General features: G+C 54.4%; 47 protein-coding genes, 1 tRNA gene and 1 pseudogene (1 of these 49 running past the window's edge). 10 read left to right on the top strand and 39 right to left on the bottom strand.

Features of this window, described 5'->3' with window-relative positions; genetic code table 11:
* The 28 genes from B5F28_RS11350 to B5F28_RS11205 form a co-directional block, all read right to left on the bottom strand.
* Positions 1-119, bottom strand: partial view of a reverse transcriptase domain-containing protein gene (locus B5F28_RS11350; RefSeq protein WP_087296001.1) — the beginning only. 1714 nt of this gene lie to the left of the window's left edge; only the first 119 of its 1833 coding nucleotides appear in the window; it begins with the start codon at positions 117-119; its stop codon lies beyond the left edge, outside the window.
* A 575-nt stretch (positions 120-694) separates the two neighbouring features.
* Positions 695-1264 carry a VirB6/TrbL-like conjugal transfer protein, CD1112 family gene (locus B5F28_RS11345; RefSeq protein ID WP_087296000.1) on the bottom strand — a complete coding sequence of 190 codons (570 nt, stop codon included), beginning with the start codon at positions 1262-1264 and terminating at the stop codon, positions 695-697.
* 64 nt (positions 1265-1328) lie between these two features.
* A complete protein-coding gene (locus B5F28_RS11340) occupies positions 1329-1679 on the bottom strand; it encodes a TrbC/VirB2 family protein (RefSeq protein ID WP_058965490.1) in 351 nt (116 codons plus the stop codon).
* Complete coding sequence (locus B5F28_RS11335) at positions 1642-3477, bottom strand: VirD4-like conjugal transfer protein, CD1115 family (RefSeq protein WP_087295999.1); 1836 nt, start codon at positions 3475-3477, stop codon at positions 1642-1644. The genes B5F28_RS11340 and B5F28_RS11335 overlap by 38 nt, the downstream gene beginning before the upstream one ends.
* A 9-nt stretch (positions 3478-3486) precedes the next feature.
* Positions 3487-4323, bottom strand: a complete 837-nt coding sequence (locus B5F28_RS11330) for a hypothetical protein (RefSeq protein WP_087295998.1) — start codon at positions 4321-4323, stop codon at positions 3487-3489.
* A 3-nt stretch (positions 4324-4326) separates the two neighbouring features.
* Complete coding sequence (locus tag B5F28_RS11325; protein WP_087295997.1) at positions 4327-4905, bottom strand: PcfB family protein; 579 nt, start codon at positions 4903-4905, stop codon at positions 4327-4329.
* Positions 4880-6289, bottom strand: coding sequence for a relaxase/mobilization nuclease domain-containing protein (locus B5F28_RS11320; protein ID WP_087295996.1), 1410 nt, complete (start codon positions 6287-6289; stop codon positions 4880-4882). Before B5F28_RS11320 ends, B5F28_RS11325 begins: the two co-directional genes overlap by 26 nt.
* Positions 6290-6819: 530 nt before the next feature.
* Positions 6820-7158: a hypothetical protein gene (locus B5F28_RS11310; RefSeq protein WP_058965496.1), complete on the bottom strand. Its 339-nt coding sequence runs from the start codon at positions 7156-7158 to the stop codon at positions 6820-6822.
* 154 nt (positions 7159-7312) lie between these two features.
* Positions 7313-7618: a MobC family plasmid mobilization relaxosome protein gene (locus B5F28_RS11305; RefSeq protein WP_143424734.1), complete on the bottom strand. Its 306-nt coding sequence runs from the start codon at positions 7616-7618 to the stop codon at positions 7313-7315.
* A gap of 60 nt (positions 7619-7678) precedes the next feature.
* Positions 7679-8674, bottom strand: coding sequence for a hypothetical protein (locus B5F28_RS11300; protein WP_087295994.1), 996 nt, complete (start codon positions 8672-8674; stop codon positions 7679-7681).
* Positions 8671-9132: a DUF4869 domain-containing protein gene (locus B5F28_RS11295; protein WP_058965499.1), complete on the bottom strand. Its 462-nt coding sequence runs from the start codon at positions 9130-9132 to the stop codon at positions 8671-8673. The genes B5F28_RS11300 and B5F28_RS11295 overlap by 4 nt, the downstream gene beginning before the upstream one ends.
* Before the next feature lie 238 nt (positions 9133-9370).
* Complete coding sequence (locus B5F28_RS14510; protein ID WP_132587434.1) at positions 9371-9781, bottom strand: recombinase family protein; 411 nt, start codon at positions 9779-9781, stop codon at positions 9371-9373.
* A gap of 297 nt (positions 9782-10078) precedes the next feature.
* Complete coding sequence (locus B5F28_RS11285) at positions 10079-10765, bottom strand: class B sortase (RefSeq protein WP_158097586.1); 687 nt, start codon at positions 10763-10765, stop codon at positions 10079-10081.
* 10 nt (positions 10766-10775) lie between these two features.
* Positions 10776-11105, bottom strand: a complete 330-nt coding sequence (locus tag B5F28_RS11280) for a hypothetical protein (RefSeq protein ID WP_087295991.1) — start codon at positions 11103-11105, stop codon at positions 10776-10778.
* A gap of 12 nt (positions 11106-11117) precedes the next feature.
* Positions 11118-11657: a hypothetical protein gene (locus B5F28_RS11275; RefSeq protein WP_087295990.1), complete on the bottom strand. Its 540-nt coding sequence runs from the start codon at positions 11655-11657 to the stop codon at positions 11118-11120.
* Positions 11658-11717: 60 nt separating this feature from the next.
* The gene (locus B5F28_RS11270; RefSeq protein ID WP_087295989.1) at positions 11718-13268 is read right to left on the bottom strand and encodes a hypothetical protein; all 1551 of its coding nucleotides are present in this window, start codon (positions 13266-13268) and stop codon (positions 11718-11720) included.
* Between the two features lie 130 nt (positions 13269-13398).
* Positions 13399-20694, bottom strand: coding sequence for a hypothetical protein (locus tag B5F28_RS11265; RefSeq protein ID WP_143424733.1), 7296 nt, complete (start codon positions 20692-20694; stop codon positions 13399-13401).
* Between the two features lie 162 nt (positions 20695-20856).
* Positions 20857-21990: an Ig-like domain-containing protein gene (locus tag B5F28_RS11260; protein WP_087295987.1), complete on the bottom strand. Its 1134-nt coding sequence runs from the start codon at positions 21988-21990 to the stop codon at positions 20857-20859.
* A 519-nt stretch (positions 21991-22509) separates the two neighbouring features.
* Positions 22510-28149 (bottom strand): N-6 DNA methylase, encoded by a 5640-nt coding sequence (locus B5F28_RS11255; RefSeq protein WP_247643475.1) that lies wholly within the window; start codon positions 28147-28149, stop codon positions 22510-22512.
* 137 nt (positions 28150-28286) lie between these two features.
* Positions 28287-28631: a TnpV protein gene (locus B5F28_RS11250; protein ID WP_087295985.1), complete on the bottom strand. Its 345-nt coding sequence runs from the start codon at positions 28629-28631 to the stop codon at positions 28287-28289.
* A gap of 913 nt (positions 28632-29544) precedes the next feature.
* Positions 29545-30678, bottom strand: coding sequence for a HipA domain-containing protein (locus B5F28_RS11240; RefSeq protein WP_087295983.1), 1134 nt, complete (start codon positions 30676-30678; stop codon positions 29545-29547).
* 117 nt (positions 30679-30795) lie between these two features.
* The gene (locus tag B5F28_RS11235) at positions 30796-31692 is read right to left on the bottom strand and encodes a YodL domain-containing protein (protein WP_087295982.1); all 897 of its coding nucleotides are present in this window, start codon (positions 31690-31692) and stop codon (positions 30796-30798) included.
* Entirely contained in the window at positions 31693-32445 is a 753-nt protein-coding gene (locus B5F28_RS11230; protein ID WP_087295981.1) for a hypothetical protein, read from the bottom strand.
* Positions 32446-32473: 28 nt separating this feature from the next.
* The gene (locus B5F28_RS11225) at positions 32474-32863 is read right to left on the bottom strand and encodes a DUF3846 domain-containing protein (protein ID WP_087295980.1); all 390 of its coding nucleotides are present in this window, start codon (positions 32861-32863) and stop codon (positions 32474-32476) included.
* Between the two features lie 6 nt (positions 32864-32869).
* The gene (locus B5F28_RS11220) at positions 32870-33808 is read right to left on the bottom strand and encodes a ParB/RepB/Spo0J family partition protein (RefSeq protein WP_087295979.1); all 939 of its coding nucleotides are present in this window, start codon (positions 33806-33808) and stop codon (positions 32870-32872) included.
* Positions 33771-34586, bottom strand: a complete 816-nt coding sequence (locus B5F28_RS11215; RefSeq protein ID WP_087295978.1) for a ParA family protein — start codon at positions 34584-34586, stop codon at positions 33771-33773. Before B5F28_RS11215 ends, B5F28_RS11220 begins: the two co-directional genes overlap by 38 nt.
* Complete coding sequence (locus B5F28_RS11210) at positions 34586-34936, bottom strand: hypothetical protein (protein ID WP_087295977.1); 351 nt, start codon at positions 34934-34936, stop codon at positions 34586-34588. Before B5F28_RS11210 ends, B5F28_RS11215 begins: the two co-directional genes overlap by 1 nt.
* A 29-nt stretch (positions 34937-34965) precedes the next feature.
* Positions 34966-35907: a toprim domain-containing protein gene (locus B5F28_RS11205; RefSeq protein ID WP_087295976.1), complete on the bottom strand. Its 942-nt coding sequence runs from the start codon at positions 35905-35907 to the stop codon at positions 34966-34968.
* A 598-nt stretch (positions 35908-36505) separates the two neighbouring features.
* Here B5F28_RS11205 and B5F28_RS11200 point away from each other — a divergent pair.
* Positions 36506-37165 carry an HAD family hydrolase gene (locus B5F28_RS11200; protein WP_087295975.1) on the top strand — a complete coding sequence of 220 codons (660 nt, stop codon included), beginning with the start codon at positions 36506-36508 and terminating at the stop codon, positions 37163-37165.
* Between the two features lie 71 nt (positions 37166-37236).
* On the opposite strand, the pseudogene B5F28_RS11195 reads toward B5F28_RS11200, so the two are convergent.
* The 3 genes and pseudogenes from B5F28_RS11195 to B5F28_RS11185 all read right to left on the bottom strand — a co-directional run.
* A pseudogene (locus B5F28_RS11195) lies at positions 37237-38139 on the bottom strand (diguanylate cyclase); the annotation flags it as partial.
* Positions 38140-38345: 206 nt separating this feature from the next.
* Positions 38346-39455: an adenosylcobinamide amidohydrolase gene (locus tag B5F28_RS11190; protein ID WP_158097585.1), complete on the bottom strand. Its 1110-nt coding sequence runs from the start codon at positions 39453-39455 to the stop codon at positions 38346-38348.
* Between the two features lie 85 nt (positions 39456-39540).
* Positions 39541-41415, bottom strand: coding sequence for a DUF4914 family protein (locus B5F28_RS11185; protein WP_087295972.1), 1875 nt, complete (start codon positions 41413-41415; stop codon positions 39541-39543).
* 478 nt (positions 41416-41893) lie between these two features.
* Here B5F28_RS11185 and B5F28_RS11180 point away from each other — a divergent pair, with 478 nt between their 5' ends.
* A complete protein-coding gene (locus B5F28_RS11180) occupies positions 41894-42991 on the top strand; it encodes a glycerol dehydrogenase (RefSeq protein WP_058965560.1) in 1098 nt (365 codons plus the stop codon).
* A 175-nt stretch (positions 42992-43166) separates the two neighbouring features.
* The gene (locus B5F28_RS11175) at positions 43167-43961 is read left to right on the top strand and encodes a ZIP family metal transporter (RefSeq protein WP_087295971.1); all 795 of its coding nucleotides are present in this window, start codon (positions 43167-43169) and stop codon (positions 43959-43961) included.
* A 36-nt stretch (positions 43962-43997) separates the two neighbouring features.
* Here the strand turns inward: B5F28_RS11175 and B5F28_RS11170 are convergent, their stop codons facing one another.
* The 5 genes from B5F28_RS11170 to B5F28_RS11150 form a co-directional block, all read right to left on the bottom strand.
* Positions 43998-45029, bottom strand: a complete 1032-nt coding sequence (locus B5F28_RS11170) for a D-alanyl-D-alanine carboxypeptidase family protein (RefSeq protein WP_087296009.1) — start codon at positions 45027-45029, stop codon at positions 43998-44000.
* Between the two features lie 258 nt (positions 45030-45287).
* Entirely contained in the window at positions 45288-46667 is a 1380-nt protein-coding gene (gene scfB, locus B5F28_RS11165; protein ID WP_087295970.1) for a thioether cross-link-forming SCIFF peptide maturase, read from the bottom strand.
* A 151-nt stretch (positions 46668-46818) separates the two neighbouring features.
* Positions 46819-46971, bottom strand: coding sequence for a six-cysteine ranthipeptide SCIFF (scfA, locus tag B5F28_RS11160; protein WP_087182329.1), 153 nt, complete (start codon positions 46969-46971; stop codon positions 46819-46821).
* An 87-nt stretch (positions 46972-47058) separates the two neighbouring features.
* Positions 47059-48840 carry a DUF6020 family protein gene (locus B5F28_RS11155; protein WP_087295969.1) on the bottom strand — a complete coding sequence of 594 codons (1782 nt, stop codon included), beginning with the start codon at positions 48838-48840 and terminating at the stop codon, positions 47059-47061.
* Between the two features lie 4 nt (positions 48841-48844).
* Positions 48845-50314, bottom strand: coding sequence for an aminotransferase class I/II-fold pyridoxal phosphate-dependent enzyme (locus B5F28_RS11150; RefSeq protein WP_087295968.1), 1470 nt, complete (start codon positions 50312-50314; stop codon positions 48845-48847).
* A gap of 215 nt (positions 50315-50529) precedes the next feature.
* Here B5F28_RS11150 and B5F28_RS11145 point away from each other — a divergent pair, with 215 nt between their 5' ends.
* The 6 genes from B5F28_RS11145 to B5F28_RS11120 all read left to right on the top strand — a co-directional run bounded on the left by B5F28_RS11145 (position 50530) and on the right by B5F28_RS11120 (position 55355).
* Positions 50530-51174: an HdeD family acid-resistance protein gene (locus B5F28_RS11145; protein WP_087295967.1), complete on the top strand. Its 645-nt coding sequence runs from the start codon at positions 50530-50532 to the stop codon at positions 51172-51174.
* Positions 51175-51180: 6 nt separating this feature from the next.
* Positions 51181-52041, top strand: a complete 861-nt coding sequence (locus B5F28_RS11140; protein WP_087295966.1) for a CPBP family intramembrane glutamic endopeptidase — start codon at positions 51181-51183, stop codon at positions 52039-52041.
* 22 nt (positions 52042-52063) lie between these two features.
* Positions 52064-52534, top strand: coding sequence for a nucleoside deaminase (locus B5F28_RS11135; RefSeq protein ID WP_087295965.1), 471 nt, complete (start codon positions 52064-52066; stop codon positions 52532-52534).
* Positions 52531-53259, top strand: coding sequence for an elongation factor P 5-aminopentanone reductase (ymfI, locus tag B5F28_RS11130; RefSeq protein WP_087295964.1), 729 nt, complete (start codon positions 52531-52533; stop codon positions 53257-53259). The genes B5F28_RS11135 and ymfI overlap by 4 nt, the downstream gene beginning before the upstream one ends.
* 54 nt (positions 53260-53313) lie before the next feature.
* Positions 53314-54045: a glycoside hydrolase family 25 protein gene (locus B5F28_RS11125; protein ID WP_247643473.1), complete on the top strand. Its 732-nt coding sequence runs from the start codon at positions 53314-53316 to the stop codon at positions 54043-54045.
* A gap of 110 nt (positions 54046-54155) precedes the next feature.
* A complete protein-coding gene (locus B5F28_RS11120; RefSeq protein ID WP_087295962.1) occupies positions 54156-55355 on the top strand; it encodes an AI-2E family transporter in 1200 nt (399 codons plus the stop codon).
* A gap of 111 nt (positions 55356-55466) precedes the next feature.
* On the opposite strand, the gene trxA is transcribed toward B5F28_RS11120, so the two are convergent.
* From trxA to B5F28_RS11105, 3 genes are all read right to left on the bottom strand, one after another.
* A complete protein-coding gene (trxA, locus tag B5F28_RS11115) occupies positions 55467-55778 on the bottom strand; it encodes a thioredoxin (RefSeq protein WP_087295961.1) in 312 nt (103 codons plus the stop codon).
* Between the two features lie 141 nt (positions 55779-55919).
* Positions 55920-56588, bottom strand: coding sequence for a Crp/Fnr family transcriptional regulator (locus B5F28_RS11110; protein ID WP_087295960.1), 669 nt, complete (start codon positions 56586-56588; stop codon positions 55920-55922).
* A 96-nt stretch (positions 56589-56684) separates the two neighbouring features.
* Positions 56685-57248 carry a manganese efflux pump MntP gene (locus B5F28_RS11105; RefSeq protein ID WP_087295959.1) on the bottom strand — a complete coding sequence of 188 codons (564 nt, stop codon included), beginning with the start codon at positions 57246-57248 and terminating at the stop codon, positions 56685-56687.
* 222 nt (positions 57249-57470) lie between these two features.
* Here B5F28_RS11105 and B5F28_RS11100 point away from each other — a divergent pair.
* A tRNA-Gly gene (locus B5F28_RS11100) sits at positions 57471-57545 on the top strand.
* Positions 57546-57671: the final 126 nt, after the last annotated feature.

Raw genomic sequence — 57671 nt, 5'->3', positions numbered from 1 at the left:
TCGTATGCCAACAGGAAAAATTCCGGGTTGTACAAATTCCGATAAAGCCGTTTGTAGTGGTAATCTTCATTTGCTGCTTTTGAAGTTAAACTTTCCAAAACATTCTTTGGATTTCTCATAGTGCCTCACGCACCCTTCCATTGATAGTTTGGTTGATATCCTGCCGCCCTTCGCCATGTGCAAGGCTTTCCCTTGCTCGGACTACTACGGCGGCTCCGTTGCCATACCGGATTTTCAGGCTCTGAAAGCCATAGCCTTTTTGGCACTCCGGGTTAGGCAATCCCCGGTTAAGCAGTTTGGGATAGCGAGTTGTGATGTCGGAATGGGTTTTCGTCCGTTATCCGCTTATTGCGGTTGGCTACCGTGGGTATTCCGCAATCGGTGTATACATGTCACCGATTGCCACGGTATGCGGCGAATACAACTATCCTGCGCCGCCGGCTCCAGTATGCCGCCTTGGACTGCCCTTCAAGCAATCCAGCTTTATTCCTCGTTCACAACGTTTCACCTTGCCGTTCAGTAGTGGTTCGATAGTTTCCCAACTTACGGCGTTGCCGATATGCTACACTCCCCATTGGGTTTCCCCTCCGGATAAATCGGCTGGTGATAGGGTGATTTCCACCTCCTTTCGCAATACCTTTTCCTACTGCCGCGCCACTGGCAGAATCCCAAATTGCCCGCGGGCTGCTTTGGCTTACGCCGCAGCCCTTCCGGGCGCACTATACAGCCTGAAAAAGCGTCCGTACACCGTCAGAATCATAATAAAGGAAAGCACCAGAATAAACAGACTGCCCAGGATGGTGACCAGCCATAACGGGATGCTGGCGAGAAAACCGACCTCTTCGATGGCAGTCTGGATTTCTCCGGGAAGATGAACCATGGCCTGAGAGATACCGCTCATTCTGCCTGCAATCTGAAGGACAACGCCATTGCAGATAGAGAAGATTTTCAGCATGATTTCCATGCCATAGCCCACCAGAGCTTTTGCGGCGACAAAGCGGATCAGATAATGAATGGCTGCTTCAGGTCGCTTCAGCTCATGGAAATTTGCAGTATTTTTGAACAGTGCGATGGCAAAGAACAAGATCAGCAGGCCGTAGCCCACGCCGAGAAGTGTGCTGTGGATGCCCTGCATGACAGACCATACAGCACCACCCTTGAAGGTTTCCGGGCTGGTGGTAGCCAGTGACCAGAGTTCCGTCAGTCGGTTGTTCCAGGTGGAAAAGGCACTGTTCAGATTTTCCACGATCCAGTTTTGATTCAAAGTAAGACCACCTCCAGAAAAATACCGGGCCGACCGGAGGAAAAGCGGTCGGCCCGACGATCAATCACAGGATCATGTCGAGGATGTCTTTGGCGAAATAGATGACAACACCACCGAAAAAGGTCATGAACCCCTGTGCTCGCTGGCCTGCATCATGACTTTTCAGAGCAAGGCCAATCTGGACGATGCCGAAGCCCAGCAGAATCGCGCCGATGGCCTTGATGGCACTGAAAACAAAGTCAGAAAGATTGTTGATGCTGGTCAAGGGATCACCGGCAGCAAAAACAGGGAATGCCATCAGGCAGCCGGTTGCCAGGGTCAGAGCGCAAATCTGATACAGGCGTTTGATGGTGCGCTCCTGCTGATTCAGCTTCAGATCAGAGCTTTTTTCGGTATGGTTTTTGATGATGTTCATGTCCGGATTCCTTTCGATAATAGGTTTTTTGTAATTGATGAAGTTCCTGATACATTTCGGGACTGATTTCCCGCTGTGTCAGTTGATCTACCATATCCATGGTGATGGTGGTGGCCTGCGCCATATGGTCGCCAGGCATAACAAAAGGCTCACCCCCGCCATCGGGTGTGAACCTTACATTAGGATGCTTCAGAATATCATATTTCTGGTCGATGACCGGGTCTTCGCTGCGCAGCAAAAGCAGGCAATCATTGTCATTCAAGCGGCGGATCTCATCCGGCATGGAGAGTTCCCGCCCGGCAGTTTGGACGCTTTCGCTGGAAGAACCGTGAGAGCCGCGGCTGATGCTTTGGCTTTTGGTGCGTTCCGTCTGTTTGCCCAGGATTTTGGAGAGATACTCAAAGGTACCATATTCATTGCCACCCAGATAGACCATCGAATCGCAGTTGCCGATGATTCCTTCCCAGTCATCTTTGAACAGGCTCTTCAGCTGGGCAATGTTTTGCAGGATAATGTCGCAGCTGATGTTTCGGCTGCGGCACACGGCAAGAATGTTTTTGAAGTTTTTCGGCAAAGCAACATTTGCAAATTCATCCATCATGAGCCGGACATGCACGGGCAGCGCACCGTTATATTTGGGGTTCGAGTCAGCCAGACGGAACAGCTGGTCAAACAGCTGAGTATAAAGAATGGTGACCAGAAAATTGAAGGTGGTGTCATTGTCCGGGATAACACAGAAAATCGCACGTTTTTCCAGACCAAGCTGGGGTAGAAAAGATTCGTCCCGGCTGGTCATTTCCGCAAACTGACGGCTGTTGAACATATACAGGTTCGCGGCTGCGGAAATCAGGACAGATTGCAACGTCTTGGTGGAACCCAGTTTGAAGGACTTGAATTGCAGAACTGCCGGATGGTCTGAATCACGCTCTTCCAACCGGGAAAACAGTGTTTCCAGTGGGTTTTCTTCCATGTCATTTTCGCTGAGCTGGCAGTTGGCGATCATGAACATCAGGGTGCTGAAGTTTTGTTCATAGACCGGCGCTTCATACAGCAGGTACAGGATAATGGCGGAAATGAGCATCACACTGGAATCATCCCAAAACTTGTCGCCGCTTGCAGGCGCATCCTTGGGCTTTGTGTTGTTGACGATGGCAAAAGCCAGCTTGATGGCATCCTCGTCGGTTTCCAAATAGGCCATGGGGTTGTAGTGCCCCTGAAAATGCACCAGATCAATGACGGTGACAGGGATACCCATTTCCTCATATAGCCCACCCAGAGAACGAAGCAGTTCGCCTTTGGGGTCCAAAAACAGATACGAGCAGGCACATTGCATGGCGTTCGGCTTCACATAAAAGCGTGTTTTACCAGCGCCGGAGCCGCCGATCACAACCACGTTCAGATTGTGCCGGTGCGCATGGCTGTTCATACTGAACTGCACATGAGCAGACAGCAAATAGTTTTGGTCCGGCTTTTTTCGATTACGGTATTTCCGGTTCAGATGAGCTGCGCTGCCCCATTTGGCTGTGCCATGTTCTGCGCCGGGGTGCTGGTCAGCCATGTCCAGCATATGGCAGTATACTGCCATGGGATAAAGCACCACAACTGCCAGAAGACACCCGGCAGTGTGGGAACACCAACGAACAGAAAAAGGGTCGTTCAGCAGGGTGGAGAAGACAGAAACAATACCGCTAAGACCGTCGCCCTGTTCAATGGCCTGCGCCAATGCGGCGGCAGCCCAGAGCAAAGGAATCAGAAGAATTCCCCAGAAAATCCATTCATCGTTACGTTTTGACCGCATGGGAGAACCTCATTGGATAGTTTCCGGCATAGGAAATTGTGAGGACTCCTTTTCCGGTAAGGCTTTCTGCACACAGTCCCCCATGGTACGGGAGAGTTCCCGGATGTCTTCCAGAACCTTGCGGACATCCTCACTCCTGAACAAAGGAATATACTTCTCCAACTTGACGATATATCGTTCCGGAGGTGCGATGCCGAATCGGCCGCAAAGTTCAATGCAGATGGCAAGGGAGTAAAACTGTACCTGGTCGGCCTGAGAGACACCGGGTTCGTAGTACTCGGCATAAGCTTGAAGAATTGCACCGGGTAGATAGCGAAATCGCTGTTGTTCCGTCGCGTCGGGACGGTAGAGGATCGCCTGACGTTCCGAGGCAAAAAGGACGGAGTCTGTTATTTCCTTGGATTTGCGAATGGGGACCGGGCAAAAAGGAGCTAAGGCTTCTAGGGCTTTTTTCATGTAATCCTCACCGGCAGTCAGAAGCACAAGTGGATAGGGTTTGTTTCCGTAGGTCTGAGAAAGATCGAATACTTTTTCCACAGTCAAGTAACCGTCTTGCTGGGTGAGAATAGAGACACCTTTGGCGCTTTTGCTGATGTTGCGGCCAAACGTCTGCCATTCCTGAAAGGTAAGTGCAGCTTGAGAGTCCGGAAATTCCTGCAGCACAAGAGCGGTGTTGCCGGAAGTTAATTTGGAAGCAAGTCGGCCACGCCCCAACAGATAACGCCCAAGAGTTTCTCCGTTTTGAATTACCTGACGCAGGGCCATCTGCTGCGCGGCTGCAATGGCTCCACGCTCCAGCTCTTTTTTCTGCTTCCATTCTGCAATGTCAAGGTGTACGCCATTCATAGGCTATCTCTCCCCTCTATCTGGTGTAATGGCATCCCGGGCTTGTTCTCGTGCTTTTTGAGCTGCAAGCGCAGCTTTTTTCAGTTCGATGATTGCTGTGCGCACCGAAGGCCGGGAGTCCGCTTTCGCTTCAAGATCCCCGCGCATTCGCAAGTTGCTGTCTTGCGGATGGCGGGTTAATGCTTTTTTTCGTCCTTGCCTCGTCTGCTGGGGAATGGCATAGCCCATCCGTTCATAGATGCGGTTCAGTTTGGATACATCTTCCGCTCTAAACATGATGTCCAGCTTTTCACCCTGACCCTGTTTGTCCCGGATGGGAGCAAACAACACCCCATAGTGTTTAGCCTGCTGGGTAAATTCCTTCAGATCTTTTGTCTGTATGGGGATGATCCGGAGTTCTCTCCCTTCCCGAAGAAGACGATCAAGTCGGGTTCGGCCCCGAACCTTGGGACGCTCTTTGGCGTAAGCAAGTGCCATGGAGAGAGCATTTTTGAAGCCGAGGGCGGTTAGTTTGATGGCAACCTCAGCAAATTGCAGGGACTGGCGAACCATCTGGTCAGCAGCCTCTCCGCCGTTGTTCATGGTAAATCACCTCGCTATTCCGTTGGTTTTCTTGTTCCGGTGTGCGAGCCTGTACGAGCTGTTGGCGCAGCTTGTCTGCATCCGATTCAATCTGAGAACACAGGGAAAGATCTCGGCGCATCTGTCGAATCTGAGCTGTCAGGCTCCTGATGTTGGTAGTGCGTTCTACATTGTCAACACCCCCTTTCTGTCGGTAAAGTTTGCTGCGCACGAGGATAAGCTGGTCCATTTCGGATGCGGTGCGGGCTTTGAACGAAGCCAGATCCTCGCTGGTTTCAATGTGGTTCTGCCACAAAAAATCACACTGCTGCAAATAGCGGTCAAATTTGAGAAACTCCTGTCGAAGCAAGTAGTAGCAGCGGCGAGAGTTTTTTCTCCGATAGGTTTTTCGCAGCAGGGCACAGTAATGGTAATAAAGGGCCATAAAGCCGCGCACACGCTTGTGGTGAAGTGGGTGAAATGGCGCGCGGAAAGACCGGTAGCGGCGGCGGACCAGAAGCTCCGGGGGCATCCATCGCTGGGTCTGCTGGTCAAGCTGTTCCTGATACTGCTGCCGCTCCTGACGGGGCATCTGCTGAAGCTGCCGATAATACTCGCGGACAGTAGTTTCTTCATATTGAGGACTCAGCTTTTCCAGGCGGATGCTTTTGGTGCGGCCCGGTGGAATAACGGAAGTGTATTTGTGATTTGGAGAAGCATTGACCTGATAGCCCATATTCTCCAGTTCACGAAGAAATCCTTCGTAACTCGTTGCAATAAGGAGTGCCCGGTCAGCATCTGCCTTTACCAGAGACCGGACGGTGGGCTGCCCCTGCTTTGTCCGTTTCCAATCCCCATAAGAAAGCCCATGCCCATCGGTTTCAATGACAGAGAGTTTGTATTCACGGCACAGTTCATCGGAAATCTTTCGGATTCCCTGATAGTAACTTTTGAAATCATTTCGGAACATACGGCCATCCGCAAAGCTGACGGAATTGAATACAATATGGCAATGAAGATGCTTCTGATCCAGATGAGTGCTGACGGTGCATTCGAATCGCTCTGCAAGAAAACGGCGGGCAAATTCACAGCCGATCTCAAAGCATTGTTCTGGCGTCACCTCTTTTGGGGTGAAACTCTGGATAATGTGATAGCCGAGCACACCACCGTTTTCTGGTTTGTTCCATCGGCGCTTGGTGGCTTGCATGGAAGAAAAAGCAGTGGCCGGATCACAGTTGAATCCGGCCACATACAATTGATATTCGGTTTTTTCATTGTTGCGGGTGTAGCTCAAAAGGCGTTCAAGGTCTTTGGTTTGGATGACTTCGGTTTTCTCTGGATTGGAGGTATAGGATAGGCAGCGGTTCAGATCACTGCGCACTGGTATGATTTTTGTATAAGCCATTTTTAAAATAAAAGCCGCCGTACCAAGGGCACAGCGGCAAGAATTCGAGATTAATACTACATAATTGAAGGTGGGAGATGTATATGTTCCTGGAAGTGAAAATATTGTTATTTGCACAGAAGTAGCGTATACTTTTCTTGAAACAAGAGGTTATGCAGATAAGAGCTGAAGGTTGCCGCTCTGGATAAGGATAGACAAAAGATGTATTCTCTTCGATAATCTCTTATCAGAAAAACGGCATTGTGTAAAATGGAGAGTTGAGTATGGGTGTGAACACACACATTTCTTATGAGCAAGAGCAAAATCGACGTGATGCAGTGTTAGAGCACCGGGCGATGGTGCTGAAAGCCGAGTTAGGACGCTTACAGGGGAAAAGAACCTACACAACCGAACAGGTGTACAATCAGATTTGTCGGCATTTGGGAAAAAAGAAAAGCAATATATAAAATTGGTAAGCTGTCTATATAACATAGAAAAGCCTGCTCCTGACTGCATGAATGCATGAAGGTGCAGGCTTTTCCATTGTTTTATTATCCTTCAAAATCAATGCCTAGACACTCGGCGATTTCCTGTGGATTCATACCTGCTTTTTGTGCCTGTTTCAGAATATCCTGAATTTTCTGCTTTTTGGTTTTCCGGACTTTCCGCTTGGACTTGGGGGCAAAGATCGCTGCCTTTTTTTCTTCCAACACTTTCACGCGTTTTCGCGCGGCAGCAATTTTTTCATCGTAGCTGGATACGGCAGCTTGCTTTTTCGCTTCGAGATCAGCAATTGTGTGATTTACGGCTTCGATTTTAGCGTCGAAATCCGCAGCACGTTCTTCAGGTGAACGGCGAGTCCGCTTCTTTTCAGTTTCAGAGGTCAACATATATAATCACCAGCTTTCTTTATAATTACCAAAAGAATATCACAGTTTTATAAAAAGAACAACAATAAAATATTTCTTTGTTGTAAATATAATAAATAATCAAACAAATGCTTTTTTAATCACACACAAGTCCTTTATTCAATGCGAAAGTAGCTCAAGCATACTCTTGTATTTTGGTCCAAACTTCACGCATTAAACGGGAAAGTTGTTCTGCTTGAGCGGTAGAGACGCTTCCTGCGCTGTTGGCCAGACGAGTGATTTGATTGATGTTATTTCCGATAGCGGATAGTTCCCGCACAAGATCCTTGTAGCTGTCGGGAGGACTGGGTTTAAGATTGCACCCCGCAATAAGGCTTCTGATAAAAGGCTCCATCTTGAATCCAGTTATAAAGGATTGCTCCTTCAAATGAATATATTCGGATTCAGACAAGCGAACGGTTACTTTTTTTAAACGTTTCAAGCGAATATCCTCCGAGGTAATAAAAAGCCGACTGCTCGCAAAAGCAGTCGGCAAAAATGTTTATTGTTTGGGTTCAATAGGAGAAAGAAAAGCGGAAGTAGTTTCAGCAATCACGTCAAGAATTTTCTCTGATTCCTTCTTTTGAAGATAGACTGGATTCAGTGTCGACTTTTGATATTTTAAATAGGTGTCATTGGTGATTTGAATGAGAATGGCCGAAAAGAATTGTTCCCAACTGAAATATTCACTGCTCTCGATGTGAGCGGAAGGTGATTCTAGAATGTTCTTTATGGAAATTCTCTGTGGAATCACGCCGGACTTCAGGATAATCCATTCAAAAGATTCGGGAAGATAAATGCTAAGGGAGCGTACGTTTCGTAAAGCTACTACACGTTCAATCTCAGGGCCAAAAGCTGCACCATCAGCAATAACTAGGATTTTTTCGTTATGGCTGCGTTTTACAATTTCTGGGTAAAGGTTAGACTTCCCTTTTGCACTGATGCATTGAATACCATGGTCGCTACATATCTTGGAAAAAAATTCAAAGCCAGAGTGAGCGTCTTCGACAATTACAAGATCAGGCTTTTCGTTCTTTGAAGGTATTGTATATAAAGGATAAAACTGACTATAAAGGCGTTTTGTCCCTTCATAAAGGTTACCGGATATATTACGAATTCCATATATTTCGGTTACACTGTATGGAAGATTGAAAAGACTTGCGCGAGTAGCGATTACATAATAGTTGTTGCTCTTTTGGGCCGCTCGAGCAAATTCTTTTGTGGCAACAAAAGGATCGCCTTCGTCGATGAAAACAATGCTGTTTTGGATGAGAGAGAGGTTTTGCTCCCAATTTAATGCAGAAAGAACAACACAAGGTTTATCGCATTGCACGGATACACCACTATGGGCACCATTGGCTTGGTAGGAAGCGATTAGATCAATTAGAGTGGTTTTTCCGGTTGCGCTGTCTCCGCGCAAAATAGTGAGGTTTCGGCGAATGGTGAATTTGTACTGCACTCGACGATTCCAAACTTTTACATCATAAGAGCCTTTCAAGTGATCATGCCCTCCTTAATAAAAAATCCTGCGGGTTCGACAAGCTCTTCCATGCTATGGATAATTTTATGATTGTTCAAAATTTCCAATTCGAAAGGTTTAGAACCGAAATCCATGATGTGGTAAAGATTAATCACCACATCCTGTTTGCATTCCTTTGCTATTTCCAAAATCCAGCGGGCACAGTTATCTCCGCAGGTTGATGCGTTGAATATTTTTTGAGGTTCATTGCGAATCAATAGAAGGGTCTTCACGCCGCCAGATAAGCCTGTCACCGGGATTACACCTAAGGCTTTACTTTTAATTGCACTGGCACTAAGAACTTCACCTTTGTCAATGGCTTTGATGATTTTTTGGGCGAACGGATCAGTAATCCACTTGTCCAGATATACATTGTCAAAGTACATTGATGTATTGTAAATTGCCTCCGGCATAGTTCCAAAGAAAATTTTCAGCAAGGATCATCAACTCCCGTTCGAATATTTTTCATTATATTACCACAAAAAGGCGGCCATGTGAACTGACGAAGGGGACGGGGTTTTAGGGAACACCCTAACAAGTGATAATATGCCCAATGACGGCATATTGTCGTGCTTGCTCGCATTGTGCGCAGCACAATGCGTCCCGCCCAGCGCGGTACGCGGCCGGGCGGGAAAAGGCAGCTGAATTGAAGGGGCTGGCCGTGAGAAGAGAATGCTACCAGGGAAGGGAAAGCCCGTTTCGGAGAGCGTATTGCTCTGCCTTGTGTGCGAACCGGTAGTACCCGACACAGGAAGCCAAACTGACTTCAGCAGCACAGGCGATTACATGATGCAGAGAGAGCAATCTGAAAAAACGGTACAGGAAAGAAGAGGAGTGACTGATCGTGCCCAACCGGCAAATGTGAACCTGATCCACATCTCCGCTTTTTACATGGCGCATCATTTCACGGTAACCGGAACGATGCAGCCAGCCTCGACGGGTATCAATGCTCGTACCGACGATAGTGCAGTTTTGAAGATTAGCGCGCAGGCGCAGAAAATTCAGCTGATTCAGTGTGCCGAGTTCATCACCGGGAAGCCGCGCATAAAGCCAGACGCGAGGGGAAGATTTCGTGTTTTGTTGCATGGTTTACCTCAAAAAAATGGGGGTTCCATTACGAACCCCCAAGTTTATTGTTATAGAAAAAGTTGTAAAGTTTTCTCCAGGTCCGCATAGCTGGGGAACTGGATATTTTTGTGTATCAGGTAGGAAATGCTTTCGCTCCATTCCTCCAGGGAATACAATGAATGCTCCGGTTGCTTTAGCAGTTGTGCAAGATCACATAATGCCTGCCAGCGGCATTCTGAACGAAGTGAGAGATCGGAAATAAAGACTCCCTGAAGAGAAGCCAGCAAGTCTAACAATCCAATAGAAAACACTCCTTTACAGAGCGCTGGCCACAAGAACCAGACGCCCGTTTTCTTTTTGATAATCACAGGTAATGAGAAATAGATAAGGACCACTGCGCAGCAGATCTTCCTGATAAAAATATGCAGAATGAGCAATTGTGTTCAGCATCTCCTTTTCCTGTTCGGGTGTCTGCTTATTGAGCCACGCACGAATTGGAGAGTCGCTTCCGGAAACAATCAGACCTGCAAACAATTTGTAATAGCGAATGCCTGTGCGTGTTTCCCAGCGCACCAAAGAATTTGTTTCAAAAAGCTCCTTGCTTTTGTACTGGGCCAGATCGGCGAACATTGTACCGTCACGCATCAGGTGACCGTAAACAATAAAGTTTCCACTTGTGTTCATATCCGCATTTTCGTCGATAAAGAGCGTTCCGGAACTGGCCGGTTCGCCAAAGAAATCCGTGCGAAGATATTCTGTATTATCGTTTCCCTGAACTACTGGCCCGTCCACCGTTGTGCCCGGAATTGTAAGCCAGCCGACATAGTCCGGGTTTATGTCGAGCAGACCATGGGACCAGTCCCAGAATTCAGAATCGGCGTTACTCTCATAAATGGAAACCAAAGTATTGGCGGTATTTACTGTTTTCCAAGTGCGATAGGAGTTTGAACAAATCAGGATACTGGCACAAAGGCAGCAGCACATCAGGATGATTCGAATCAAAAATAATGCTCTATTCATGGTGTCGCTTTTGAGCGTAAAAGTGAACGCCCAGATAACCGAATCCGGTACCCAATGCAATGAAAATCAACTGCCGCTGTCCAATACTCTCATCGCCCATCTTCGGCATTTCATATACCGGATCAGGAGGAATGTACATGAAATATTGGGTGCCCATTTTGGGAGAATGATTGGAAGCGATATCGACTTCACTGGAAATTGTTGCGCCCCTTTCACTGGCTTGTTCCACCGGGAGATCTTCCGCAGCCCAGACCGGAAACGTGAATAAAGTGCAGGCTGCAAGCGTTGCAAGCAGACCGGCAAGATAAGTTTTGAGCTTCAACGAAATCCCTCCTTAATTTAAAACAGTAATTTTCAGTTGTGCTACGGCCTGTCCAACCGTGATGTTAGAGTCTACATCAAAAGCGGTAAAAACAGCGGTGGCTGCATAATCGCCCGGAGCAAGATCAATCTCCAGTTTGTCTTGCTGAATGTGGCTGTTCACTGGCATATAGCCGGAATCGTAAATTTCCTCGCCGGTGTCATCCAGCGTGATGATAACCTGCTGTGCGTATAAGTTCTGCGGCCCGTTCTCGATCTTAAGACTGCCGTTCGAATCGCCAGTGGGGAATACTGGATTTGCGTTAATCGAAATGCTCAGACTGCCTTCTGTGACGACCTCGTTGAGTGCAGCTTGGATCTCATCATTGCTTTTGTCCTCCAACTGCCCCAATTCTGCTTTAATCTGATTTTCCAGCTGCCGCACATCAGAATGAAAAATCTGAGGATTCATTTTGATCCAGACAATACAGCCAAGCAGCAGCACAATGATCAGGGGCAGAAGCACCAGAATGCGTTTGTTGGATGCTTTGGCGCGCGTTTCAGTGTTTTTCATACATACCTCACACAAAAAAGAACTCTTCCGGCAGATTTCTGCCGGAAGAGTCATCAGATCTTATCGGTTGCTGGTTACGCCATCGCCCGTGACCGTATTGGTTTCGCCGTCCGCAATACCAAAAGCGGGGGTCATGGTGTAGGTCACTTTGACCACGCTGGTGCAGCCGGAATCGTTGACATTGCCGCCGGCCATCTGGGCTTTCGCGGTAACGCCCAGAGTGGTTGCTTCCTCATCACTTACAGTGCCATCCTCGCCCAGCTGGGGAGCAGCCAGAAACCAACCGCGCTCAGTGATGTCGATGGGGGCACTGGCGGTGGACAGATCAATGGCAGATGCGTTGGAGATAGCGGTTTCGGGAGCCAGGCTCATGGCCAGTTCGCCACGCTTCATGTCGGCAGCTTTGGTGCTGGTATCAACCAAACGCCAGGTTGCAGGCTCAGCCTGAAGTTCGCTGACCTTCAGGGCCAGACCGGTGTCCTTGCCGCCTTCCTGAGAAGCACCCACAACAAAATCAGTACCGAAGTTCCATTCGCCATACACCAGATCACTGCTCAGGGGATGGTTGGGATCAATCGCGGTTACGGTTTCCTTCAGCGCATCACCCTCCAGAACACCGGCAACCTTGAAGTCCCACTTGCCATCAATGAAGATCACATAGCACTGACCGCTGGCGTTGATGTTTTTGTCGGTCAGCACCAGATAGTTTTCCGGCTCCTGCCAGTCGGGATTGGGGGTTTTGCCGTCCGACATGAAAGCGGGGTTGGAGTACCAGTAGGTGTACTTCTTTTCCCGGCTGTCGTAGCTGATGGAGAACAGGGTATCATCGCTGTGGTTCTCGTCGTAAATTTTCGCGTAATGGGTTACTTTGGTGATGTCCACGATGGTGGCGCTAGCACCGGAATTGCTGGTGGAGTAATTTTTCAACTGATAGGCATCAGAGTCGGGAGCAATGATGTTACCGGTGCCCCGGTAGCCGTACATGCAGACATACATGGGGACAGTTGCTTTCAGCTGATAGGTTGCCTTGGTGGCGATGGTCACTTCGTATTCCACACGGCCATCGTCGGTTTTGCCGGAAACTACTTCCTCGCTGGTGCTGCCGTCGGGGTCGAGACCGTTCTCGATGTTCACATAGAAATTGGTGCCCATGCTGGGATCAGCATTGGTGGCGGTGTCCACATCTTCCGATACGGTAGCGCCATCCTTGGTGCCGTGGTGATAGGTGTAGGTTCCGTCATCCTCAGCGCGGCAATCGCTCAGGGGAACGAACACCACTTCATCCGCACCTACAAAGTAAGCGCCGTAGTCCACGTTGCCCACATTGTACTCGCTGCCTTTGATGTAGGCGCTCGGAACGGCCTGCCAGCCGGTGCCGTCATCTCGGTCAGCGTAGATCACCTTGCCGTCCTGCACTTTGTAGAACGCTTTATTGCCCACCGGCGTGACCAGTTTGGTGGGGATCATGCTGTTGGGATGATTGGTGATGCTCATGTTCGGCTCTGTCATGTCCTCCATGGCATAGGCCGGGGAGGCGGCGATACCGAAGACCATAGTCAGGGCACAGATACCGCTCAGGGCTTTTTTCCAGGTGTTGGTGTTCTTGTTCATTGTGATTCGCTCCTTAAATATTTTTATTTTAATAACGCCAATTGCGTTACATCAGGGTTACAGCCGAAAAAGGCTGAACAATAAAAAATCCCCCTGAAAATCAGGGGGAGCGATGAAAGTATAGCTGGAATTACTTCTGCCCGATCACTGGAGTGGTGGGCTGACCGTCGATCACATCCCCAATCTCCACATCGGTTTCACCGGGAATGGTCACGCCATATTCTGCAATGGTGTAGGTCACGCGGGTAAGGAACGCTTCCTGCCGGTCATTGACGTTACCACCTGCCATGTTACAGAGCAGGGGAAGCGGCAGTACCGTGCCGACTTCGTTGCCGTCGGCATCCCGGCCCGGATCAATGATCCAGGGAGTGCGGGGTGTATTGTGCCCCATAACCAGCTGGGTGTCATCCAACTTTATGGATAGTTCACCGCGCTTCAGCTCGGATTGCAGTTTGTCTACGATGCTCCAGCCGTTGTTGGAAACATCAATATCGGTGATCTGGATTTTGCCGTTGGAGTAGTTGGTGATGCCGTAATTGGTCGGCTCCACCACCTCACCGTCACCGGCGTAGCCATACATGCAGACATACAGCGGCACTGTGGCACGCAATTGGAATCGCAGTTCCGGGTGGACGGTGATACTGCCCGCCACATAGCGCAGGCTGTAATTCTGTACCTGTTCACCCAGAGGATTTTCTACAGTAGTCACAGTCAGCGTTGCGTTCTGGCTGGCATCCTGGTTTACGGTAGCGGCATAGCCGGTTACCTTCCAGTGGTCAGTGCCCAGCTCGAAGCCGTGATACTGCTCACACCATTCGCAGGGGTAGATGCTCTGGTCATGCTCCAGGTCAAGATATTTGGCTGGACAGCCTGCAAACCAATCGGTTACCAGAGGGATGCTGTCATTTGTGTACTGTGTTTTCTTTGTGCCGTTTTCCTCGATCTCAGCTACCAGCGTGCTGCCGGTGCCATCGGCCAGGCTGATGGTGTTTTCGCTGCCTTTTTCCTTGACCAGCACCACGCTCTGTACGGTGTCGCCGTTCTTCAACGGCATATCCTTGTAGAGAACATCCGCATTGGAACCCAGTGCGGCATAGGTTTCTCCGTCATCCTCCAGCAAATCGAAGGTCACATGGGTTTCGGGGAGACTTTCGTCCTCTACATACCGGTCAGAATCCTCCACCGTGAGGCGGATTTCACGGGCGTATACCTCTTGGGTGCCATCCAGTACCGCAACAATGTAGTTGCTCAAAACCGAGTAGTTGGCTTCCGTCAGGCCGGTGTAGGTCAGCTTGTACACGCCGACTGGTGTTGTTTCGTCAACGATCAGACCGGGAGCGCCGAGAATGGAGAAATTGCTCTTGCCGTAGTCGGTGGTGAGGGTATCCGCGCCCTTCAGACCGTCCAGTTTCAGCCAGCAGCCTTCCGTGGCAGCGGTATTTGCCTTGTAGGGTACGGTATCATGCCAGGGCTTCCCGGCTTCGCCATAATCCACCGGCTGGCCGTACATGGTGCGGCTGCTGCTTACCTGAGCGGTGAGCGATGCGCGGTAAATTGCGCCGGAATAGATCTCCTGAGCAATGTAGTAGTTACCGTTGGGATCATTTACCAGACTGATGGGGTCGGTGCGGGTGATGGCGTTTTCTTCGAGCCGCAGGAAACGGTTCGGCAGGGTATGTCCGTTCCCATCCAAAGTTTCACCAGCCTCTGCTTTGCCATAAGTACCCGCATAGGTCTTCTTATCCACCCAGACTGCATCGCCCGCTACAATGTTGTCGATCAGGATGTCGCCAATGGTTGCATTGGTGGTCGCATCGTATGCCTTGATGTTCCGGGGACGGGTTGCATCCTCCAGATACAGGCTATGCACGGTAAGTGGTCTGGGCGTGATTTTGAAGATAGTGCGCACCCCGGTTCCATCATTCAGCCCGTGGACAGTGTACTGGTCAAACACAGCCGCATCCAGTTCTACACGTGCTGTGTAAGTGGAGGCATCAATGCACCCGGAATCCACATCTACTGGCCCTCGCGATAACTCGATCCCGCTGGCGTTGGTGTAACGTATTGTTGCATGGCTGCGTACCCAAGCTGGATCACCGCCCAGCACAGTGAATACGGCCTTGCTGGGGGTTCCGTCATAGACTTTTTCGGGATCAGGAGTTAGTAGTACGGTGATTTCCGGCTTGTTTTCCGTGACATTTTTGTTGATATCCAGCTCGCTGTACTGAATATCACTGCGGTTTGTGCGTTGGAAGTCCCGGCTGGTGAGCCATGCTTCATATACGTTCAGTGTAATGGTATCTGTGCGGTTGATATGATCTGTATTGATACTGCCACCGTCGCTCTTTTGAAGAATATAGGCAGTGACGGAATTAGTGTTCAACCGCAGTTCCTGCCAGCCGGTCAGTGCGGCAATGTCCACGATACCGGCATAACTGATGCCGTCTTTGGAACTCTTTTCCGGTACAAGTTCCATGCCACCAAGAGTGATGCTGCCTTTGATGCTGCCGGTGGGATGGCTCGACTGAATATCAGCACGAAGGTAGAGCTTGTTGTATGCGGTTGCATCGAAACCACGGCTCAGTGTTGCGTTGAAGCCATGGAAATGGTAGTAGTCGCCGGAAATACTGCCCGCATAATAACGCCCACGGTACTGTGTTCCACTGATTACTGTGCCGGTCAATGTACTGCCGCCGCTCAGGCCGGGGTAGCGGTTGCTTTCATTGTAGCCGCTCATGCCATCAGACCAGTCACTGGTGGAGGGAGTGCCGTTGTATTCATCGCGTGGCATCCAGTTGCTGCCGCTGTAGGTCCAACCGTTTGCACTGCCGTCATACAGGCGAAGTTTGAAACTGTCTGCGTTATCTTCCTCGCTGATGTACCAGCTGATGTCTTTGGGGTCTGCGTCTTTGCCATCGTAGGTTTTGAAGCTGATGTAATTCCGCAGAAAATCTTCCCAGTATTCCTTACCCAACAGGTTGCCGTTTCCTGTGCGGAAAATCACATAGTCGTTGGATACAAAATATCCGGTGATTCCATGAGGCCAACCACTGATCTGAATGGTGTTACCGGTGTTATGGCCTGGTTGATAGAAACTCAGCACTACGGTGCGCAGACCGTTTGGTGCAGAAATTTCAAGATTCGGAAAACGCCAGGTCGCGGGAAGACCTCCGGTACTGACTCCATCTTTGGGGTCAAGGGAGATGGTGTAATCCACAATCAGAGCAGCATCCGCACTGGTGACTTTTCCTTCATAGGCAGAAGCCCCTTGGCCATACGAATTTTGTGCAATGGCCCGGAAGAAGTAACGGGTGTTTCCAATGTCCATCTTGGTGTTTGCGTTGGTGATGGTCATGGTGCTGGTGATCTGCTGCCACCCGTTTTCGGTGGCCTTTGGGTTACTCAACCGGATATCAATGCTCAGGTTTGGTGCGTGTTTGCGAATAGCAGTGAGTGCGCCTTGGTCGATGGTTGTCTGCCAACTGCTGCCGTTCCACTGACTTGTGGCAAGAGTGGCTTCGCTGGTTTGATTGTCCGGTCGGTACACCCACTGAATGATGGGAACGCTGCGGCTGTCCAGAGCGGGTAAAAAGTCCACAGTGCTCGTATAGACTGCCTGATTTTTGCCGTTGTTCTGGCTGCCGAGGTTTGCAGGATACTTGATGCCGTAAGTGCCCGGCCACTGATCGGCAGGCAATGCATCGGTAATATCCCGATTATTGCTGGCCTTGGGGCGTACCCAGACGGTTTGGTCGCCGGTAATGCCGATTTTAATTTCCGGTTTCTTCACCGCCAACTTGCCACTGGTGGTTTCCCGCTCACCTTTTGGTGTTTTGTAGCAGATTCGGAACAATGTTCCGTCCAGACTCAAAGGCGCATTTTTTACAATCAGCTCACTTTGCACACCACTGGTGGTAACATCGCCGGTATCTACATATCCGCGGTGGTTCACTTCATATTCCAGCCCAGTCCCAACATTGATCCACTGCCCGCGCGGAGTCTTGTATTGCCATTGGATGTTGCTTGGATCGGAGCAATACTCCGGTTGATCGGTCAATACAGTGGCCACAAAACTGGCGCTTTGACCCACCCAAATCGTTTGATCGCCGGGGCCAAGTGCGCTGAAATCGAGCAATTTAAGCGGGATGGTTTCGGTGGTTTCCCAGTATGCGGTGCTGACCCGCACCACGATCTTTCCGTATTTGGTGACCTCGTTGCCATTTATGTCGTATACGCGGGCGGTTAAAACACCGTTTGTACCGTCATATACACAGGGCAAGTTCGAAATCACATACTTGTTATCGGAGTTGACGGAGCAGGTGTATTGCTCGCCGCTCTTCATGTACTTGGGGTTGTCACTGCCCAGCACCCTGACCGTATAACCGGCGTAAGAGGTGCTGGTGCCGAACAGGTCGTTCAGGTCGCCCACCACACGGGCCACGCCGGTGGTGCGGTTCATGTTTTTGTCGAAGACGGTTTCAATACCCTTGCTCTTATCGGTGCCCAGGTTCCAATCGCTGCCGCTGGTGTCAAACACGCTGGCAGCTCCATTCAGATCGACCTTGTACACATCCGCGTTCCAGTGGCCGGTAAAGTTCTTGATGGGTGTCCAATTGGCGGGCAGGGTGATGTCCTCGACCAGCATATAGCAGCCGTCCAGCGGATACCAGTAACTGCCGCCGTTCTGGAGTGCGGTCAGCACTTCATCTGCGTTGGCGCTGCTGATGCGCCGGACAAAGTGGGAATTCTCCTGTCCACCCTGATTGGCGGCACATATCTCGCACTGTTTACGCTGAGAGATATACATAACGCTGTTCGCAAACAGTCGGGACTCGCCCGCAGTTGCAGAGTTCGTCGGAAGATGCCCAATCTGATTCATCAGAAAGTTGCTGATGCCGCTCAAATAGAAGTTGTTGGTGCCGGTTTTACCACCGATTGTCCAGGTGTAGGGGTCTTCATAATACCCATACTCCGCAGCGCCCTTATTGGTGCCACTGTAATCCACCCAGATGGTGCCGAAAGCTGCCTGCTGGTTGGTGTGCGTCCAGGCGGCGGAGAAGGTTTGCCCAACAGAAAAAGAATAGGGGAAGTTGGTGGGGGTACGGTACTTCACATTGGCCGCTGCGGTGGCTGCATCCCAGCCGGTTTGCAGGATGTGCAGTTCTTCCGTGCCGTACTGGATGTTTTTGCCGTACTGCCCATGACTGCCGCCGGTGGAAAGAATCAGGCTGGGGGCATCGCTGGCAAGCACAGAACCGGAATTCACGTTGCCGCCGTTGGCACCCATCAGCTCGTTCATATACCAGTGGCCGGTGTTGGGAACCCAGCTGTTCAGGGCGTAATACCGGGTGGTGGTGTCGTTCGGGTCGATGCTGGATTCATCCAGATCGGTGCCGAAGGCATCGTAGTAGGCACCCGCGTATGCGTACAGGGTATCGTGGCCCACCATCATGCCGTAGCCCTGGGCGATGTAGTTCTTCAGCTCCCAGTAAGCCTTGCCGGAAATATCCGGTTCCTGGTCGGTGCAAACGCCCCAGGCAAAGCTATCCATGCGATAGTTGCCTTCCGCGTCTACCAGGTAGCGGGCGGGATCGCGGTTGAAGTTTTCGCAGTTGACAGTATAAATCTGGATATGGATGTTTTCATCCGTGGAGTTACTGAGCCAGCCGTTTGAAGAAACAGCTCCAAGGTAGCCTTTATAGATGGAGCCGGTGTCCGGGACGAAAGCATTCAGCATGGTGATTGCTTTCTTGTACTTGGTGCCGGAGGCGGATTCCACATAATGGCCGTCATCGTCAATGGTCAGGTTGGTATAGGCCGGGATGTCAATGGCAGTACCGGTGGAAGTCCACTTCTGGCCATTTTCCACAGGCCGGAAATAAACGGTCTTGCCGTACCACTCGGACAGCACTTCCAGCTTATCACCGTCAGTCAGGTCGAAGCCGCTATAAATGCGGGTGTTATCTTCGCCGCCAATGGGAAACCCGTTGGAGTCTAAGACATTAGCTGCAATTCTATCACTAAAACCATTTGGGCCTAAATAAGTCCAGTAGCGATTGGCTTGTTTTTGAGTGATCTTTCCTTCGTTCAGCCAGCCGGTCACGCGGTCGTAGGTGTCCTTGGTGATGTATTCGTAGCCATTGGTCAGGCCGGTAATCCACTGAGCATCGCTGGAGAGTTTCGGATTACCCGCTGCGCTAGCCGCAAGCGGTGCAATCCCAAAATCCACCTCGTCCATAGCAGGTGCGGCGATCTTCATGGTTGTCGAATACAGCACCTGCTCTTCTGCTTTCTCTTCCTCGGTCAGAGTAATGCCCTGTTCTTCCAGCAGCTTCGCGCAGAATTCCTTGTATTCGTCATCCAGAATCGTGACCACGCACCGGTAGCTGGTGTCGTAATCTTCTTCGGTAACGGTCAGATTATAGGTAGAGGCGGTCGCTCCATCAATATCCTGCCATGTGGCCGGTTCCGGCTGCGAGGCCTCTACCGCATCGCCAAATGTCCACTCGCCGTCCTGGAGTGTGCCGATGTGACGCTCTTCGTCCTTGTCAGCATACAGGACAATTCCATCTTCTCTCGCTTCAGCAGTAATTACGAAGCCGTCCAGAGCATAGTTGGGGGTCTTCCAGGCGATGCGCACATTGCTGCTGTCCGCCTCGATCTTGTCCAGCGCAGCGACGATGGCGAAATACAGCTCCATGCCCTGCCAGGTGGCATCCGGGTTTTCAGCCAGGGCTTCCGCCTCGCTCTTGTCCTCCAGTGGCCAGGAGTACCAGGTGGGTTCGTCTTCAGCGTAATCGGCCAGAGCAGTGTCAAACGCTTCCGGCTTGCCGGTGTACATCTTCTGCCACTGATATGCGACTTCCACATCCTCCCGGTTCAGTTCCACTGTCAGGGTAAGTTCGTCCCCCACGCTGGCCTCCAGCAAGTCGTTCTCTGGGGCAATGAGTTCCAAAGGTGCAGGAGTTGCCGTAGGCTCAGGGGTAGCGGAAGGTTCGGGAGTTGCCGAAGTTTCCGGCGTTGCCGTAGGAGTCGAAGAAGGTTCCGGGGTTGCGGAAGACTCCGGGGTGGGAGACCCTTCCGGTACTGCGGATTCCTCCGGAGTGGCAGAGACTTCCGGTTTCTCGGATTCTTCTGGCGCTGCGGTTGGAGCAGGAGTTCCTTCCGGTGCTGCCGAAGTCTCCGGCGATGCCGTGGGAGCAGAAGACTCTTCCGGCGCGGCAGACGGTTCCGGGATTGCCGAAGGTTCCGGCGCGGATGTGGCTTCAGGGGTTCCGGTGGAAATGCCTCCGCCGTCTGTTACAATGCTGCTTACATCATCCGCATAGACCACCGGCCCAAACGTGGGGGCCAGTGTACTGAGCAGCATTGCAACAGCCAGAACACCCGTTGCAATCCGCTGGATGATTGTTCTTTTGTGTTGCATAGTTTCCTCCATTCGGTATGCTTATTGAGAAAGTGTGTGCTTAAATCAATGGCAGCACCGCCTTTCAAAAAGTCTGTATATATAAAAAAGGGGCTGATGCGAAACACTTGGTTTGCATCAGCCCCTTTAGGACTGTGATTCAATTAAAACAGAAGGAAGTGCTTATCGATCAATTACTGGCCCATCAAAATCGGGACTATCAAACACGCCGCCGCCCTCAATGATAGTTCCGTTGTCAGCATCCACATATCCGCCCGGAATGGGGGTGGGAACCGGTGCAGGGGCAGGCTGTTCTGGTGCGGGAGTGGTGCCGCCACTGGAGCCACCGGTAGAAGGCGCACCGCCGGTAGAACCACTGCTGGAACCGCCGGTGACGGGAGAAGTGGAATTGCCAGTGCCTTCAGAACCGGAAGCTGCGGTGGAGCCGCCAGCAGGGGCAGCAGCCTTGTTGTTGACAGTGAGGGTATATTCAGCGGTCAGACCATTGTAGGTTGCGGTGATGGTGGCTTTGCCTGCCTTTTTGGCAGTTACCTTGCCCTCGCCGTCCACCGTTGCCACATCCTCGTCGCTGCTGGTAAAAGTGACCTGGCTCATGTCGGGGGCTGCTGCTTCGCTGGGGGTGGTGTACAGCTTCAGAGTGGTAGAGCCGCCCACGGTCAGGCTGCCGCTGGCCTTACCGAACTTAATGCCGTCCGGCGCGGTGGTCACGGTCACTTTGCAGCTGGCGGTGTATTCGCCCAGGGTGGCGGTGATTTCCGCTTCGCCGTCGGCTACGGCGGTCACAGTGCCGTCTTCGGCCACAGTCGCCACAGCTTCGTTGCTGCTGGTGTAGGCAACACCGTCTACCGGCTCGGTGCTTTCCGCAGGCACCGGTGCGGCGGTCAGTTTGGCGCTTTCCGTGCCGTTGATGGCAAGAGCCAGGGTTTCCTGATCCAGGGCAATGCCGGTAAGCGGCACGGTAACGGTCACTTTGCAGGTGTCGCTCAGGGTGCCGTCCGCACTGGTAACGGTGATGATGGCTTCGCCGCCCTGAGCAGCGGTCAGGGTGCCGTCTTCAGCAACGGTCACTGCCGGGCTATCGCTGGTGAGTTTCACACCGGCCTCGCTCTGTGCGGCAGCCTTTTTCTCGTCACTGGCATTCTCATTTTTGTAGGTATAGTTCACAGCCAGGTCAACGGGCTGGCCGACTTCAACGGTCATAGATTCCGGCACATCGATGCCGGTAACGGTGGTGCTGCATCCGGTCAGCATCATAACTGCGACCATGGCAGCGGACACGATAAGGATTCGTTTCATGGGGTGTTCCTCCTGTAATGAGTTTGCAGACAGTATAGCATGGGGGATAGTCTCTGTTAAGACTGCTGATCCGTTTGCTTGAGAAAGAAAAAGGCCGGTTTTGAACCGGCCTCTTCCTCGCTTGCATTTTAGAGGGCTGTGGGATATAATACAAATAGAAAGTGGTGCTGCCCGGTGACGGGTTAGTCCCTTATAGTGTTACGGAAATGACCGCAGCTTTGTCAGGGCGTGGCGGTCATTTCCGTTTTTTATCGTGTGTGACTGTCCAAACGATCTGAAAGGTCACAAAGACGGTTCCGCCAACCAGGGCGAAAAGGCCGAGGACATCTTGCAGTGTCATGGAAGTATCACCCCCTCTGCCAGAAAGCAGCGGGGAAAAACGGAGTTTTCGCCCCGCCGCCGCTGCAATGCGCAGCGTGCATTGGGACTAACCGCCTGCCGTATCCGGCAGCACCACCGGAATGATTGTAACAAAAAGCGCAGAGCTTGACAAGGCTGGTCAGGCTCCGCGCTTATTTCTTATGTGCGCAAAAGTTCAGAACGTTTTAGAGGAGATTCCGTATCATCGGGCATATGGTCAACCACATTTTCTTTTTCATTCATGTTGAGCAGTGCGTTCAGCTCGGCCAACCTCTTGCTTTTTTCAGCCAGTTCTTTTTCCTGTAAAAAAGGTTTTTTCAATTCCTCACGGGCATTTTCCAGCTGTTTATCCAGCTGTACCAAAGCGTCCCGGGTGCTTTCAATCCGTTTCGGCAGGGATGCTGCGGTGTTGGTGATACGAGTGATATTGCCAAGAGCATCCGCGCCTAATGCGGTTCTGTAGGTGCCTTCACCAGCCAGTTGCGCTTGAAACTCGTTGGTAAGAGGAAAATACAGGATTTGAAGTTGAAGCCCTTTGTAACTGCCGATTGTTACCGGCGAGTCGCTATCCATGGCCATACCCAAAAGTCCGAGTAATGCTTTACCGGCATCCTCTCGTTTCGTGTAGCTCTTTTCCATAAGCATAATGGAAAAAATCTCATTGCCGTCGTTATCCAGAAGGGTGTTGTTTTTCAAAGTTGTTTCATCCAAAGAGCAAGCGGAAAGAATTTCTCGTTTTCGCTGGATTTCAGCCGGAAACGCAATGGATATGGAATCCTCCAGCCGATACCGCTGGCTGATATATTGTGCCTTGAGGGTGCGTAATCTGGTGACTTGAATATCCAGATCCATCTTTTCTTTGATGGCGGGATTGCCTGCGGCCAGGGCTTTTACCTCTGCATAAGAAAGCGCGGCTTCATCCATGTCATCACAGGAGCGCGCAGGGCTTTTGCTGGTCATTATCTGACTGATGAAGCGTTGCTTGTTTTCAATCAGCTGCCAACTGTATGCATCGAATGTCGATTCGGTTACATAACGATAGATGGCTACTTCTTTATTTTCATTGCCCTGACGAACCATACGGCCTTCACGCTGTTCAATGTCCGACGGACGCCAAGGAACGTCCAGGTGATGCAGGGCAATGAGTTTTCGCTGCACATTGGTGCCTGCCCCCATCTTGGCGGTGCTTCCCATCAGGATGCGAACAGAACCGCTGCGCACCTTTCCGAACAGTTCAGCTTTTTTCGTTTCTGTGTTGGCATCGTGAATGAACTGAATCTCTTCCGGAGGAATACCTTTTGCGGTTAGTTTTTCACGAACATCGTGGTAGATGTTGAAAACACCAGCTTTTGGTGTGGAAAGATCACAGAAAATCAACTGCGTAGAACGGTTGGCTTTTGTCTTTTCCCAGATGGTGAATACCTGCTCCACGCAGGCATTCACTTTACTGCCGGGTTCATCCGGCAAGGATGGATCAATGAGCCGCTGGTCAAGGGCGAGCTTACGCCCATCGTTCGTGATGGCAAGCATATTGTCTACGGTGGGATCAACGTCACCGCTGCGCACTGCATCAGCCCGTTCTCCCAGTTTTGCGACCATATCCCGCTGAATGTCACTGGGTTTCAGCTGTATGTTTATGGGCTTACCGCCTTCCAGCGCGGGCACCGGCAGCTTGAGCATATCTGCGGTTTGAATATCGGCACATTCCTTGAACATACTCATAAGCTCCGGTAGGTTGTAGAACTTTGCGAATCGCGTCTTGGTACGATAACCCGTGCCTTCCGGAGCCAGCTCGATGGCGGTAACGGTTTCGCCGAAAGTAGATGCCCAGGCGTCAAAGTTGGCGAGGCCATTTCGTTCCAGGGTGTGTCGCTGTAGGTAACGCATCATGGTATACAGTTCGGTCATGCTGTTGGAGAGGGGAGTACCGGTAGCAAAGGTGATTCCACGCCCGCCGGTGATGTCATCCAGATACATACATTTCATCAGGAGATCACTGGCGCGCTGACTTTCGCTCTGGCTGATACCGGCCACATTACGCATTTTGGAAACGCACATCAAATTTTTGAACATATGTGCTTCGTCTACCATCAGGGAATCAACACCCAGTTCTTCAAAGGTGACAGCGTCATCCTTTCGCTCGGTGTCATTCAGCTTTGCGAGTCGCTTTTCCAGTTGTTTTCTGGTTCGTTCCATTTGTTTGACGGTGAAATTCTCTGCACGTTCCCGTTTCAGAGATGCAATCTGGTGGATTACATCATCGATTTGCTTTTGAAGGTACGTAGCCTGCCGCTCGGTGGACAGGGGAATCCGTTCAAATTGGCTGTGGCCGATTACGATAATATCGTAATTGCCAGTGGCGATGCGTCCGCAGAAGCGTTTGCGGTTTGCGCGTTCAAAGTCGCTTCGCTTGGCCACCAGAATGTTGGCGTTTGGATAGAGCAGCAGGGCCTCGGATGCAAGCTGTTCGGTCAAATGGTTGGGGACGCAGATCAGAGTCTTGCTGCAAAGTCCCAGCCGCTTTTTCTCCATGGCTGCGGCAACCATTTCGAAACTCTTTCCGGCTCCCACTACATGGCCCAAGAGCGTGTTGTTGCCATAAAGGATGTGAGCGACGGCGTTACGCTGATGGGGGCGCAAGGTGATTTCCGGATTCATGCCATGGAATTGAATATGACTACCGTCGTATTCACGGGGACGAATGCTGTTGAAACGCTCATTGTACAGCTGAACAAGCTGCTGGCGGCGGGTCTGATCTTTCCAGATCCACTCCCTGAACGCATCTTCGATCTGCTGCTGTTTTCCCTGTGCGGCCTGCGTTTCCTGTGCATTGAGTACCCGGCGTTCTGTTCCGTCTGCATCCCGGATGGTGTCGAAGATACGGATGGCGCGCAGATTCAGGCTTTCTTCCAGAATGTGATAGAAGTTGGCTCGATTGGTTCCGTAGGTGACGGTGGCTTTGATATTGCCGCCGGTGTTGCTTTTACCGGAAATATTCCAAACACCAGTGTACGGCACATAATGAACATCCACCAAACGGCGGGAGATCATGGGAGCGTCCACCAGTTCATCGGCAAACTGCTTGATGATAGAAGGGGCAATCCAGGTGGCACCCAGACGCACAGCAATCTCGCTGGCTTCCAGATCTTTGGGCTGAATCTGCTCCAGAGCCTGCACGTTGATTCGCAGGGATGGGTTGGATTCGGCGGCCAGTTTTGCGATGGCCAGCTTTTGACGCACATTGCCGGACAGGTAGGCATCTGCTGTGTGGTAAATTGGTGCTCCATCCGGAGTTCTTTGCATAGGGTCAACAAAGATGACACCTTTCAACTCATCCACAAGCTGTTGTTCACTTTTGCCGGTCAGCTGCATCATGTAGGGTAAATCGATTCCGGCCTTTTCACCAATAGACAGGGCAAGAGCATCGCTGGCGGTGTCCACATGATCGACAGGCTTCGCGCTGCGGATGGTGCGCTTTGTGAACATATCCGATTTGCCCCGCAGCTTGCCCTCTTCGTCAATATCCTCCAGAGAACAGAGCAGATAGTAGCTGCTATCGTCCTGAAAGGCGTGTGCAGAGCCACGGCTGTTGATCAGACCATATTGACGATGATAAGCGTCGTATTGGATGTTCAGTTGTTGCTGCAATTTGTGGATTACCTCATCGGGAAGATCGTCCATCTGAGCTTGCAGCAGCTGACGCACGGTATCTCGTAAGGAAATGAGCTGCCGGATGCGCTTTTCTGCGGTGGCACCGGGCTTGACTTCCTGCATCACAGAATTGGTGCGGAAATAAATTCTGTCATCTTTCAGCGTGTAGCTGAAGTTTCTCACATCCGGGTCTGCTTCGATTACATGAGCGTTTGCTTCAGTGACCTCTTCCAGGGAGGATTCGGCTTTGGTAAGAGTAGCAGAGAGATGGGAAAGGGCGCGATCCAGCTGCTCTTCCAGAGGAATTTCGGCATTTGGCACACAAGTTGGGGTGGGGCCGTAAGGTCCGCTTACCATTTGAATGGTGCCGCAAACCATTTCAGGATGTTGGGAGAAATAGCCGTTGATGGGGATGCCATCGACAGTCTCGCTTAGATGAATCCAGGGCTGATCCTCTTCCAGGATGCGATCGCGCTTTTGGAGAAAGAGAATATCGGCTACGGCCTCCGTACCAGCATTTTGTTTGAATGTGGTATTGGGGAGCCGGACCGCACCAATAAAGTCGCAGCGGGCGGCGATATAGCGACGCACCTCTTCGCTCTTTTTGTCCAATGTTCCGCTGGTGGTAATAAAGGCAATGAGGCCGCCGTTTCGTACCTTATCAATGGTTTTGGCCAGAAAATAATCATGGATGCGGAAATGGAGTTTGTCATACGCACGGTCGCTGACAGAGAAATCTCCGAAGGGGACGTTGCCGATTGCACAATCGAAAAAGCTATCAGGCAAATTCGCTTTTTCAAAACCGGTAACTTGAATTTTTGCTTTCTGATACAGCTGTTTGGAAATTCGTCCGGTCAGATCGTCCAGCTCTACACCATACAATTTTGCGCTGTGCAGGTCGAAACTGTTGGGTTTGTGTGCAAAAAAAGCACCGGTTCCCATGCTGGGTTCCAGAATATTGCCGCCCGTAACACCCATGCGCTCCAATGCACGATACATGCAGTGGATAACCTCAGGAGGGGTATAGAAGGCGGTCAGAGTGCTGCTGCGGGCAGACTGATATTCTGGCTCAGTGAGCAGGCTTTGCAGTTCTGTGTATTCCTGTGTCCAGTTGGATTTTTGAGGGTCAAAGGCATCTGCCAGACCACCCCAACCACAATATTTTGCCAGTATCGTTTGTTCCTCGCTGTTGGCAGGATCACCGCCTTTTGCTACCCGCTGTTCAATTGCTTTCAGGGTTCGGATCGCGGCTACGTTAGCGGCGTACTTTTCTTTCGGTGAGCCAGGCAGTTGCGGACGATATGGGGCAACATAGTTGATGGGCTCATAGACACGAGGCTCGGACAATGCCTTGGTATCCGCCATGACCTGCTCCACAAAAGGCGAATCCGATTCAGAGGGAGAGGATTCCATGTGCCCAGGAGCCGAAGGTTCGCCCTGTGTTACATCGTCGGGGGGAGCCAATAAATGTGCATTACGCTGGTCCAGTGCCAAAAGTCGGGCAAATTCCTCACGGGAGATTCCGCGACTGAACAAAGGCATGGACTGGTCCTGCAAATGAATATCGTGACGCCCGATATCTTGTATGAGAAATGGACTTCCATCTTCAAGATATACAATATCTCCGATCTCACAGGTGCGAACTTCTTCTGGGTTGGGGGGCGAAGTGGGATGATCGGAGTCAGCAGCGGGTTCTATGTCAGGGGGTTCCTGCATTTCCTGCTGGCTAAGCCATTGTGTATACTGGTTTTGTTCATCTGGGGTGAGGTAGCGGTTCTCCTGCACGAACTGTCCCAACCGCTGTGCCATCTCATTCCAGCTGAAATGGCGTTTCAGTCGCTGTTCACTGTTTTGCCATTGGATTTCAAATCCTTTGCTGTCATAGGAAAGCCAACCGTGGATGCCATCGGCAAAGTACCAGGAACGCCCGCCGATTCCATATTCTTTTTTCAGCCATGTGGCAGAATCTTTTATGGCAGGGGGGACTGGTTGAGAAAAATGCTGTTGAATTCGCATTTTCCCATGTTCAAAGCCGCTTCCATCGCACATGGCCCGGAAGATTTCGGCATCGGTTATCTTGCTTGCGCTGAGATCTTCCGTAGGAGCAGGGAGCGGAGAAAAGCTGGGGGGCATTTCTGCCTTTTCCATGAGGAAGGTTTGCTGTTCTGTATCGGGAAGCCCCAGATCCTGTACGATTTCCTCGGAAACATATCCTCGCCCGGTGCTTTCGGGCATAGAAAAAGCGGAGGGTGAAATTTCACTCTCCGCTGGTATGGGTGTATCTGTTACAGGGTGTGCAGCATCGGAAGAACCATTTCCTCCGCCTGTGCTTTCAGCTGGTTCATCCACTGTGTCCAGGTTACCGGATCGGTCTTCCGATTCGGTGCGCTGCTCTGAGCGGACAACTGTTGTATGGTCGCTTGCACCTGCTGGCGCGCGGTGTTGTCCATCTCGATCAGATGCGGGTACAACGTTCCCTGCAAGGTCATCAGATCGAAGGTCGCCGGTGCGTTCTGTTCCAGGAAGTTCCTGCGAATCATCCCGTACTTGCCCAGCGGCTGTGTCGGCTGGTTGCCCAGGATCAGATTGGGAATCAGGAATCCGTTGATATTCGTGTACTGGAAGTCCATTTGTGTTTGCCTCCTTTGCGCTGTATGACTGATTTCCTTTGACGGCTCTATTATGCGCGTCTTTTGACTCTCTTGCAACGCTGTCGATTTCCCGTACAATCTGGCCAATCTCTGCAAACAGGGGACGTGCAACCTGATTTACGGCACTGCCCAGCATGGTGGCCGATGCAATGGTATCAAAATCTTCGATGTCCAGAAAATCATCGGGAGAATCGTTTTCGTCTGCGATTCCGCATCGCTGGCAGGCCATATACAGCACACTGCGCTGTACCAGCTGTTCCAGTGTATGCTGCCTGTTTTCTTTGCTGCGCCATTCCAGAGAGCTGTCGGTCAGGTGTTTGTCCAGCGAATGAAAGAAAAGTGCGCGCCGCTGTGCAGTCAATTCGGCAGTTCGATTGGTGAGCAGTTCCAAAGGGGAACTGGCTTCATGACCATTCTGAAGAGCGGCGAAAAAAGCATCTCGATTCGAGTCTGAAATCTGCCAGGGCAGAGCTTCCGGTATTTGGGCACGGGCATAAGTATCCTCGAGGTCGAACACATATCGCAGGCGACTGCGATTGGCGGAAGTGTCCAGGATAGAAATGCCGCGACTGCCGCGTTTGACCCAGCGCTGGGCGTTTTTGTTCCAGTACTCGATGGTGGCAACGGCTTTCGCGGTGGGTCGCTGATGATAGATCAGCAGCTGGTTGGGAAAGGAATAGTTGTAGGTGTATGCTGCGGAATTTAAAAAGGCCCGCCAACTTTCCGTGCTTTGTGTCACACGTTCAATCAGCGAGCCTGCCAGGTCATGGATTTCTTGGTATTGGGGCATGGAGTATCGCTCCCTTCGATTTTGTGCCAAAAGAAAAAGGACTATTGCAAAGAGAAGGTCAATGCAATAGTCCAGAAATTGAGTTGCATGAAAAGAGAAAGATTATTCCAACAGCTGCTGTGCTCTGCGATGGATCTGATGTTCAATTAACCGCAGCCGACGTTCCGGCAGATTATAACGGGAGTGCTTTTTGAATTTGAATTCCAGCAGATGTCGCAATCCTTTTTTATGTTCCGGAGTTAGCACACTCTTTGCCGTGGAAACAAAATCATCGTATACGCAAGGAAAAAGAGTATTGGCATATGCTGTGAGAGTTTGATCGGACTGAAGATCGTCATTACCAGCGAAATTAAAAAGGGAGTTTCCATGATCGAACAAGGGGGCCGGAGATACAATTTGGTTTGTTTTATTATCAATCAGGAATCCAAAATTCCCATAATGGCGATCCACATTGAAGAGAAGGGCGTCCAGCACAAGCATATCATTCAAAACACGAACAAAAGAGGGACCGAGTTTTTCATAATAAGAGCGCACAGCAGACATACCGCCAGTGGTAACGATTCTACCGACGGGAAGAAATGCGTATTCTTTGCTTGTGAACAAGTCACAGGTAGAGCATAGTTCGCCTTCCCATTTGGAAAGTCCATAGGGGATAGCCGAAATGTTCATAATTTGAGCAATTTGGTACGCATAGAACTCCGAGTAGGGTTCGTTTCCGGTGTTGGATGCACCTCTGGTACCACCTTTGAATAATTTGATTGCTCCGCCGACTCTGCGCCAGCATTTTGGAAGCATGCCGTTGGTAGTAAATTCAGGGCAGGAAGCAAGTGAGGTGCGGATACTGCTTCCATAACCGGTAAAAGCGATAAGAGCAAGAATTTGGCTGAACCGATTTTCATATAGATTAAATTTAGAGAAAGTACCTGTGAATCCTTCCTCTACGACCCAGTAACAGTCGTTCAAAGATAATCCTTTGGATACCCTGATGATGCTCATAGGTCGATTAATGCTCAGACCGCATTTGCTCAGAAAATTATGAACATACGCTCGGTTTTTAGGGATCGTGCGGTGTTTCAGCCATTTGGTGATGCCTTCATTGGTCACTTGCAAATCCAGAGGGAAAAGATCCTTTTTCTGTTCGTTCGTCCATAAAATCTGGATTTCGGGAGAACTGCTGTCCTCCGTTGCTGAAAAACGGATGAGTGGAGTATCAAAATGTCGAATTTCATAACTCATACCAATCGGCCTCCGAGGTTTGCGTTGGGGGGATAGTTTGCTGTATATAATATTCAGAAAAGAACTTTGTTTATAGTGTACCATAGCTTCATGTTTTTTCAAAGAACAACATGGGAATCAGCGCTCAGGAAAGAGCTTCTCGGGCGGAGATTTGAGCTGTGATTTTAGCGAAGAACAAAACGTATCCGGAAGTTTGACAAAGCCAATGGAGTCCACATAGTGGGCGCTGTCCTTACCGTTTTGATACAGGATAATAATATCGCTTACGGAAACGGAACGCATCCCGGCAGGAAGCGGGCGGTCAGGCCTGTTATGAAGGTCGAAGATGTTGTCCAGCGTCAGACGGCTGCCCAGCATACCCCGGTACACAAGCTGGTAATCTGCTGCGTTCACATGGTTTTTGGTGTGTTCGTAATTCAAAAACACATAATCACATGGACTGCTGCGGGGGATTTGGTAAATTTCATAGGTGTTTACCACATCTGCCGGAAGAGGATGTGCCGGCGCGTAGGTGATGCCGTTTTTGCGGCAAAGTTCTGCAAACTGACAGATGTGCAGTACGCCGCTGTTCCCTAGCGTAAAATGGTGGCCATCCGGATATGCCTTGCAAGGGACAGTTTTTTTAGAACCATCCGGGTATTGGAGAAGCAACTTTGCACCATCCGGAAGGGTGAATAAGTCATCGTATTCAGGAGTGATGAATCGGATGCTTCGCTCTTCCTGAAGGATCAGATGATTGCGCAGTTCGTGAATCATTCGGGAAATTTCCGGGTTGTCCCAGTCAGTACAGTGCTTGTAATCCTGGATAAACACATCCCGGTCATTGTGGCATTGGACAAAATCCAGAGAGCCAGGCAAAGGAGCGGTGTTTTGTACACCGAGCGCCTTTACCGTGCCGGAAGGCAGTGCTTTGTAAACTTCGACGGCGGTATCCAGCGTGTCAAATTTTTTGATATTGAGAGGACCGCGGTGCGCAATATCCTCGCAAACATAGAAACAGTCGATATAAGGCATTTAACGTTCCTCCTTTGCAGACGATTGTGAGCGAATCGGCAACCCCTCTTCCGTGTAGTTTCTGGGGTCTGCTGCGGGGCAATCCCATCGAAGCAGAGAGCCGCATTCCATGGCAGCGACCTGTGCTTTGGAAATACCCTTTGCAGCATTGAGTTTGTCCACCAACTCTTTTGTGGGAATGTTTTCAAAACCTCGGATTTTGCACGGATGATAGCCGCTTTCCCCATGGTTGATCACCACCACCTGATGCGTGGTTTTATGTTCACTGAAACAATAAGTCGGGAGTCCTTTTTCCCGACGGAAAATTTCCATCAAAGCGTTCCGATCATAGCAGTACAGGTAGAAGTTGTATTCACCCTTGTGGGGGATACAGCGCAGAAAATAGATGCGATGTTCGGTGTTGATGCGGAACGCCATCTCTTTTCGGAACTGCGTCTTGATGACGGCAGAAGGGAATCGATTGCATCGGGCGTTCATCGTGGCCCGATCTGCCAGAAGTCCGGAAGATTGCAGCCCATGGAACAGATGCGCCAACTCTTCCTTGAATTCGGAAGATTTTTCCGGGAATGTGTCCGGCCACCAGTTTGTATAGGGGACAGGAGAAATGCCTTCCCAATATCCTCGCAGGTGACCAATACAGGCACCTCTAGCATCCGAATACATATCTTGTGTGAAACAGTATTTTTGCTCTTCCTGCACAGCTGGGGTAACAATAAATTCGGCGTAGGGCGTGCTTATTTTCAGTTCAGTCATTATCTATGTTCCTCCTGTGGTAAATTGGTCAGCGTTCCCAGAAGCGAACCTTCCGGCCAAAACGCTCGTCCATCGGTTTTGCTTTTGCAATGGGAAAATCTCCATCTTGCAAAGTGCTTTCCGGTAGAAAATATTTTCTGCTGTACCGGTCTGCCTGTTCCCGGCTCAGGCCGGTTGCGGCATTTTCCCGTACCCCACAGATAATGCAGCGACCATATACGGAAAGATCTTCGTTGATTTGTCGATTGAACTTCAAACCGGACTGATTTTCGCTGCACAGCATTCCGATTTTTGCGGTATCGAAGGGCAGGGTCAGCTGCGATGTGCCCGGAATTACTTCACGGACAGCCGATTCGATGTTGTCGAAGTTTGCAATGTACGGACAGTAGTCGGGTTCTATGATAAGAAGTCGAACCATTTTCTGTCACCGCCCTTCCCGAGAACGGCTGCGCTCATAGTTTTCCAGCAAACGGATAATATACTGTTCCATCTGCTCTATGGTGTAGCCCTTCGGAAAATACTGTTCGATTTTCGATACGGACAGACGTATCTGTGGCTCCCGCGCGGAAACGCTGGGGGTTTTGGCAGACATAATTTTTTCAATGCTTTCTGGTGTAAGCGGCGCATTTTTGCTGGCAGTTTTCAATTTCTGAGCCTGGGACAGGGAAGGGGTACATTCCATGTATTGAAGGTATTCAAGAACTTCTTCCTGCTCGTGTGGAGCAAGAGAACTCAGCTCCACTGCGGGAGTGAGTTTTAATTGGCCCTCATCCACCATATCCAGAAGGTCTGGAATAAGATCTGTTAAGCGGATGTAGCGCTGGATTTGTTTTACGCTTTCGCCAACGTCATCAGCAAGTAATTGATTGGAGCGGACACCTTTAAAATTCGGGCCAACTTGGCCCGAATTTTCCAGTGCGGGTCTACCACGCTTTCGTTGCAGGGCTTCCAACATCATCTTATACGCTTTGGCTTTTTCGCTGGGCAGGATATGTTCTCGCTGGCAATTGCTGTCTACCATTAAGATCACGGCAGTATCGTCATCCATTTCCCTTACAATGCAGGGCATGGTGTCCAGCCCCGCGAGTGTGCAGCCACGATGCCGCCGGTGGCCGGATACCAGTTCGTATCCGCCTTCCGGGCGGGGCCGCACGATGGCAGGGGTCAGTACGCCATGATCTTTGATGCTGTCTACCATCTTCTGCATCTCTTCATCGTCACGAATCTGAAAGGGATGGTCTTTGAAAGAAAACAGTTCCGACAATCGCAGATTCTGTACTTTTTCAAGTTTTGCGTCCTGTCGATCCGATTCGGAACTGAACAGATTATCGAGTGAGGGCAGACGGATGTTCTGCCCGTACATTTTTTCGTTCACCCTGTGTGACCTCCTTTGCCAACGATTGATATGCTCTGCTGGCAGCGCCATTGGGATCGTAGCTCAATTGGCTACGTCCGGTGGCTGCACTCTCAGCGGTTTTGGTGCTGATGGGGATTTCAGAACCATAAATTTTGATCTGATGGCCATAGGCCCGGCGCAGGGCGGCACTCACATCGCGGGAAAGATTGGTGCGCTTGTCCACCATGGTGATTACAATACCATCCAGTTCCAGACGGGGATTGATTCGCCGCCGTACCTGCTGAATGCTTTTGACCAGAGAAATCAGACCTTTCATGGCGAAGTGCTGTGCCTGTACAGGAACCAGAACTTTGTCGGAAGCAACCAGTGAAGAAACCGTGAGTATTCCCAGGCTGGGCATACAATCGATCAGGCAATAATCATATTTATCCCGAAGTGGCTCCAGCGCCTGTTCAAGCACCCGTTCATGGGCCATTACATTTACCAGCCGCACTTCCATATCGGACAGTTCGATATCAGACGGAATGTAATCGACGCCTTCTTCGTGATGGCGCACCGCATTGGTGATGGGGCGATCATTGATTACATCATCCATCATGGTGCTGAGTGTGCCGTTTCCGGATTCCATGTCATAGCAGCCAAGATAGCAGCTCAGATCGCCCTGTGGGTCGGCATCCACCAACAAAACCTTGTAGCCTTGCTGAGCAAGAGCCACACCCAGATTCACAGCGGTGGTGGTTTTTCCCACACCGCCCTTTTGATTGGCAATGGCAATGGTTTTCATTAGAATTCCTCCGTTTGTTCGATCGTAGTATCCGAGTTGTCCAAGATCTCCTCCAGACCAACAAAAAGTCCTACGCGAAATGAAGTAGTAAGGTTCTCATCGGAACTGCTGGGAAGATGGCGAATAGGGCGGGGAACTTCCATACCCAACATACGGAAATAGATGGGCATCAGGCGAAGACAGTCGCGACCGGTTGCATAATAGGTCAGGACATAAATTGCATTTGCAATGAGGCTGGGAGATGCGTCGGGATCGTGCTCAGACATTTGTTTCAAGCCACGGATGAGATGTTCTGCACAGCGCACACCTTTCCAATAGGCTTGGATTGCAGTAATACGTTTTTTCTTCATGGTTTCTAATCTCCTTAAAAGAGGTTTATTCATCGGATAGGGGACGAGTTCAGATGTTGCTTTTGATAAATGAGCTGTTCGTTATAGTCTTTTCCGATACTGGGAGGGCTGTCGATCACGATATATCCTCTGGTTGAAAGAGATTCCAAAAGTTGCTTGGCAAAATTCCGGCCAGGGGCATCGTTGTCCAAACAAAGATTGATGGTTCGAATCTGCGGATGATTTTCCAGAAAGTAATCCACGGATTGATGATTCAGGCCACCCATTGCCAGATAGAACTGGCTTCGCCAAGGCTTTTCTCGTTGGTATTGTGTGAGCGAAGCACCAGACATGGCATCAATGGGAGCTTCAAAAATTGCCACAGTGGAACAGTCCTCATCATCGGCAGGAATCAGAAAACCGTATTTCTTTTGACTTCCGGCTATATCACCACGCCAAGTTCCTTGGCAGCTGCGTGTGAAAGCAGAACGTGGTGTGCCTTGGGAATCCAGGCCAAGGAAAACACAGTTTTTATATCCTCCACGAGTTGTTTGGTAGACGGTACCTGCATTGCGGCAAAAACGAAATACTTTGCCACTGATTCCGCGGCGATAAAGATAAGCCTGAATGGTTTCGCTGCTTCGATCAGGTACCGGTGGCTCAAAGGATTTTTGAATAGAAGGAGTATTCATCGGATGGGGCACCGGCTGAAAAGAGGCGCGGACAGGTTGGAGTTCATTCAGCAACCGTACTGCGCTAACGAAATCCATATTTTCTACCTTGAGCAGATAGTCGATTGCATTGTTTCCGCCTACACCTGCGCGGTACCAGTGAAACAAACCATTGTCACTGATGACAAGGCTACTGTGTGTGCGGGTCCGATAATCGTGGGCACTTACTTTGATCAGTTCATGGGGCTTGCAAATCCGGAAGTAATCCAAAACTCCGATTTGCCGGGCATTTTGAATTTGTGCTTTGCTTACTCTTCGCATGAAAGATTCCTCCAGTTAGTTTCAGAATTAGCTATAAAAAATCCTGTTATTTGGCAAGATGCAAATAACAGGATGAGGACAGATATTCTATTTTCAGATAGTTATTCTTCTCCTTCAGATGGTTAGGGGGGTTCTAGGGGGGAGAAAACGACTTGAGGTCAGCTCCCAAGAAAGACCCACTACCCCCTTGTATATAGTTCAACGAAAATGGTGCGGTTTCAGAAGCAGATTGAACTGATGACGGCTCCTGAAAACAAAGAGGTTTGCTAACAGCTTGCAAAAAACAAGGGGGAATTCACCCTTGTTTGGGTTTGATTTTGGTTGTACTCTGTATATAAGGTAATGCGGGAAAAGCCTTGATATTACTGGTTTTCTTTGTGTTCCGTTGCATTTGATTTAGCTCATTAGGCTCTTCTCCTAAGGGTTAGTTGTGAGTTCGATTCTCGCCGGGGGTGCCAGCAGGACAAGCCTTTAAGCAGGCTTGTCCTGTTTTTTTGATAGCTTCGCGGGATAAAAGACTGTGGGCGCCGGTTGTCAATCCATGGAAAATGGGGTAGAATAGAGGCTGCAAAACAAGCGTAAGGAAGGAATTTCTTTTATGATAAAAGCGGTTATTTTTGATATGGACGGCCTGATGTTTGATACCGAGCGTCTGTGGGATACTCTGTGGGAACCTGCCTGCCAGGCGTTGGGGCTGGAAATGCCGCAGGATCTGGAGGCATTTTTTACCGGCGGCCGCGGGCTGGCGGGTGTGAGGCTGAACGAGCACATTCATAAATTCTTTCCCCAGACAGACCCCCAGGTGATCGTGGAAAAGGTGTGGGAGCTGGCGGAGGAACGGTTTTCTCAGGGTGTGCCCTGCAAGCCGGGCCTTGCCGAGCTGCTGGAAACGCTGGCGGAGAAAAAGCTGCCTCGTATCGTGGCCAGCTCCAGTCCCCGAGCGCTGATCTTGAAAAACCTGGAAACCACCGGTATGGCCCGGTATTTTGATCAGGTGGTCTGCGGCGCGGATGTGCGCCACAGCAAGCCCGCACCGGATATCTTTCTGGAGGCGGCCCGCCGTCTGGGCGTGGACATCCGGGACTGTCTGGTTCTGGAGGACAGCTTCAACGGTGTGCGCGCGGGCCACGCGGCCGGGGCGGTCACTGTGATGGTGCCGGATATCGCCCAGCCTGATGAGGAGATCCGGGCGCTGTACAGCCGGTGTTGTAAGGACCTGCTTGAGGTCCGCCAGCTGCTGCTGGATGGTCAGTTGTAAACAAAGGAAAAAAACGCCGCCCTGCCGGGAACTTCCGGCAGGGCGGCGTTTTTTGGATGGAATAAGGGCGTTTATAGAATACTGCCCTGGTTTTTGCCTTGGGCCTTCGCCTGATAGAGGGCTTTATCCGCCCGCTTAAAGGCGCTTTCCAGGCAGTCATCGCTGTAAATGGGAGTGCCGCCGATGGAGATGCCGGTCCAGGCGGGTTCCTCACCGGAAACTTCTGCAGTGCGCGCCAGCAGCCGCTGCATCAGTTCCTGCGCGTTGCGCTCGGAGCCCAATCCACAGCACAGCAGAACGAACTCGTCGCCGCCCATGCGGCAGACCAGATCGTGGGAGCGCACGGTGGCCATCAGCAGATCGGAAAGCCGCCGGAGCATGTGGTTGCCTGCCAGATGGCCGTGGGTATCGTTGATGGTCTTGAAATCGTCCATGTCCACCACGATGAGCCATGCGTCGTGTTTGTCCAGATCGGTGTAAAAGCTCTGCAAGGTGTTGAAATTGATCAGACCGGTCAGGCTGTCCCGCTGGGCCAGCTGGGTCAGATGCTCAATGGTTTCCTGAGAACGCTCGATCTGCTGGGTCAGGGTGCGCGGATAATATTCGCCATCCATCTGTTCGGGATTGGGAATGGACTGATGCAGATGGAGGACTTTCCATTCGCCGTCAATTTTTTTATACAGAATCGTAAAGCGGCTGTCCATATTGATGCGGATGCTGTTATCGGTGCTGTCGCCCCAGATATATAATCCGCCATAGACCAGGCTGCAGTCTTCACTCAGCGGCTGTTCTGTGCACCAGAAGTCCCGAAAATGGAATAAAAAATCTCCCCGGGTCTGGATGTCCTTGTTCATTGCCTGCGTGAACTGATCCAGATCGCGGTAGATTTCGTGCTTGCCGGTGCCAATGACAGAGCAGGCAGGAGCAAAGTGATTCAGGCCACTTAAATTTCCCTCATTGCATTTAGCCAGATAAGCTGCCCAGAGTTCTTTTGTGCGCTGGCAAAGATCCCTTCAGTTCCTCCTTGTTTTGCCTGAAAAAGACGGAATATGCGCATTGTGATGGGCCAAGCAGGAGTGATATAGGCCCAACTTCACAAAAGGATATCATATCAAAAAACGCATGTCAATAAACTGAGTGGGAAAAAGAGCCGGAAGAAAAATCGAGGAATGAGCTGCGTTCAAGCAGTAGGGTAAAGCTGTTCCTGCTCCCGCAGATGCGCCAGAAGAAGCCCGGCCAGAAAGCCCTCCAGCCGCTGCTCCAGCGACTGAGCGGTGTCCGGAGCAGTCGCTTTGAACTGAAAGTGCGCGGCCAGCTCGCCAAGCAGATGCTCCGCCCAGTCATCGGCCTGGGCAGGTGTGAGCAGACCGGCATGCAGCTGGTCGATCAGATGCAGATACAGTGCCACAGCGCTCACGGCGAAGGAATCCCGGTCCAGCTTGGCCAGCGCCCGGTCAAAAGCGGCGCTGCCGCCGGGAAGGCTGCCGGAGCAGTGGGCCTGCAGGCTTTGGGCATTGATGCCGAAACGCTGCAGCCGCCGCAGCATACTGCGCTGAAACTCCGGGCACAGGCCGGTCTGGCGCAGCAGAGCTTCCGCCACCGCCTGGCTCACGGCCTGGGCCGCCAGTTCGCCGAACTTGAAATGCTTGCCTGCGTTCAAAAGGAAGGGTGAAGTGCCGGAATCATCGCAGACGATCACCAGCCCATCGGTGCCAGTGCCGGTGGCCAGTCGGGGCGAGGCGCTGCTGCCCTGCATCAGGTCCCGCAGCACGGCGGTCTTGGCCTCGGTGGCGGTGAGCACCAGCTCCACCATGGCACCGGGGGAAAGGGCCTGGCCGGTGATGAGAAAGATGTTGATGGTGCCTGCCGGAACGGCGCAGGGCTTGCCGGCCTGCTCGGTGAGGGTGGCCGGGTCACCGGCGCACAGAGCGTTCACATCCGCCCCGGCGGAGACCGCAGCTGTGACCCAAAGCTCCTGCCACTGACGGGTGACCAGGACCATATTGTCCAGATTCACGGCGGTGTCCAGCCCGGTGGTGTGCTCCGGGTCCAGACCCAGGCGCCGGGCCACGGCCCGCTGGTGCTCCAGCAGGGTATCACCCTCCATGGGGCGGCAGACTCCGGCAGGGCCGCAGTCGCTGTAATTGAACACGGCGCTCAGGTCCCGGCGCAGGCCGCCGCCGTTTGCAGCGGTGGAAAGCACCGCCCGGGGACCGGAAAAGGTGAGGATTGCGGCCTGCTCGGTGCAGTCGAGCCGATCCCCGTTCAAGAGAGAAAAGCAGCGTTTCATAAATTTCCTCCGGAAGGCGGGACGGGCCCGCATGGGATGCAAAAGGCCCCCCGGTCAGCGGCCGGGAGGCCTTGTTTGGCAGAAATTATTTCAGGCCCAAGGGAGTGATGGCGCAGTAGTCCTCGATGGTGCCGCGCTTTTTGAAGCACTCCAGGATCTGCTTGCCCACCGGGTGCAGTTCCTCCACATCGAAGGCCTCCAGCTCCTTGGCAAAGAAGTCGTACAGAATCTGGGCGCCCTTCTCGTAGCCCTCCATACCCATCTGATCCTGGGTTTCGGGATGCAGGAACGCGGAACGGATGTCCTGGCCGTCCACCTTCATCTCCTTCATGCAGTAGCCCAGCAGGGCGCAGGGAGCGGGGGACAGGCGGTCCATCTTCATGTTCACGCCGCCGCGGCGGGCCAGATACTCACGGCTGATCCACTCGGCCGCGAAGCCGATGCGGTATACGCCGATGTGCTGGTTGGGAATCAGTACGTACTTGGTGTTGGGGCAGGCCAGAATCTGCTCCAGCAGCAGGTTTGCCTGGCGTACCCGCAGGCCGGTGGCGAAGGGCCAGTAGGAGCCCACGCCTTCGCTGGCCAGAGGCGAGTTGCCGCTGATGCTGGGGTTCTTGAAGCCGCGGGGGGCCACCAGACGCCACAGCCAGGCCAGGGCGGGCGGGATGATGTGCATCAGGCCCATGATGCCGTAGTCCGGGCGGGCGGCGCTGGAGGGCGGCATGCGCACGCCGAAGCTGCGCACATCCACCTCCACCGGCTTATCCACGATGTTGTCCACCATTTTGCGGGGAACGATCACGCGGGGGTTGGGGCAGGGCTTGCCGGTGGAGTCCATGGTGTGCTCCCACACCAGGCAGGTGGAACCGGGCACGCCCTCGATGTTGAAGAACACCAGAGGCTTTTTGCTGTGGATGGTGATGCGCTCGTACATGGGGTCCGAGCCGTATTCGGTGATGCCGTCCACACGCAGGAACCAGCCATCCTCGCCGTCGTACAGGGCCAGCTTGCCGCTGCCGGTCTGGAAGGAGGGATGGCAGATCGCCATGTCGTCGGTGACCGGGTAGATGGTACAGGTATCGCTCATGTGCAGGTAATCTTTTTCGCCGCTTTCCAGGTTGGTGCCCAGCAGCACGCGGCCGTCCGGTACACGGTGTACATCCTGCAGCAGCTCACTCTTGCCGCCGCCGGAAGCGCCCTCGTGCATCATGACCATCTCGTTCTCGTAGGGGGTCACGATCCGGGCAGCGGAGGCGTGGGCGGTGACCCAGCCCTCCTGCTCGCCGATGTCCAGCAGAACGCTGTAGATGCCCTTCTTGGCAGAGGGGCCGGGGTACAGGTTGTAGGCGAAAACCTCGTGGCGGTCGTCCAGCCGGTTGTGCACGCACACCTGCCTGCCGTCAAAGTGAGTGTGGCGGAAGGGAGGAGCCACATACACGATGGCACGGGGCTTGAAGTTGTGGATGTCCTTGGCGCAGACAAAAGCCTGCAGCTGGGAGAGCGCAAACGCAAAGAAGGCCGCGTTGCGGGGGCAGACCAGCAGAGCCTGGTAGCCGTATTCGTAGCCGCCGGCCATGAAGGGAACCAGAATCAGCTCCTGACGGGCCAGCCACTTGTAAGTATCCACCTTCAGGGTGTTGAAGTCGTAGCCGTACACATCCTTGAAGCGGGGCTTGTCGGTGGGCTTGTCGTCACCGATGCGCATGCAGTCCGGGTCGCGGCGGCGCATGTAGTCCTCCACATAGTTGACCACGGCACCGTTTTTGCAGCGCACCACGTCGGCCTCCTTCACAAGAGTGCCGTTTACATCGTAGGAAACATCGATCTGCTTGGTGCTGCCGTTGCCAAAGATCAGATCATACAGCATCTCCTCCGTTTTGGGGATGATGATGCTGGGGCTGTTGTTCAAAATCATTTCCAAATCGCGCGGAAGCACGAATTCTTCCAGTAATACGTTCATGACGAATCTCGAACCCCTCTCTTGTTTCATTCCGGTTCGTTAAAAAACCTATAATAATAGGGTAACAAATAAAAAGATAACTTGTCAACCAAAGGCAAAAGCGGATGGCGCGGGTACACTTTGCTAAAATAGCCTGGAAAAGCCGTTGCCGGCCACTTTTTTCGCTGCATGCCCCTATTATACTATGAAAATATTTGATATTTTATGAATAAAGCTTTAATTTCGTAAAAAAATACCGGTTTAATCCGGGAAGCGATTAATAAACAAAAGAAGAAACGAGAAAAGCCATACTTTAAAAAAGCATTTGAGGGCCCGGAAATGCGGCATGTGCCGGATGCGCTGCGGGCAGATTTCATAAAATTTGCCTGTTCTTTTTTTAACGATTGCCAGTAGAATTTGTTCGAAAAACAGTGGTATAATGACCGCAGAATGTTTTGCGCGGGAGTGATCCGCGCATCCAAAAAAGGAGAGAGTGACTATGGCAAACGTGATCGGCAGCCCCTCCCGCTATGTGCAGGGGCGCGGGGAACTGGCTCATCTGTATGAGCACTGCGAGAAATACGGCAAGGATCTGTTCGTGCTGGTAAGTGCTTCCGGCAAAAAGCGCGTGGAGGGCAAGATCGCCCAGAGCGTGGAAGGCACCGGCGCGAAGGTGGTGTACGAGATCTTCAACGGCGAGTGCAGCCAGAAGGAGATCGACCGAGTGGTCGAGGCCTTTAAGGCCTCCGGCTGCAGCGTGGTGGTCGGCATCGGCGGCGGCAAGATCCACGATACCGCCAAGGCAGCCGCTTACTATGCAGGCGCTCCGGTGGTCATCGTGCCCACCATCGCCTCCACCGACGCACCCTGCAGCGCCCTTTCTGTGATCTACACCGATGAGGGTGTGTTTGATCGCTACCTGTTCCTGCCTGCCAACCCCACCGTGGTTCTGGTGGACACTGACATTGTAGCCGCTGCTCCCGCCCGCCTGCTGGTATCCGGCATGGGCGACGCACTGGCCACCTACTTTGAGGCCCGGGCCTGCCAGGCCTCCGGCGCGTCCAACTGCGTGGGCGGCAAGGTGACTCTGGCTGCCATGAGCCTGGCCCGCCTGTGCTACGAGACCCTGCTGGCCGACGGCCTGAAGGCCAAGCTGGCAGTGGAGCGTCATGTCTGCACCAAGGCGGTGGAGAACGTGATCGAGGCCAATACCTATCTGTCCGGCGTGGGCTTTGAGAGCGGCGGCCTGGCGGGCGCGCACGCCATCCACAACGGCCTGACCGCCATCCCCGAGACCCACAGCCTGTACCACGGCGAGAAGGTGGCCTTCGGTACTCTGGTCCAGCTGGTGCTGGAGAACGCTCCTCTGGAGGAGCTGGAAGAGGTGCTGGAGTTCTGCACCGAGGTGGGCCTGCCCACTACTCTGGCAGACCTGGGCGTGGAGAATCCCACCCAGGAGCAGCTGATGGAGGTTGCCAAGCTGGCCTGCGCCGACGCCGACACCCTGCACAACATGCCCTTCCCGGTGGATGCCGACAGTGTGTACGCAGCCATTCTGGCAGCGGACGAGCTGGGCAAGTACTACACCGACTGCTGAGTTTTTGAATATTATGGCGGCTTCCCCGTTTTGGGGAGGCCGCTTTTCTTCGCTATAGCAGAAATCGCAAAACAGCTGTGCAACAAAGTCACTTGACAAATAAGAATGATTCTTATATACTCCATCCAAAAGGAAGCATACAACGGGCATTGCGGCCCGTGGAACGGAGGAAACAATGACGAAAGCATTGCTTTGGGCAGCTGTGGGCACAGGCGTGACCTTCGGCATGACCAGTCTGGGATCGGCCATGGTGTTCCTGCTGCGCAAAAAGGCCAGCGAGGGGATGCAGCGGATCTTTCTGGGCTTTGCGGCCGGTGTGATGATCGCGGCCTCGGTGTGGAGCTTGCTGATCCCGGCCATCGAGCAGGCCGAGGCGGCGGGCCAGATCGGCTGGATTCCGGCGGCGGGCGGCTTTGTGCTTGGCGTGGCCTTTCTGATGCTGATGGACGGGCTGTTGCCCCACCTACATGCGGGCTCGGACCAGCCGGAGGGCCTGCACGCCAACTGGCGGCGCACCACGCTGCTGGTGCTGGCAGTGACGCTGCATAACATTCCCGAGGGCATGGCGGTGGGCCTGTCCTTTGCGCTGGCGGCCCAGCAGAGCGGAGCCGAGGCTGTACTTACCGGGGCCATGGCGCTGGCCATCGGCATCGGTATCCAGAATTTCCCCGAGGGCGCGGCCATCTCGCTGCCCCTGCATCAGGAGGGCATGAGCCGGGGCAAGGCGTTTTTGTACGGCAGTGCCTCCGGCGTGGTGGAGCCCATCTTTGGCATTCTGGTGGTGCTGCTGTCCGGCTTCATCGGGCCCTTCATGCCCTGGCTGCTGGCCTTTGCGGCAGGCGCCATGATCTATGTGGTAGTGGAGGAGCTGATCCCCCAGGCGCATCTGGGCGAACACTCCAACGTGGGTACTTTGGGCGTAATGGCCGGTTTTCTGGTGATGATGATCCTGGACGTGGCGCTGGGATAAACAAAAACGGAGCGATGGTTTCATCGCTCCGTTTTTTCATGCACTGAGGGCGCCGTCCCGCAGCTGCCTGCAGACCTCCAGCGCGTCCAGCAGGTGGTAGGGCTCGGTGGAATGGTCCCCGGGTGCGCCGGTGGTGACCAGAATGTACTCCCGGCCTTCTACCTCCATCAGGCTGGCCAGGCACAGCCCTGCCTGGCTGGTGTAGCCGGTCTTGCCGCCCAGAAGCTCCCCGCCCTGGCCGGGTATGGCGTCCAGGCGGGCAAACATGGAGCTGTACATAGTGAAGCCCTGGGGATGCTCACCGGTGGCCGAGGTGGTATGGCTGCGGGAGGTGAATACCTGGCGGAAGGTCTCGTTTTTCAGTGCGGTGTCCAGCAGATGGGCCAGGTCTGCCGCCGAAGCGTAATGGTCAGGGTCCTCCAGACCGGTGCAGTTGGTAAAATGGGTGTGCTCCAGCCCCAGCTCCTCTGCCCGTTGGTTCATCTGTTCCACAAAGGCATCCTCGCTGCCGCTGACCTGCCGGGCCAGTGTCAGGCAGCACTCCGCGCCGGAGGGCAGCATCGCCCCGTAGAGCAGATCCCGCAGCGGCACGCTTTCACCGGGAGCAAACCCGGCCAGCGAGGCGTTTTCCGTCCACAGGTCATTGAAGATTTCGGCGGGGACGGTCACGGTCTGGTCCAGGTCCGGCAGACTTTCGATGGCCAGCAGAACCGTCATCATTTTGGTGAGCGAGGCGGGCGGGGCTTCCGTGTCGGTGTTTTGCCCGGCGATCAGTTCACCGCTGGTCCGGTCCAGCAGCGCGGCCCGCGGGCTGGAAAGATTGCTCAGGGCGGGCAGGGAAGAGGCGGAAACAGAATCCTGCGGCGAAAAATCAGACGCGCCAAAAGAAACGGTTTTGAACCAGGCCAGTGCCGCAAAGAGCAGCAGAGCCAGCACCCACAGGGTCAGCGGGCCGTGGCGGCTTCGGCGGCGGCGCTTTGCCCGGCGGCGCGGGACGGAAGGAATGCGGCGAGCTGCCACGGGCTGGCATACCGGGTAACGGGGGCGCAGGGTGCGCTGAGTGGTCATAACAAGCATCGGCCTTTCTTGGCCCGGCGGCAAAGGGGACGCCACTGGGCGTTGTATTGGGATACTTCTGTTATAACAAAAAACGGCCGCGAGTGTTTTGCGGCCGGCTTTCAGATTTCATACAGTTTTCTTACGGCAAAAAATCCCCCGGTGGCCGCGTTTCGCGCAAGCCACCGGGGGATTTTGAACTTGTGAGGTCAGTTTTTCACCGGCCGTGTGCCGCATTGTGGAAAACTTCGTGGAAAGGCTGTGGAAAAATTACTTTTTCATGCCGGCCTCGGCCACCTTCATCATGATGGCGCATTCCATCCGCTTGCGGAACAGCTCGCAGCCGTACTCGTAAACGCCGGTGATGCTGCCGGTGGCGTGGTAGGCGTTGGCAGCGCAGCCGCCGGAGCAGTACAGCTTGGCCCAGCAGTCCTTGCAGCCGGGGCGGGCGTAGGCGTTGCACAGCTTGAACTCATCCCGCAGGGCGGTGTTGGTCACGCCGTCCCACACGTTGCCCATGCTGTACTTCGGGTCGCCCACGAACTGATGGCAGGGGAACAGCTCGCCCCAGGGGGTCACGGCCAGGTACTCGGTGCCGCTGCCGCAGCCGGAGATGCGCTTGTAGATGCAGGGGCCGTGGTTCAGGTCGATCATGTAGTGGTAGAAGGTAAAGCCCTTGCCCTCGCTCTCGCGGCGCAGCATCTCCTTGGCCAGGATCTCGTACTGCTCCATGATCTTGGGCAGATCCTCCTCGGTGAGGGCGTAGGGGTCGCCGGGGGCGCAGACCACCGGCTCCATGCTCAGCTGGTCAAAGCCCAGATCGGCCAGATGGAAGATGTCGTTGGTAAAGTCCACATTGTTGTGGGTGAAGGTGCCGCGCACGTAGTATTCCTTATTGCCGCGGGCCTTGGCGAACTTCTGGAACTTGGGAACGATGGTGTCGTAGCTGCCCTGACCGGCGTAGTTCTTGCGCAGCCGGTCGTGGACCTCTTTACGGCCGTCGATGCTCATGACCACGTTGTTCATTTCCTTGTTGGCGAACTCGATGACCTCGTCGTCCACCAGAACGCCGTTGGTGGTCAGGGTGAAGCGGAACTTCTTGTTGTTGGGCTCCTCCAGGCTGCGGCCGTAGGCGACCAGCTGCTTGACCACATCCCAGTTCATCAGAGGCTCGCCGCCGAAGAAGTCCACCTCCAGGTTGCGGCGCTTGCCGCTGTTGGCCACCAGGAAGTCCAGGGCCTGTTTGCCCACCTCAAAGCTCATCAGGGCACGCTCGCCGTGGTAGTTGCCCTGGCTGGCGAAGCAGTATTCGCAGTTCAGGTTGCAGGTGTGAGCCACATGCAGGCACATGGCCTTCACTTCGGTCACGCGCTTTTTGAAATCGAAGGCCATGTCGCCGTAGATGTCCTTGGCGAAGAGCTTGCCGGCCTTTTCCAGTTCGGCGATGTCCTCGAGACACTGGCGCAGGTCGGCCTCGGTCACATCCTCGCGGCCGGCGTATTTCTCCAGCATTTTGGCCACGATCTCGTCGGCGGGGGTGGTCTCGTACAGGCCGATCACATCGTAGGCCACCTCGTCCACCACATGGACCGAGCCGCTGAATACGTCCAGCACGATGTTGTATCCGTTGAGTTTATACTGATGGATCATGAAACGAAGGTTCCTTTCTGTAATGAATCTATCTAAAACGAAAAACAAAGGATCTATTCAAAAATCCGGCGGGGGCAGGCCCCGGCTGGATGAAAACGCAAAAAATACCGCCTGCGCACAATGCGGCAGGCGGTATGCTGCAAGGCAAGAATTACTTCTCGTCGTTCTTATGCTCGCACATCTGGTTAGCAACACCGCAGGAGGTTTTGCAGGCAGACTGGCAGGAAGTCTGGCATTCGCCGCAGCCGCCGGTCTGTACGCTCTTGGCCAGGTCGCGGGTCTCGAGAGTCTGAATCCGGTTCATCGATACGTCCCCCTTTCTATACCATAAATTTCCGGGAACCGGGCGGAAATGCCCGGTGCTTAAGAAACCTATAGAAACTTGCGTTTATTATACAATGGAAGCGGCCTTTTCGTCAATACCTACTTTGGCAGCCCCGGCGGGAGCCAGCAGGGTGAACAGGGCGCAGGGAATGAAGTAGGCGAAGGCCAGCAGATAGCGGATCTGCATGTAATTGGGCGCGCCCACCACCAGACCGAACCACACCAGATACAGCGGCAGATAGGCCAGCAGCAGCCGGGCGCGGCGGCGCAGCAGCTGTACCACACCGCACAAAAGAAGACCGTAAGCCATGAGCGCGGGCGGAATGAACACCGCACGGGCCTCCAGCTCGTCCCGCAGGCCAGCCCAGCCGGTGAGCCCCAGCACGATGTCCTTGCTGGTGATGCCGAAGGCTCCGTTGCTGCCCTCGTAGGGGAAGGAATAGCTGCCGCCGTCAAACCGGGGGCTCACGTAGCCCGCCACCTCGGCCAGCCAGGCCTTCAGATAGCCCTGCCAGTGGCCGGGCAGCAGCTGTGCCCACACCGAGAGCAGGTCCAGCTTGCCCTGCAGGGTGGCAAAATGCTCGGCGTTGAATTCCGAGCTGGTCTTCACCGGGTCCACCGTGATGGAGCTGTAGCTCTGGGCCATGGCCTCCACCGGGATCACCCGGGCGATGGTCTCGGCCTGCTGGGGGCTGAAGGCCTCCGGCTCAGAGGCGGCCACATAGGCCACCTGCTGCAGCGGTACGGCCCAGGCCTCGGCGGTGAGGGTGCTCTGCAGGCCCAGCGCGCCGTAGACCGGGCCGGTGATCAGCTTTACGCCGATCAGCACCGGCAGCAGCACGGTGAGGATACGGCGGCGGGCCGGACGCAGAGCGCACAGTGCAAGGCAGACCACCGCCGCGATGGGCCAGCCGTTGCCCCGCAGAAAGCAAAGAAGCAGGGTGAGGACAACAAAGTGAATCACTCCGCCCCGCTGCTGCAGGTTTTCCCCCCTGCAGCGGGCGGTGTCGAACAGAAACAGGCAGTAGAGCAGCAGCACCCCGTTGAACAGCGGGTCCTTCCAGATCACCAGGCTCTGGAAGGCGTACATGGTGCAGCCGCCGAAGAGGGCAAAGCCCAGCCCCACAGCGAGCAGCCCCGCGCCACGCCGCCGCATCCAGACCAGGCTGTAGGCCAGCATGGCGGCCACGGCGGTCATCTGCAAAAAGCCGAACAGGTAAGCACCCAGCTCGATCAGGCCCAGCTTGTAAAAGGGCCAGAGGATCAGCCGCAGCAGCAGGGTATAAAAGATGGGGTGAGCGTCGTTCAGCCCGCCGTGAAAGGCCTGCTCCAGCAGCTGGACGGAGTCCACATCCAGTCGTACCGGGCCCCAGCACAGAAAGACCGGCAGCCAAAGCACCAGGATAATTCCGGTGTACAGCGCCAGCTGCCGCCACAGCGGCCCGGCAGGTGTGGTGGGTGCATCCACAGCCGGCAGATGGGCCAGAAAGCGGCACAGCCCCAGCAGAATGGGAAACAGAAGGGCGCTGAGCAGCACCCAGAATGCCAGAAAGGCAAGGTTAAACTGCATGGTACCCGCCACCACGTTCTGCCCTAAGGTGAAAAAGCAGAACACTGCGCCCAGCACGCCGCAGGCAAGCCCCTCCCGGCGAGAAGGTCTGGCGCACAGGCCGCGCACCACGCAGACAAAGCAGACGCCCCAGAACAAACAGAAGAAGGGCGGGGACCACACCTGGCAGGCCCAGAGCAGGAACAGGGCACAGAACAGCCCGCTCACCACACCGGCGGCGGGAACGATACGCCGGTGGCGGCTCACAAAGGCCTCCGCATGAGAAAAGCTGGATAACATGAGATCAATCTCCTTTGGTTGGATTAGAAGAAGGGTGCAGCACCCGCAGGGCCCGGGGCATGGTGCCGCCGGTGCTGTGCAGCCGCACACCCTGGCGGTTCAGCCGGGCACAGCAGTCCAGAAAGACCCGGTCCACCCGCTCACCGGGCACGATGAGGGGAATGCCCGGGGGATAAGCCCACACATATTCGGCGCTTACCCGACCCTCACAGGCGGCAAGCGGCACCTCCTCACAGGGCAGCTCCAGCGCCTGGGCCACCGGCAGGGCGGTGGGCGGCAATGGCAGCGGCTCGGCGGCAGGCGGCATCGGGCAGGCGGCAAGGCTTTTGTCAATGGCCATAAGCGCCCGGGCCAGCCGCAGCAGATTCTCCTCGGTGTCGCCCAGGCCGGTCATGGCAATGGCCCAGTCGCCGCTGGCCATCTCCAGTTCAATGGAAAACTCCTCCCGCAGCCGGGCCATCAGTCCGGGGCCGGTGAGGGCAGTGCCCCGGGTGGAGATCACCAGTTTGCCGGGATCGTGGGCGAAAATGCCAGGGTGCTGTTCGGGCGTGTCCGTCCCGTGGCAGAGCACCCGCAGCCGGGCAAGCCCGGCAATCGCCCGGTCAAAGGCGGCCAGCGCCGCCTGCCAGCGGGCAAACAGCTCGCCGCCCCGGCGTTCCAGAAGGTCCACGCAGCCGTCCATGCTGGCCATCAGCAGATAGGAGGGGCTGCTGGTCTCGAAGATGCCCAGCTGGCGGGCCAGCGCCTGAGCCGAAATCAAATCGCCCTGCTGGTGCAGGATGCCGGTCTGAGTCAGGCTGGGCAGGGTCTTGTGCAGGCTCTGAACCACCACGTCCGCCCCGGCGGCAACTGCCCCGGCGGGCCAGCCGGGGGCAAGGCCCAGATGAGCGCCGTGGGCCTCGTCCACCAGCACCGGGACCCCGGCGGCGTGGGCGGCGGCGCAGATGGCGGCAAGATCGCTGATTACGCCCTCATAGGTGGGACTGGTGAGCACCAGCAGCTTTGCGTCCGGGTGGGCGGCCAGTGCGGCCCGCACCTGATCCGGGGTGATGGAGGCCAGCACCCCGAAGCTTTCGTCCACCGGCGGGGCCAGCCAGACCGGCACCGCGCCGCAAAGCTCCAGCGCGTGATAGACGGATTTGTGGCAACCGCGGCTCAGGATCACCTTGCCGCCCCGGCCGGCCGCCGCCCGGATACCGGCCAGAATGCCGCAGGTGCTGCCGTTTACCAGATAAAAGCTGCGCTGTGCGCCCCACAGCCGGGCGGCACGGTCCATGGAATCCTTCAAAATACCCTCGGCCTCGTGAAGGTCGTCGAAACCGTGGATCTCGGTGATATCCCAGGCTGCGCCCAGAGCGGACAGATAGGGGGCCAGTGCGGCGTTTCGCTTGTGGCCGGGCATGTGCATGGGAGCGGGGCCACCGGTGCTGTGGCGGGCCAGCGCTTCCAGAAGAGAGGGGAATCGATCGGGCATGCGGAAATACTCCTTTGAAGCGGGGCGTTTCCGGTGGGAAGACCCCGCGTTTTTTCCACTTTATCATAGCACACTTGCCCCGGCGGCGCAAAAAAAGAAGTGAAGTGTGCGCGGCAACAGGAAACCGGTCAGTTTTATGGTATAATAATCAAAATAAGTATCAACCAGTGACGCGCCTTGCACAGGATGCGTCCGAATGAAATGAGGAATTTGCCATGAAAAATTTCCGCAAGACCTTTCCCATCTCGTCGGTGGCTTTTATTCTGGTGGGCCTGGCACTGCTGCTTTGGCCCGAGGCATCCCTTCGGGTGGTGTGCGGGCTGTTCGGCCTGGTGATCCTGATGAAGGGCATGGGCAGCATCTACAGCTTTTTGAAGGCAGAAGTGCGGGGCTTCTTCAGCTACTTCGGCTGGCTGTTCGGCGCGGCTGCGGTGGCTCTGGGCATCTTTTTGCTGATTCGGCCCCAGACCGTGGTGTCTATCCTGCCCATTCTGGTGGGTCTGTTCGTCATCATGGACGGCGTAATGCGGGTGCAGAGCGCCTTTGAGCTGCGGGCCGCGGGCTACGACCGCTGGTGGAGCCTGCTGATTCTGGCGCTGGTCAGCGTGGTGCTGGGCGCGGTGATGCTGTGGAATCCGTTTGGCACTGTGGAGCTGCTGGTTATGGCTATCGGCGTGATCCTGATGGTGGAGGGCGCATTGAATCTGGTCGGGTACATCTGGGCCGCGATCCAGCTGAAGGGGCTGGAAAAGACCGCCCGGGATATGGCCGATCAGATGCAGGAGATGCTGGGTGACCCCGCCTTTGATGACGCGGACATCGTGGAGGCGGACTGGCGCGATCTGGATGACAAGCGTTAAAGCGGCATGAAACGGACGCTTTCCAAACAAACAACAGAGCCATTGCCGCCGGAATTGCAGCGGGCCGCCGCCCTGTGCGGTCTGGCCGCGCTGGTCTATCTGGCGGCAGACTCCGCCCTGAGCGGGCTGCTGGGCCCGTCGGTGGACAGTCTGTCCCCAATGGTGGGCGAGCTGGTGGCGCTGGGCAAAAATCTGCTGGCCCTGGCGGCTCCGCTGCTGGTGGCGCTGGCAAGTCCGCCCGGGGACCCGGTGCTTCTCAAACGGCCCCGGCGAGGGCTGTTCCCGGCGTTGTTTCTCGCGTTCTGGGCGCTCACCATGGCGGGCAATCTTGCCAGCACCGGCCTGCGTGCCGTGCTGGGAGAAGCCGCCGGTGCACAGCTGGCAGACGCCCCGGCCGGGCTGCTGTGGCTGCGGCTGGCGCTTGTCCCGGCGGTGGGCGAGGAGCTGCTCTTCCGAGGGCTGATGCAGGGCTACCTGCGCCCCTGGGGCGGCCGGGCGGCGATATGGGGCCAGGCAGTGCTGTTCGCGCTGCTGCACGGCGAGGCACCGGTCTGTTTTTCGGCGCTGCTTTCCGGGCTGGCGCTGGGCCTTTGCGCCGAAACCAGCGGCAGCCTCTGGCCAGGCATGGTCTTTCATCTTTATAACAATACTTTGGCTTTGCTGGGCCAGACCGGCGCGGGCCCTGCCTGGGTGCAGCCGCTGCTGCTGTTCGGCCTGCCCGCCGCCGTGCTGGCGGTTTGGGCGGCAAGGCCCAAGCTTCCGCCCCGCCTGCACGGCACAGGAGCGGGAGCCCTTGCTCGCTGCCCCGGCTATGTCCTGGCAGCGGTGCTGCTGGCGGTGCAGATGCTGCACGCCACATTTACATGATCTTTCACAAAGGAGAAACCCAATGACCGACGAAGAACTGATGGGCCTGGCCCTGGAGGAAGCCAAAAAAGCCGCCGCTCTGGGCGAGGTGCCGGTGGGAGCGGTGGTGGCCAAGGACGGCGAGCCCATCGCCCTGGCCCATAACACCCGAGAGACCGAGAAGAACGCTCTGCACCACGCCGAGCTGCTGGCCATCGACGCGGCCTGCAAAAAGCTGGGCGGCTGGCGGCTGTGGCAGTGCGAGCTGTTTGTTACGCTGGAGCCCTGCCCCATGTGCAGCGGCGCCATCATCAACAGCCGCATCAAACGGGTGGTCTACGGCGCAAAGGATACCAAGGCGGGCTGCTGCGGCTCGCTGGTGGACCTGTTCGCCTATCCGTTCAATCACCATCCGGTGATCGAGAGCGGTCTGCAGGAGCAGGAGGCCGCCGCCCTGCTTCAGGAGTTTTTTGCCATGCTGCGGCGCAAACGGGAGGAGAAAAAGGGAAAATGAGAGAGAAAACAGTGCTGGTCACCGGGGCGAGCCGGGGCATCGGTGCGGCGGTGGCCCGGGCCTTCGCCAATGCCGGATACCGGGTGGCCGTCAACTATAACGCCAGCAAGGCTGAGGCTGAGGCCCTGGCGGCCCAGTGGCCGGACCGGATGCTGCCGGTGCAGGCGGATGTGGCCGACCGGGCTCAGGTGGAGGCCATGTTCCGGCAGGTGGAGGAAGCCTTCGGCGGGGTGGATGTGCTGGTCTGCAATGCGGGCATTGCCCGGCAGGAGCTCTTCACCGATGTGACCCCCGCCGCCTGGCAGCGGATGCTGGATGTGCATCTGAGTGGGGCCTTCCATTGCTGCCAGTGCGCGCTGCCCCACATGCTGCATCAGAAGTGGGGACGCATTGTGACCGTGAGCTCCATGTGGGGCCAGGTGGGCGGCAGCTGTGAAGTGGCCTATTCCGCCGCCAAGGCGGGGCTGATCGGCCTGACGCGGGCGCTGGCCAAAGAAGAAGGCCCCAGCGGCATCACGGTGAACTGCGTGGCCCCCGGCGTGATCGAGACCGACATGATGGCGGCCTTTTCCGCCGAGGACAAGGCTGCTCTGGCGGAGGAGACCCCGCTGGGCAGTCTGGGCAGCCCGGAGCAGGTGGCAAAGGCCATCCTGTTTCTGGCCAGCGACGACGCGGACTACATCACCGGGCAGGTGCTGGGCGTGAACGGCGGTCTGGTGGTGTAAGCTGCCGGAACGCTTTCCCTTTCCGCCGCATACAATGCGGGCAAGGAGGGGAGCATGATGACCGTATTTCAGGAAGGGATCGACGTATCCCGTTATCAGGGCGTGGTGGACTGGTCCGCCGTGGCTGCGGCGGGCAAGGAGTTCGCCATCGTCCGGGTGGGCTCCAGCAACCAGAGCGGGCCCTATGTGGACCCCTATTTCACCCGCAACGTGCAGGGAGCGCATGCCGCCGGGCTGCGGGTGGGGGCCTATTTCTACACCTATGCCAAAACCGAGAGTGAGGTCATCCGGGAGCTGGATGTGTTTTTGAAGGCTCTGGAGGGCCACCGGCTGGAATATCCCGTCTACGTGGACGTGGAGGATGCTTCGCTGGCCAGCCTGGGACGGGACGCGGTGACCTGGCTGATCCAGTTTTCCATGGATATACTGGACCAGAAGGGCTGGTTCCCGGGGTATTACAGCTACACCGAATTCCTGCGCCGCTATGTCAACACCCAGCAGCTGGCGGCCTATCCCCTGTGGGTGGCTGACTACCGGGGCTATGTGGGGTGTGGCGGAAACTATGGGGTCTGGCAGTACTCCTCGGTGGGCCAGGTGAGCGGCGTGAGCGGCAACGTGGACCTGAACTACAGCTATAAGGATTATCTGCCGCTGATCCGGGCGGCGGGTAAGAACGGCTATCTGCCGAAAGTGGACCCCACTCAGCCGGAGGACGATTACTACCAGCTCTGGCGTGCCGCGCAGGATAAGCTGGACCGGATCGCGCTGATCCTGGCCGAGGAATAAGGTTGCATCACCGGGCAAAACATGCTATCGTTAAGGCGATGCCGGAGCAGCCCACAAGCAGGCTGCCCCGGATATGGAACAAAAAATGATCCGCTGTTTAGGAGAACCATATGGAAAACAAAACCTTTTTACGCAATGTACTGGGCATTGCCACCTTCTGCATCCTGCTTTACTGGGGCTTGCAGAATATGGACCGTGTAGGCGGTTTTCTGGGCACGGTGGCCGGGCTGCTCATGCCCTTTTTGATTGGCGCAGCCATGGCCTTTATTCTGAATGTGCCCATGCGCGCCATCGAGACCCATCTGCCCCAGAAGCTGCAAAGGGCCCACCGGGGCATCTCGCTGGTGATCACGCTGGCCGGAGTGATCGGCGTGGTCATGGTGGTGTCGCTGCTGGTGCTGCCGCAGCTGCAGAACACCGTGCAGACCATTGCTGCCCGGATGCCCGCCTTCTGGGCACAGGCGCAGGAGTGGGCTAACGAGCTGATGATCCGCTACCCTGAGTTAGCGGACTGGCTGAGCGATGCCGGGAACCTGAATCTGCGCAACGTGACCCAGCAGGTGATGGACTGGCTGAAGAACGGCGGCCTTGCTCTGGTGGGCAACACGGTTACCGCCGCCACCGGCATCATCTCGGGCTTTGTGAACTTCTTCATTGCCTTCATTTTCGCCATCTACCTGCTCTTCCAGAAGGAGACGCTGGGCCGCCAGGGCCGGATGCTCCTGTTTGCCTGGATGCGGCCGGAGCATGCGGAAAAGGTGCTGGAGGTGCTTCGCCTAGCCAACAAGACCTTCTCGAATTTCCTGTCCGGTCAGTGCCTGGAGGCATGCATCCTGGGCGCGCTGTTCGCGGTGGGTATGCTGCTGTTCCGCATGCCTTATGTGCTGCTGGTCAGTGTGCTGGTGGCGGTCACCGCGCTGATTCCGGTATTCGGTGCCTTTATCGGCTGCTTCGTGGGCGCATTCCTGATTCTGATCCAGAACCCCACGCAGGCTGTGGTGTTCGTGATCCTGTTCCTGGTGATCCAGCAGATCGAGGGTAACCTGATCTACCCCCGTGTGGTGGGCAGCTCGGTGGGCCTGCCTTCGGTGTGGGTGCTCACCGGCGTTACGCTGGGCGGCAGCATGTTCGGCGTGGTTGGCATGCTGGTGATGATCCCGCTGTGCTCGGTGCTTTACAGCCTTCTGCGCACCGCCACCCGGGAGCGCCTGCGCAGCCGCGGCGTGGAAAAGGCAAAGTATATGCTGGCCCCGGCGGCTCCCGCAAAAAAGGCCCCGGCCCAGCCGCCGAAGACTGCGAAGAAAAAGTAAATCCGCAAACAGTAAAAGCGCCTGCCCGGCGATTTGAACCGGGCAGGCGCTTTTTGGTGAAGACAAAAAAAGAAAGCCGTTGTTTTTCACCAGCGGCTTTCGACAATCGGCTTATTTCAGCAGCTCTTCCACAGCAGCCTTGGGCTTCAGGCCCACGCTCTTGTTGGCAACGGCGCCGTTCTTGAACACCACCAGGGTGGGGATGCTCATCACGCCGAACTGCATGGCCAGCTCGGGGTTCTCGTCGATGTCGATCTTGCAGACCTTCACCTGACCGGCCTTCTCCTCGGCCACTTCATCCACGATGGGGGCCATCATACGGCAGGGGCCGCACCAGGTCGCCCAGAAATCCACCAGCACGGGGACATTGCTCTGCAGGACCTCCTGCTCGAAGTTTGCTTTATTTACAGTTACAACGCTCATTTCATAACACTCCTTTTTATTTCAGGGCTCCGCAGGTGAGTGCAGAGCAATTCATCCATTGACTTTAGTATATCAGTGGCGGGGCCGGTTATCCGTGATGTAATCACCTTAAGTATACCACACCGGTGAAGGTTTGAGGCCTCAGCGCAAACTGTCCTTCGCCACCTCACGCAGCTTGTCCATGTCCAGCAGGGTGATGCAGCCCCGGGCGATGAGCACCATCTTTTCGGTCTGGAAATATTTGAGCATCCGGGTCACCACCTCCCGGGCGCTGCCCAGATGATGGGCGATCTCCTCATGGGTCAGGCGAAGCTTGGTGGTGTCGTTCAGCTGGGCTTCGCCCACCAGAAAGGCGGCCAGGCGGCTGTCCAGATGCTTGTAGAGAATCTGGTCCAGCAGCCACATCACATCGGAAAAGCGGCTGGCGATCAGCTCGGTGGTGTAGTTGGCCACCGGGGCGGATTCCTGCATCAGCTTTTTGTAGACCGGTGCGGGGATGCGGTAGAGGATGCAATCCTTTTCCGCCTGCACCGAGATGTCGAACTGCAGGCTGTTCAGCATGCAGTAGGCCGAGAGAATGCACACATCCCGTTCAAACAGCCGGTACAGGGTGACCTCGCGCCCCTCCTCGGAGAAGGAGTATCCCCGCAGCTGGCCGTGTACCACGATCAGCGGGCCCACGCAGTCCTCGGAGCCGTTGCGCACCACCTCGCCCTTGCTCACGTGATGCAGTGTCACGTTCTGGGTCAGGTACTGCTGCTGCTCACGGGTGAGCTTGGGCCAAAAGGGAAGATATTCGTAAAATTCCATCGGCGGGCCTCCCTGGGGTTACAGATTTTGTCGAAACGACAAGAAGGATTACAAAACGATTATGCCACAAAAAGAGGAAGGATGCAACGCCGCGGCTCAAAATGCCAGCAGGCCCAGATGCTCCAGCAGGATCTTGCAGCCCATCAGCACCAGAACGATGCCGCCGGCCAGCTCGGCACGGGATTTGTAGCGGGCGCCGAACCGGTGACCGATGGCCACGCCCACGGCGGACAGGCAGAAGGTGGTCACGCCGATAAAGCTGACAGCGGGCACAATGTCCACCGACAGGAACGCGAAGGTCACGCCCACCGCCAGCGCGTCGATGCTGGTGGCCACCGCCAGAGGGAGCATGGCCGCCGGACTGAACTGGCAGTTCAGCTCCTCCGGCTTCGAGCGGGATTCCCGGATCATATTCACGCCGATGAACACCAGCAGACCAAAGGCGATCCAGTGGTCAATATTGGTGATGAATTGCTGGAACTGGGTGCCCAGCAGGTAGCCAATCAGAGGCATCAGCGCCTGGAAGCCGCCAAAGTACAGGCCGGTGATGGCGGCATGACGGGGCTTCAGGCAGGGAAGACTCAGGCCCTTGCAGATGGAAACGGCGAACGCATCCATGGAAAGGCCGACTGCCAGAATAAACAGCTCGATCAGACTCATAAAAGAAAAACTCCCTCGCAGATAATTTGCCCGACCATCGGCCGGGGATTTGTATCCTGCAAAAAGCACAGTAATATTAATTATAACATATATCTTATGCCCCTCACCGGGCCCCGGAGAAAAAACAGAAAAAATTTTTAAAAAATATTTTGAAAAAGGGCTTGCGTTTTGCAAAACACCGTGCTATAATACATTTCGCAGCCGACACAAGAGAGCTGATGCGCAGGTGTCGTACAACGGCTAGTACATCAGCCTTCCAAGCTGAGGACGTGGGTTCGACTCCCATCACCTGCTCCACAAAGCAGGCAAGGGGCAAGAGCTCCGGCTTGCTGGCTGCAACAACAGCATATGCGGATGTGGCGGAATTGGCAGACGCGCTAGATTCAGGTTCTAGTGGTAGCGATACCGTGGGGGTTCAAGTCC

The sequence above is a fragment of the Gemmiger sp. An194 genome, from assembly GCF_002160145.1.
In the GTDB taxonomy this organism is placed as follows: domain Bacteria; phylum Bacillota; class Clostridia; order Oscillospirales; family Ruminococcaceae; genus Allofournierella.
This window is presented reverse-complemented; position numbering and strand designations above follow the sequence as displayed.

Excerpts from the sequence above, each read along its gene's own strand:
- B5F28_RS11340 (WP_058965490.1), bottom strand. The coding sequence starts at position 1,679 with ATGAACATCATCAAAAACCATACCGAAAAAAGCTCTGATCTGAAGCTG.
- B5F28_RS11335 (WP_087295999.1), bottom strand. The coding sequence starts at position 3,477 with ATGCGGTCAAAACGTAACGATGAATGGATTTTCTGGGGAATTCTTCTG.
- B5F28_RS11330 (WP_087295998.1), bottom strand. The coding sequence starts at position 4,323 with ATGAATGGCGTACACCTTGACATTGCAGAATGGAAGCAGAAAAAAGAG.
- B5F28_RS11325 (WP_087295997.1), bottom strand. The coding sequence starts at position 4,905 with ATGAACAACGGCGGAGAGGCTGCTGACCAGATGGTTCGCCAGTCCCTG.
- B5F28_RS11320 (WP_087295996.1), bottom strand. The coding sequence starts at position 6,289 with ATGGCTTATACAAAAATCATACCAGTGCGCAGTGATCTGAACCGCTGC.
- B5F28_RS11310 (WP_058965496.1), bottom strand. The coding sequence starts at position 7,158 with ATGTTGACCTCTGAAACTGAAAAGAAGCGGACTCGCCGTTCACCTGAA.
- B5F28_RS14510 (WP_132587434.1), bottom strand. The coding sequence starts at position 9,781 with ATGCAACAAAACACGAAATCTTCCCCTCGCGTCTGGCTTTATGCGCGG.
- B5F28_RS11275 (WP_087295990.1), bottom strand. The coding sequence starts at position 11,657 with ATGAAAAACACTGAAACGCGCGCCAAAGCATCCAACAAACGCATTCTG.
- B5F28_RS11270 (WP_087295989.1), bottom strand. The coding sequence starts at position 13,268 with ATGAACAAGAACACCAACACCTGGAAAAAAGCCCTGAGCGGTATCTGT.
- B5F28_RS11265 (WP_143424733.1), bottom strand. The coding sequence starts at position 20,694 with ATGCAACACAAAAGAACAATCATCCAGCGGATTGCAACGGGTGTTCTG.
- B5F28_RS11260 (WP_087295987.1), bottom strand. The coding sequence starts at position 21,990 with ATGAAACGAATCCTTATCGTGTCCGCTGCCATGGTCGCAGTTATGATG.
- B5F28_RS11255 (WP_247643475.1), bottom strand. The coding sequence starts at position 28,149 with ATGGAAAAGGCAGAAATGCCCCCCAGCTTTTCTCCGCTCCCTGCTCCT.
- B5F28_RS11250 (WP_087295985.1), bottom strand. The coding sequence starts at position 28,631 with ATGGACTTCCAGTACACGAATATCAACGGATTCCTGATTCCCAATCTG.
- B5F28_RS11240 (WP_087295983.1), bottom strand. The coding sequence starts at position 30,678 with ATGAGTTATGAAATTCGACATTTTGATACTCCACTCATCCGTTTTTCA.
- B5F28_RS11235 (WP_087295982.1), bottom strand. The coding sequence starts at position 31,692 with ATGCCTTATATCGACTGTTTCTATGTTTGCGAGGATATTGCGCACCGC.
- B5F28_RS11230 (WP_087295981.1), bottom strand. The coding sequence starts at position 32,445 with ATGACTGAACTGAAAATAAGCACGCCCTACGCCGAATTTATTGTTACC.
- B5F28_RS11225 (WP_087295980.1), bottom strand. The coding sequence starts at position 32,863 with ATGGTTCGACTTCTTATCATAGAACCCGACTACTGTCCGTACATTGCA.
- B5F28_RS11220 (WP_087295979.1), bottom strand. The coding sequence starts at position 33,808 with ATGTACGGGCAGAACATCCGTCTGCCCTCACTCGATAATCTGTTCAGT.
- B5F28_RS11215 (WP_087295978.1), bottom strand. The coding sequence starts at position 34,586 with ATGAAAACCATTGCCATTGCCAATCAAAAGGGCGGTGTGGGAAAAACC.
- B5F28_RS11210 (WP_087295977.1), bottom strand. The coding sequence starts at position 34,936 with ATGAAGAAAAAACGTATTACTGCAATCCAAGCCTATTGGAAAGGTGTG.
- B5F28_RS11205 (WP_087295976.1), bottom strand. The coding sequence starts at position 35,907 with ATGCGAAGAGTAAGCAAAGCACAAATTCAAAATGCCCGGCAAATCGGA.
- B5F28_RS11200 (WP_087295975.1), top strand. The coding sequence starts at position 36,506 with ATGATAAAAGCGGTTATTTTTGATATGGACGGCCTGATGTTTGATACC.
- B5F28_RS11190 (WP_158097585.1), bottom strand. The coding sequence starts at position 39,455 with ATGAAACGCTGCTTTTCTCTCTTGAACGGGGATCGGCTCGACTGCACC.
- B5F28_RS11185 (WP_087295972.1), bottom strand. The coding sequence starts at position 41,415 with ATGAACGTATTACTGGAAGAATTCGTGCTTCCGCGCGATTTGGAAATG.
- B5F28_RS11180 (WP_058965560.1), top strand. The coding sequence starts at position 41,894 with ATGGCAAACGTGATCGGCAGCCCCTCCCGCTATGTGCAGGGGCGCGGG.
- B5F28_RS11175 (WP_087295971.1), top strand. The coding sequence starts at position 43,167 with ATGACGAAAGCATTGCTTTGGGCAGCTGTGGGCACAGGCGTGACCTTC.
- B5F28_RS11170 (WP_087296009.1), bottom strand. The coding sequence starts at position 45,029 with ATGACCACTCAGCGCACCCTGCGCCCCCGTTACCCGGTATGCCAGCCC.
- scfB (WP_087295970.1), bottom strand. The coding sequence starts at position 46,667 with ATGATCCATCAGTATAAACTCAACGGATACAACATCGTGCTGGACGTA.
- scfA (WP_087182329.1), bottom strand. The coding sequence starts at position 46,971 with ATGAACCGGATTCAGACTCTCGAGACCCGCGACCTGGCCAAGAGCGTA.
- B5F28_RS11155 (WP_087295969.1), bottom strand. The coding sequence starts at position 48,840 with ATGTTATCCAGCTTTTCTCATGCGGAGGCCTTTGTGAGCCGCCACCGG.
- B5F28_RS11150 (WP_087295968.1), bottom strand. The coding sequence starts at position 50,314 with ATGCCCGATCGATTCCCCTCTCTTCTGGAAGCGCTGGCCCGCCACAGC.
- B5F28_RS11145 (WP_087295967.1), top strand. The coding sequence starts at position 50,530 with ATGAAAAATTTCCGCAAGACCTTTCCCATCTCGTCGGTGGCTTTTATT.
- B5F28_RS11140 (WP_087295966.1), top strand. The coding sequence starts at position 51,181 with ATGAAACGGACGCTTTCCAAACAAACAACAGAGCCATTGCCGCCGGAA.
- B5F28_RS11135 (WP_087295965.1), top strand. The coding sequence starts at position 52,064 with ATGACCGACGAAGAACTGATGGGCCTGGCCCTGGAGGAAGCCAAAAAA.
- ymfI (WP_087295964.1), top strand. The coding sequence starts at position 52,531 with ATGAGAGAGAAAACAGTGCTGGTCACCGGGGCGAGCCGGGGCATCGGT.
- B5F28_RS11125 (WP_247643473.1), top strand. The coding sequence starts at position 53,314 with ATGATGACCGTATTTCAGGAAGGGATCGACGTATCCCGTTATCAGGGC.
- B5F28_RS11120 (WP_087295962.1), top strand. The coding sequence starts at position 54,156 with ATGGAAAACAAAACCTTTTTACGCAATGTACTGGGCATTGCCACCTTC.
- trxA (WP_087295961.1), bottom strand. The coding sequence starts at position 55,778 with ATGAGCGTTGTAACTGTAAATAAAGCAAACTTCGAGCAGGAGGTCCTG.
- B5F28_RS11110 (WP_087295960.1), bottom strand. The coding sequence starts at position 56,588 with ATGGAATTTTACGAATATCTTCCCTTTTGGCCCAAGCTCACCCGTGAG.
- B5F28_RS11105 (WP_087295959.1), bottom strand. The coding sequence starts at position 57,248 with ATGAGTCTGATCGAGCTGTTTATTCTGGCAGTCGGCCTTTCCATGGAT.